The organism is Modicisalibacter radicis (assembly GCF_900961225.1).
Lineage (GTDB): Bacteria > Pseudomonadota > Gammaproteobacteria > Pseudomonadales > Halomonadaceae > Modicisalibacter.
This window is the reverse complement of the sequence record NZ_CAAHFN010000058.1, coordinates 1-55391: the sequence shown is the minus strand read 5'-3', so window position 1 is coordinate 55391 and position 55391 is coordinate 1. Positions and strand designations below refer to the sequence as shown.

Below are 55391 nucleotides of genomic sequence, written 5' to 3'. Positions count from 1 at the left end.
CGGCCATGTCGACGAGCCCCGCCCACAGCCGGTTGTTGAGCCCATAATGCGATCGGCCGGCGCCGCGAGAGCGGTGATTGACCGGTACAGAGACACAGCGACCACCCTGCATCTGGATCAACGCCGGCAGGAAGCGGTGCATGTGATCGAAATAGGGCAGGGCAAGGAAAGCGTGACGCTGGATGATCTTGATGCCGCAGCCGGTATCGGGCGTCGCGTCATTTAGCAGCGTCGCGCGTATGTCGTTGGCGATGCGCGATGACAGGCGCCTGAGCCAGTCGTCGCGCCGCTTGGTGCGCTGCCCGGTGACCAGCGTGACATCGCCGCGCCGGGCGCGCTCGAAGAGCCTCGGCAGGTCGGCGGGGTCGTTCTGACCGTCGCCGTCGAGTGTCGCCAGCCAATCTCCCCGCGCCGCGTGGGCGGCTTGCCAGATCGCAGTGCTTTGCCCGGCGCTTTCGGCATGGCGAAAGGGGCGCAGTCGAGCGTCGCTCTCGGCGCGTCGGCACAGCAGCTCCCAGCTACCATCACTCGAGGCGTCATCGACTACCAGAATCTCGTAGTCGGTATCCGGCAGCGCGGCGCTGATTTCATCAAGCAAGGTGGCCAGATTACCGGCCTCGTCCTTGGCGGGTATCAGAATGGAAAGCAGCGGTGCTGTCACGATGGAATCCTGTGTCCCTATTTCAAGCTGCCAGTCTGGCGGACATTCCTTACGCTATCCTTACCTGAGACAACGCTAGCGACAGTGACTGAAAATATCGAACTCGGGCCGATAAACCTGCGTCATAAGCCCCAGTACGCTATGAAAGAGGTTGGCAGACACACGGGGCTGCCCGTCGGGTGTGAGCGACTCGCCCGGCAGAAAACCGGGCTTTGATCAGCTAGCCGCTTCACGCGATATCGTCGACGGCCGGCCCTCGCTTCTTGCCCGTCCACATGGCACGAATCAGATTTTCGCGATGCATCCAACTGGAAACCAGGACTCCGGCGACATGCAGGCCGATCAGGAATAGCAGCGAATTGGCAAGCAGTTCATGAGTTTCTTCGACCCATTCTATGCCCCAGAATGCATCGGTCGTGTACATCCAGCCGGTCAGAGCAGTCCCCGACAACGCCCCCAGCAGGATGACGATCATGGCCCCGCCGGCTGGATTGTGGCCGAGGTAGCGTGGCTCATCTCGCTTCATCATCTGCGAGAGGTATCGAGCGATCATCCTCGGAGAACGCACGAACTGGCCAAACCGTGCATAGCGCGGCCCCATGAGCCCCCACACCAACCTCATGGCGACTAGCGCCGCAACAACATAGCCCGCCCATTCATGTCGTTGCTGGCCATCGTCGCCGGTCAGCCAGGCAATCGTGAAGGCGATTACCAGGCTCCAGTGAAAAAGTCTTACCAGCGGGTCCCAGATCCGGACTGGCGCAGTGTGGTCTGTTTGCATGATCTACTCGTCCTTGCCGACCGGCTCCAGCGACTGGGGATTGAAATAGACTTCCTGGCGTTTTCCCTCGGCATCGGTGGCATAGACTTCGTAACAGCCATCGTCCAGCTTGATGCGCTTGATGGCCCAGCCCTGCTCGACGAGCTTCGCTTCCAGCTTGGATTGAGGCTGCCACTGATCTTGCGGGACCTGACAGCGATCCTCGGCCAGTGCCCGGCTCTGAACGATCATCCCGGCGATGGGCAGGATGGCGATTGCAAGCAGCTTGGTTCTCATGGTCGATCTCCTGATGGGTGTGCCACGGTCGGTGACACATCCAAACTAGCTCTGCAATCTGAAGGGGGTCTTAAGGGGCTGCCAGGTCAAGGCGATGTCTTTTTTCCTGCCGTCGATCCCACCGCAACGATCAAGAATGCATCTCCTGCTTCCCGGCAATACCGGACGCTGGAGGACCCGTAAGCGTTCGTTAAGTTTGGCGGGCCACAGTGTCGGTGAACCTCGTGGAGACGTTCCGATGCAGGATTTCATATACCCACTTTCTAAGACTCGATGGCACGAGGCCTGTCAAGGCGAAGAGCGAGACCAACTGGAGCAATTGATACGAAGGCGCTTCGCAGAGGAGCACGGTGCCACTATCAATTCCTTCTTGCCGCGTCTTTTCGGCCTCTGGCAAGGCAAGCGCCCGTTCGCCGCGCTGGGAATTCGCGTCGGGCATACGGGACCTCTCTTTCAGGAACATTATTTGAATGAAAGCGTGGAATGTTTCCTCGGTTCGCGGAGCGGAAAGGCACCCGCTCGCCAGGAAATCGCCGAGATAGGCAATCTGGTCACGCTTCGTCCTGGACTACAGAGATACATGTTTCTGCAGCTGGTGGAGCAAATGACCCATGAGGGCGTTGCCTGGCTGATCTTCACCGCCACCCCCGAAGTCGCCAATGGCATACATCGCCTGGGGCTGACACTCGAGCGAGTGATGCCCGCCGATCCCGTCCGGCTGGGCCCCGAAAAGACCGACCACTGGGGCAACTACTACGACCGTCATCCCTGGGTAATGGTCGGCGATCTTAAACGCGCCTATCGAGAATTGTCGGAACGCGGTCTGCTTCCCAGCAAGTCAATCAACATCAGGGGGACCCACTGTGCCCAGCACGTCTAGGGATTTTTACGACCGTTTGTCACGCCATGCTCGGGAAATCCCGCATAGCATCGCCTTGCATGACGGCTCTCGGCGTCTTCGTTATGGCGAGCTGATTGCCGAGTTGGACGCGCGCCGCAGCCGCCTCGCCAGGCTCGATGCCCGACGAGTCGCGCTGGCACTGGACAATGGCGTGGACTGGGCTCTCTGGGATCTGGCCCTGTTGCTGGACGAGAGAGTCGCCGTCCCTGTACCGGGATTCTTCAGCGCTTCACAATGCCGGCACCTGATCAAACAGGCCGGTCTGGACGCATGGATAGGTTCCGGCGGCGAAACGCTCGGCTTCGCCACCAGTGACGATCCGGCCATCGCCACTCGCCCGGTGGACGCACCGCCGTATCTACATGCCGGTACCACTCTTATCACCTTTACTTCTGGCACCAGCGCGGCCCCGAAGGGCGTCTGTCTTGATACTGCCGCCCCCCTGACGGTGGCGGCGAGCCTGGCCGAGGTGGTAGGCCCCCTGGGAATCCAGCGCCATCTGGCGATGCTCCCGCTGGCCACATTGCTGGAAAACATTGGAGGCCTCTATGTACCACTGTGGCTGGGAGCCACCAGCTGTGTGCCCGGCATGGCGACTGTCGGCATGCAGGGTGCCAGCGGCTTCGCTCCCGGCGCGGCGCTGGCTGCCATCGACGCCTTTCGCCCACACAGCCTGATTCTTGTTCCTCAACTGCTCCAGGCACTGGTGGAAGCCCGCCCCCGGGCGCCGGAGAACTTGCGTTTCATCGCCGTGGGAGGAGCCTGCGTGACCGATACCCTGCTGGCCCGGGCCCATGATGGTGGCTGGCCGGTCTATCAGGGCTACGGACTTTCGGAGTGCGCCTCGGTGGTTTGTCTCAACCGCCCCGGCGAGATGGCCCGTGGCGTGGGACGCCCGCTAGCCCATGCCCAGGTGCAGGTTGGCAGCTCTGGGGAGGTTACGGTCCACGGCGCCACCATGCTCGGCTATCTGGGCGAACCGGCTGCCGGCAATGGGCACGCGAGCGGCGATCTGGGGCATTGGCAGGGTGACGCTCTGGTGCTGGACGGCCGTCGGCGCGAGGTGTTCATCACTGCCTATGGCCGTAACGTCGATCCCCAGTGGGTCGAGGGCGAACTCTGTACCCGGCCGGCCATCGCCCAGGCGCTGGTTTACGGTGAGGCATTGCCACGCAATCGCGCGCTGATCGTGCCCGCCGGGGCTGACATCGACGACGCCCGGCTGGCCGAGGCCATCGACGCCGTCAATGTCACCTTGCCCGACTACGCACGCGTCCATGACTGGTGCCGCTGTGCCCCCTTCACGCTGAATAATCACCAGCGGACGGCCAACGGCCGCCTGCGCCGTGACGCCATATTCGCCGTATACGGCGACTGGCTCAATGCTCACAGCGATACGGTTTCCCAAGGAGAAATATGCCCATGACTGGCTACCAACGTCTGCAGGAGGCCACGCGCGAGGAGCGTGACTGGCTCCTGGCCACACCGCTGCTGACCCGTGCTCTGGCCGGCGAGGTGAGTCAGGCCGAGTACCTGGCTTTCCTCGGCCAGGCTTATCATCACGTTCGTTTCACAGTGCCGCTGATGATGGCCTGTGGGGCTCGTTTGCCGGACCGGTTGGATTGGCTACGCGCTGCCCTGGTGGAATACATCGAGGAAGAGCACGGCCATGAACACTGGATACTCGATGACATACGCACCGCCGGTGGCGATGCCGAGGTCGCTGCCAGCGCCACACCGGACCCCGCCACTCAGCTCATGGTTTCCTATGTGCGGGACAGTATTCATCACGGTAATCCGGTGGCCTTTTTCGGCATGGTCCAGGTTCTGGAAGGAACCAGCACCGCACTGGCCACCCAGGCCGCGGAGCGATTGCAAACGAGCCTGGCCTTACCCGACCGTGCCGTGCGCTACCTGACATCCCATGGCAGTCTGGACATCGGTCACCTCGCCTTCTTCGAGGGGTTGGTCAACCGTCTGGAAGGCGAGGACCTTCAGGTGGTGATCGATTGCGCACGGATGGTCTACCGTCTTTACGGTGCCATGTTTCGCGGGGTCGAGGCCGGAGTCAAAGGCGGCAGTGCTATTCGGGGGCTGTCCGATGCGCTGGTCTAGGGAGTGTCTGCCCGAGGGGGGCTGGGGCGCTCAGCGGATCCTGATCACCGGCGCCAGCGGCGGCATCGGTCAAGCGCTGGTGCAAGAGTTCGCTGTCGCCGGGGCCCGCATCCTGATATCAGGCCGTCGAACCGAACCACTCGAAGCCCTTGTCGAGTGCTATCCGGGCCAGGTAACGGCGCTGGCTGCCGACCTGACACGGGCTGACGAGCGAGCTCGGCTAGCAGCGGCGAGCCGGGAGGCTGGCAGCAACATGCTGATCAATGCGGCCGGGGTAAATCGAATGGGGCTATTCGAGACCTGCAGCGCCGAGGACATACAGCATTTGCTCACTCTCAACCTCACCGCCACTCTGCAGCTCACCCGCGATCTGCTGCCACAGTTACTGGCGGCCCGGCATGGTTGGGTGATCAATCTGGGCTCGACCTTCGGCACCCTGGGTTATCCCGGCCAGGCCTGCTATTGCGCGTCCAAGTTCGCCTTGCGCGGCTTCACCCAGGCGTTGCGTCGGGAACTGGCCAACACCCGGGTGCGCGTGCTTCTCGTCTCCCCACGGGCTACCCGTACCCGCATGAACGCCCCTGATGTGGAAGCCCTGAATCGCGAATTGGGTAACACCATGGACACCCCTGCCCAAGTTGCCAGCGCGGTGCGTCGTGCCATCGAGCGGGGTCGTGAAGAGACCCAGCTAGGCGCCCCCGAGCGGTTGTATACGCGCTTGAACGCCATGATGCCGAGCCTGGTAGATCGTGCCCTGGCCCGTCAGTGGCCAGTTATTCGACGCTTTATCGACAAGCCGGAGAATGCATCATGAAACGCTGCATGACCGCCGCGGTACTGTTCGCCGGCCTGGCCTGGCTATACGCTCTGCCATTGATGGCCATGGATGAGACCACTGCCGCCTCCCTCGCTCATATACAAACCCGCTGGGCCGAAATCCACTACGAGTTACCCGAAGGGCAACAAGCGGATGCCTTCGCATCGCTGGCCACCGAGGTTGATGAACTGCTCGTCGACCATCCGGACGCCGCTGAACTACAGGCGTGGGCCGGTATCGTGCGGTCTACCCAAGCCGGGGCCAGCGGTGGTCTAAGGGCGCTCGATCTGGTCAAGCAAGCCCGCCGTCATCTGGAGAGCGCCCTGGAGCTGGATCCCATGGCGTTGAACGGCTCTGCCTATACCAGCCTCGGTGCGCTCTATTACCAAGTACCGGGGTGGCCGCTGAGCTTCGGTGATGACGACAAGGCCGAGCGTTACCTGAAACAAGCGCTCGCCATCAACTCCGACGGGCTCGACACGCTTTACTTCTGGGCAGACTATCTCCATGAGCAGGGGCGCGATAGCGAATCGCTCCAGGCCTTGGAAAAGGCCCTGCGGGCCCCGTCACGTCCGGGGCGTGAACTGGCCGATGCGGGGCGCCGCGAGGAAGTTCGGCGGCTGATGGCTCGACTGAAGAGGTGAGCAGGCTTCTCATGCGGATGCTGGTGTCAGGTGCCCAGAATCTGGCGTCCGGCATAGGTATCGGGGACCTGGAAAGCAGATTGGCTGAGCGATGGCGCTCTGGTGCCGGCCGCACTCAAGGAGGAGACTCCTTCGACGCAGTGATCACCCATCTCGGCTGAGCCGGTGATCGAGCCGCACTGAACGTTGAGTCGCTCGGAGTCGAATCGTGCAGCAGTTTCTTAAGGGCTTCTTAAGAAAGCCAGTGGATAGTGGTGGCTGATGGCGGGTACAACAATGGGGTCGGCATGCGTGTATTACTGATAGAAGATGACCCGCTGCTGGGTGATGGCATCAAGACCGCCCTGCAACGCGAGGGGTACGCGGTCGACTGGCTGGAAAGCGGCCGCGATGCGCTAGCCGCGATACGCTACGACACCTTCTCGGTGGTGGTGCTGGATCTGGGACTGCCCGACATCGATGGCATGCAGGTATTGAAGGAACTTCGCCGCCACAGTGCTCTGCCGGTTCTGATTCTGACCGCGCGCGACGATATCGAGGCGCGCATCGCCGGGCTCGATGGCGGTGCCGACGACTACGTGCTCAAGCCGTTCGATCTGCAGGAATTGTTGGCGCGCCTGCGCGTGGTGATGCGGCGTGCCGAGGGGCGAGCCTCGCAGATGATCGAGGTCGGCCCACTGCAGATCGACGAAGCAAACCACACCGTGACCTGGCGCTCTCAGGTTGTGCCCTTGGCGCGACGCGAATATGCGCTGCTGCTCGAACTCGCTCGTCACCCGGGAAAGGTCATGACCCGTCCGCATCTCGAGAGCCTGCTCTACGGTTGGAACGAGGAGGTGGCCTCCAATGCCGTCGAGGTGCACATTCATCACCTGCGCAAGAAGCTCGACAAGCAACTGATCGCCACGGTGCGCGGCATCGGCTATCGCCTTGCACCGGACCATCAATGATCTCTATCAGGCGCTATCTCACCCGCACGCTGGCGCTGGTGCTGGCCGGCGCCACGGCCTTGATCGTGACTGCCGCCTATCTGATCACCGAGCACGAGATGGAGGAGATCCTCGATGCTCAGTTGAGTCTGCAAAGCCGCTTGATCGCCGCCCGGATCAGCGTCGATGCTCCCCCTGCGGCCTACCGAGCGATCGCCGCATGGCTCAATCAGCCCGGGCACCTGGCGCGACGTTATATCGATGGACGTCCCGAGCCGCCCGACGATCCTGGGGCTGCGGAGCGCTATCATCATGAAGAGCGCATGCTGGCAGTGGGCTTCTGGAACGCCGATGGATCGCCGCGTCTGTTGGGGGCAGGATGGAACGATCACGGTTCCTTCCCCCCACCCGAGGCCGAGGGGTATCGCTGGGTCGACTATGGCGGCGACCGCTGGCGAGTGTTCTCGCTGTTCGATGCGCGCAGCGAGACCTGGATCCGCACCGGCATACAGGAGGAGTTCATCGATGAGCTTGGCCGCAAGGTCACGCTGGGCAATCTGATTCCGATGTTGATCGCGCTGCCGCTGCTGCTGCTGGCCACGGCTTGGACCATCAAACGCGGACTCGAGCCCATCGGCAGCCTGTCGCGCCAGGTTGCCGGGCGTAATGAATGGCAGTTGCGCTTCATCGATGCCGATGTGCCACGCGAGCTGGCTGGCCTTCAGGCTTCGATCAACGATTTCATCGCCCGCCTGCGCGAGACCCTGGAACGCGAGCGGCGCTTCACAGCCGATGCGGCCCACGAACTGCGCACTCCCCTGGCTGGGCTCAAGATCCATATCGACAACGCCCGTGCCGGCGAAAGCACGTCTTTGGACAAGGCTTATACCGGTGTGGCGCGCCTGCAGCGGGTGGTCGAGCAGCTACTGGTGCTGGCCCGCCTGGACCAGGGAGCTGCACGGCAGGAAAAGGACATCGACATCTACCCGCTGGTACTGGAACTGGTCGCCGAGCTCTGGCCCTGGGCGCAGGCGCGTGGCCAGACACTTGAAGTTACAGGGTTGACGACGCTGCGGGTCCGTGCCGATCCGGTCGAGATGGGTATCCTGGTGCGCAACCTGCTCGACAACGCGCTGCGCTACACGCCCGACGGTGGACGAGTGACGCTCGAGCTGGCGAGCGTCGCGAACGAGGCGCTGCTGGTGGTACGCGATACCGGCCCCGGGGTCCCGGAAGCCATGCTCACGCGAGTCACCGAGCGCTTTCGACGCGCCGCGGACCAGCGCACTACCGGCAGCGGCCTGGGCCTGGCGATCGTGCTCGAGCTGGCAAAGCGCCAGCAAGCGCGGCTGACGCTGGCCAATCGCGATCCGCGCGGGCTCGAAGTGACCCTGGCATGGCCGGCCGCGGCCGGTTCCCGACCCGCTTGACAGGGCGGCGGGTGCTTCCTAGCTTGAAGTAACGCCCCGCAGGTCTCTAATCGTTAATTCAACTTTTTGAATTAAAAGGAGTTATCTTCCGCTGCGTGTCGGGTCGCAAGCACCCGGCAACAGAAGACGCGGGCCTGCAGACACGGAGTCCCAAGTGACAAGGAGTCACCATGAAAGCATTGACCTGGCACGGTACCCACGATGTCCGCGTCGACAATGTCGACGATCCCAGGATCCAGGAACCGCGCGACGCGATCATCAAGATAACCGCCACCGCGATCTGCGGTTCCGACCTGCACCTTTACAATGGGCTGATGGCCGGCATGCAGGAAGGCGATGTGCTCGGCCACGAGTTCATGGGCGAGGTCGTTGAGACCGGCTCGGCGGTGCACAACCTGAAGAAGGGCGATCGTGTGGTGGTGCCGTTCACCATCGCCTGCGGCAGCTGCTTCTTCTGCAACAAGCATCTCTACTCGCTATGCGACGAGTCCAACCCCAACGCCGACATGGCCGCCGGCGCCATGGGCCACTCGCCTTCCGCGCTGTTCGGCTATTCGCACATGCTCGGCGGCATCCCCGGCGGCCAGGCTGAATACGTGCGCGTGCCCTACGCGGACGTCGGTCCGATCAAGGTCGAGTCCGACCTGCGTGACGACCAGTTGCTGTTCCTGTCGGACATCTATCCGACGGGCTATCAGGCGGTCGATAACTGCGACATGGAAGCCGGTGATACCGTGGCCATCTGGGGCTGCGGTCCGGTCGGCCAGTTCGCCATTCGCAGCGCCTGGATGCGTGGCGCGGGCCGGGTGATCGCCATCGACCGGGTGCCGGAGCGACTCAAGCTCGCCAACGAACAGGGCGGTGCCGAGGTCATCGATTTCGAGCAGGACGACGTCTACAGCAAGCTGCTCGAGATGACCGGCGGGCGCGGCCCGGACTGCGGCATCGACTGCGTCGGCGCCGAGGCCCACGGGCAGGGCGATCCCGAAGCCGAGCGCCGCAGTGCGGATTCAAGCGAAGCGAATCATCCCGACGCCTTCAATGAGATGACCCTGTCGGTGCGCAAGGGCGGCCGGCTTTCGCTGCCCGGGGTATATACCGACAAGGTCGACGGTGTGGCGTTGAACGCGCTGATGAACAAGTCGCTGTCGGTCAAGAGTGGCCAGACCCACATGCAGCAGTATCTGAAACCGCTGCTGAGAACGGTGGAGCAGGGGCTGATCGACCCGTCGTTCATCATCACTCATCGCTACCCGCTGGCCCAGGCGCCCGACGCCTACGCCAACTTCAACGCCAAGCAGGATGGCTGCATCAAGGTGGTGATGACGCCGTAACGCACGTCATATGGCGACGCTCGACTGACTGCTTCGCAAGGGCGCTGTAAACCCATCCCCGGGCGCTACCTTTGCCCTCCATGGCAAAGGACCCTTGCTTCGCTGCCGCCGGCGTCCGAGATTGCCGGGTGCCGGGAAGTGCGTTCCAAACAGCCTCGCCGCATGTGGCGAGGCGTGTCGCGTTTTCTTGATGAGCCGCGACTCAGTGCGGCAGGCGATCCAGCGGCGCCTGGCGGAAGTAGCGCGCGAGCAGCGCGTAGAGCTCCGGGTAGGCGGCGTCGAGGTGGTCGGGGGCGCTGAAGAAAGTCTCGCAGCACACCGCGAAGCATTCACCGGGATGCGTCGCGGCATAGTCGTCGATCGGCGTGGGCTCGCCGCGTTCGAGGTGCGCCTGCAGATCGTCCCAGACCGCGCTGAAGACGCGGTGCCACTCCCGGGAGGCGATATCCCGCGGCAGCGGCGGAAAGCCGTCGACATCCTGGGAGTTGCCCATGTCGAGCTTGTGCGCGAACTCGTGGATCACCACGTTGAAACCGGTCCAGTCGCCACTCTCCGCCAGGTCGGCGAGCGACACCACGATCGGCCCCTGATACCAGGTCTCGCCGACCCGTTCGTCCTCGTACTCGTGGACCACGCCGGCGTCATCCATCTCTTCCACATGGCGGCGGAAGGCATCGGGGACCACCACGACCTGGTGGACGTTGGCGAACGCCTCGCGGGCCTCCCTGTCGTCCCAGCCCAGCGTCAGCAGGCAGGCCTGGGCGGCCAGCGCCAGGCGCGCGGGCAGGTCGAAGGCGTCGTCGTCGGGCAGCGTCAGGCGCTTGCGGTGCAGAAACGCCCAGGCGCGCTGGCCGAGCCGTTCGGTCTCGGCGGCGTCGAGCGTCGCGAGCAGCGGCAAGCGCCGGCGGGCCTCCTGCCATTCACTCTCGGGGAAGGGCCGGCGTGCGCCGCCCAGGCGCTTGAGCTCATTCCACAGGCTCATGGCGTGTCTCGCTAGGGTGTGTCGCGGGTCAGTTGCCATCGTCCTGTCTGCTGCCCGACTTCCATGACCAGTCGCGCAGACGCAGGTCGTAGAGATCCTGGCGGCGATCCTTGAGGTTGGTCACCGAGCCCTCGCTGCGCACCACCTTGAGCCGGGTCAGGTCGAGATCCGAGAACATCACCATCTCGGTGTTGGGGGTGGTCTCGGAGAGCACCGCGTCGTGGGGGAAGGCGAAGTCCGACGGCGAGAATACCGACGACTGGGCGTACTGGATGTCGAGGTTCTCGATCGACGGCACGTTGCCGACGCTGCCGCACAACACCACGTAGCATTCGTTCTCGATGGCGCGCGCCTGCGAGCAGTGGCGCACCCGCAGGTAGCTGTTCTTGGTATCGGTCCAGAACGGCACGAACAGGATGTCCATGTCCTGGTCGGCGAGCAGCCGAGGCAGTTCCGGGAACTCCACGTCGTAGCAGATCAGGATGCCCACGCGGCCGGCGTCGGTGTCGAACACGCGCAGTTCGTCGCCGCCTTCCACCACCCAGTCGCGGCGCTCCTGGGGGGTGATGTGCAGCTTGGCCTGGCGATCGATCTCGCCGTCGCGGTGGCACAGGTAAGAGACGTTGTAGAGCTTGTCGTCGTCGCCGATCTCGACCATCGAGCCGGCGACGATGTTGATGTTGAACGACACTGCCATGCGCGAGATCTCGTTCTTGAAGCGTTCGGTAAAACCGGCCAGGAAGCGGATCGCCTCGATCTGGTTGGACTGGTCGGTGAGCCCCATCAGCGGCGTGTTGAACAGCTCCGGCAGCACCGCGAAGTCGCTCTGGTAGTCGGCCACCGCGTCGACGAAGTACTCGACCTGCTGGAGCACCGATTCCACCGAGGCGAACTCGCGCATCTGCCACTGCACGGCGCCGACGCGCACCTGGGTCTTGCGCGTCTCGAGCACCCGTTCGGCGGGCTCGAAGAGAATGTTGTTCCACTCCAGCAGCGTCGCGTAGCCCTGGGATTTCTCGTCCTCGGGCAGGTACTTGCGCAGCAGCCGCTTGACCTGGAAGTCGTTGGCCAGCTGGAACGACAGGATCGGGTCGTGGATCTCCTTGCGGGCGACCTTCTCCAGGTACTCGGTGGGCGACATCTCGGCGGCGTACTGATGATAATTGGGGATCCGCCCGCCGGCGAGAATCGAGCGCAGGTTGATCGAGCGGCACAGCTCCTTGCGCGCCTCGTAGAGGCGCCGGCCCAGGCGGTGGCCGCGATAGGCCGGGTCGATCAGCACGTCGAGGCCATACAGCGCATCGCCGTTGGGGTCGTTGAGGATCACCTCGCGATGGCCGATCAGGTCGTCGTACTTGTGCGGGTTGGAGAACTCGTCGTAATCGACCAGTGCGGTCAGCGCCACGCCGACGATGCGGCCGTCGTCCTCGATGAGGATCTGGCCGTCGGGAAACTCGTCGATCAGCTTGTCGATGGTGTGTTTCGGCCAGGCCCCGCCGATGTCGTCGTAGACGGCATCCATCAGCGTCTTGAGCTGCGGATAGTCGTCGGGGGCCAGGTTGCGCAGGTTGAGGTGCAGATCGTCGAGCGACATGTAGGCGTCCTGCGTTGCGAATACGGAAGTGGCGCTAGTGTATCACGCAGGGTGCGTGGCTCATGAGGCAACGGTTTGGCAGTGGTACGTTCCTTCCTGCCAAAAAAGCCCTGCGCGTGGCAGGGCTTGTCAGGTAACGAGTGAACTATCGGTGCCCTGCTATGAGGGCTGGAAGTTCTGCCGCGTGTCTACGTTGCCTTGTGCTTCGGTCTTGGGCCGGGTTCTCCAGATGGCGATGTTGGCATAGCCATAGACGATCGAGATCGCAATCACCAGCATGTGATACCAGAGGAAGGGTAGGTAAGCCATGGTCGACACGCCGAGAGTCGTGGCCATGAACACACCGCCGTCGGTCCAGGGCACCATTGGGGTAGTGATGGTGCCGCCAGCTTCGACATTGCGTGAGAGTACTCGCCGGTCCACGCCTTGGTCGTCATAGTTCTTTTCGGCGATGGTGCTGGCGGTAATCAGCGAAACATAGGCCGCGCCGCCGAAGATGATGACCGGAATAGCCGGGTAGCGACGGGTCAGCAGCCCGATCACCGATGAGTTCGTGTTGTGGTGCAGGGCATCAGTCGCTACCACGATCGAAGGGACGCCTTGCGGACTGGCGGGAGTCTCGGCGATAGCTACCTGCGAACGACGCGGTAGATGATCAGGAGCACGATGGCACCGAGCACCGCGATTACGAAGCTGCCGATATTGAAGCCGGAGACATCGCCGAAGCCCAGTGCGGTCCCTATCCAGCCGCCAACGACGGCACCGAGGACACCGAGGATGATAGTAACAATGAAGCCACCCGGGTCTTTACCCGGCATGATCAGCTTGGCAATAGCACCGGCGATCAGGCCGAAGATGATCCACGCAATAATTCCCATCGCGTCTATCCTTGTTTGATGCATGGTCTGGGCATGCCTTCCTAACATGCCCTCTGGAAGCTAGTCGTATCTGGCGGGAACGACAAGCGCCAATTGGCGGCACCACCTCCGACTCCTGAACGCTTACTCGGTATGGCTAGCGCAACGGTCAGCGTGCGGCCGTGGGCTAGCGCCGACGCGTGCTAGTTGTGGCTTGCCCAGGCCCAGCAGGTAACACCGTGCTACTTCGACCTCCTTGTTACTGGCAAACGCCTGGCGGATTGCTCGAAGTGCTTGAGCGGTTGTCAGCGGGATGACAGCGCTATGGTCTGCCAAGCAGGTTGCCGAGCCACCGAGTTACGGCCTGTACCTTGGCGTCCGGCCGGCGTGACGAGGCGACGATGCGGTAGCTCCCTTCCCCCGGCGCGGAAGTACCGAAGGGGGCGACCAGCTGTCCGCTCAGAAGGGCGTCGTTGACCAGCGGCGTGCGGCCAATGGTTACCCCCATGCCTCTGAGAGCCGCATTCATGACCATCTCCGAAGTGTCCAGCCGCATCTCTCGTGTGGCGGGAGCGAGTCTATGATCAGCGGCAATCGCCCAGCGCTGCCAGTCGTCGGCGTGTGCGTCGTTCAGCAGTCGGCGCTGCTTTAGTACCTGCTCCGCGCCATCCCGCGCCAGTTCGGGCGTACAGATCGGGAAGGCGTATTCGGGAAAGGAGAGAGGATCATCCTCCGCGGCCGGGCAGCGCTCGTAGCGCAGCGCCAGGTCGACTCCCATGGCATCGAGATCCAGCAGGCGGGTAGTGGTGACCAACTGCAGTATGAGACCCGGGTTGTCGCTCTCCAGCCTTGCGACGAAAGGGATCAGACCCAGCGAGGCGACCACCGGGCCCACGGTCAGGGTAACGCTGGTGTCCTGCGATGTACCGAACAGGCGGTCGGTCAGGCCAGCAATCTCGGCAAGGGGTGCGGCGAGCTGATCGGCATAGCGCTGCCCTGCCAGCGTCAGTCGAATACCACGGCCGTGACGCTCTACTAGTGGCGCGCCTAGATGGTCCTCGAGTTTTCGCAACTGATGGCTGACGGCAGAGTCGGTCACGTTGAGCCGCCGAGCCGCAGCGCGGACGCCGCCGGTACGCGCGACGGCAAGAAAGGTTTCGAGGGCGGCGAAGGGAGGCAGGGCGGATCTCATGATGGACTCGAATGGTTGAGGAGAATCGAACGATATGACCCGGGATCGTCACACGACAGCGCGCCATGCATGGCTTTAGCGTTGTAATAATAGCAACACTTGAGAAAAAGGCCGGCAAAATGACAGCTCTTCGGGACGATCGACAGGCACCCTCAACGCGATGGCGTATCACCATGGTGCTGATGCCGTTTACCTTCGCTTATCTAGTCTCCGAGCTGGTGCGTAACGTCAACGGCGTTCTCGCCCCCTACCTGCGTCACGACTTTGCACTGACGGCTTTCGAACTTGGCCTCCTGACGGCTGCCTTTCTGGCGGCGTTGGCCGGATCGCAGCTGATCGTCGGCGTACTACTCGACCGCTACGGTCCGAAGCGAGTCGTGGTCGCGACGATGGGGGTTGCCGTGATCGCCAGTGGCTGGTTCGCCGTGGCCGATGGCCTGCTACAGCTCGTGCTGGCCCGTTTTTTGATGGGGATCGGTCTCTGTGCCTGCTGGACCGGCGCCTACAAGGCGAATGCACTCTGGTGGTCCGCCTGCCGCCTGCCGCTCATCAATGCCGTGACAATCAGCCTGGCCAGTCTCGGTTCGCTGATCGCCACCTGGCCGACCGAGGCGGCGCTATCAGTGGCCTCCTGGCGGTGGCTCTTTGCCGCTCTCGCCATCGTGATTGCGATGCTTGCGGTCTTCATGCTGCTGGCCGTCCCCCGGCATCCGCAGGAGGCGCGTGAGGGAGAAACCGCCTGGCGCGATCAGATCGACGGGCTGCTCGGCGTGGTGCGAGGTCGGGCTTTCAGGATAGTGGCGCCGCTCTCCTTTATCGCCCAGGGCGTCTGGATCGCCTATCAGGGGCTATGGGCCGGCGAATGGCTACGCCAGGTCGCGGGCCGGTCGGACACGAAAGCGGCAGCGGTGCTGACCGGGCTGGCGCTGTCGATCATCGTCGGCCAGCTGTGCTTCGGCATTGTCGCCGATCGGCTCGCGCAGCGTGACCGATCTCTTTTTCGGCTGACGACGGTACTCTGCGCTGCCTTTATTGCGACTCAGGTTTTCCTGCTGGTGTATCCACAGGGGTGCTACGGCATGGTCTGGGCAGCCTGGGGCGCGCTGACAGCGGGGCCGATTCTGGGCTATGCGCTGCTGACGCGTCTGGTATCGCCTGCCGTCTCGGGTAGCGCGATCGCACTGCTGAATTTCTGTGGAGTCGTCTGCGGGGCCCTGTTCCAGGGCGGGATCGGGTTGATCGTCGACCTGATGGGCGAGACGGCACCAGCTACCGCACACCGGCTTTCCCTGTTCGGCCTGGTGGTGCTGCAGCTAGCGGCGCTGAGTTGGATGGTGTGGGCCGGACGGACGCTGATCGGCAACGACGCGTCGGTGAAGACCGTCACCGCAACGACCGAAAGCTGACACGGTTGATGGTCGTTGTGCCACCGAATTCGGGCTCAATGAACCTTTGGCGACTCAGTGCCGACGATCCTCGATCACCCGTCGGCCACGGATGCAGTCCTGCTCGTGCGGTTCGTCGACCCACGGCTCGGCGATGCCCGCGGCAATCCATCGGGCGACGGCCGGGTGCTCCAGCAGGCGCTGGGCGTAGGCCATCGCCGGTACGCCCAGCTCGAGCCCGTAACCACGCACACGCACCGCAACGGGGGCGAAGAAGGCGTCCACGGCGCCGAACGCGGCTCCCGCCAGCCAGGGGCCGCCGAAGCGTTCGAGCCCCTCCTGCCAGAGGGCATCGAGTCGTGCGATGTCGCGCGACAGCGCCGCGCCGGGGGTGCCGAGCTCGATGCGCAGCGCGCAGTTCATCGAGCATTCGTCGCGCAGTGCGGCAAAGCCGGCGTGCATTTCCGCGCAGGCCGAACGCGCCCAGGCGCGCGCATCCGTGTCGACGGGCCATGCCTGGGGCGCCTGCTCGGCCAGGTACTCGACGATCGCCAGCGACTCCCAGATCACCCGTTCGTCATGATGCAGGCAGGGCACCTTGGCGGTGGGCGAGAAGCCCTCGAAGTCGCGTTGCCGTCCTGAGCCCTCGAACGGCGTCAGCACCTCCTCGAAGGGGATGGCGAGTGCCTCCATCAACACCCAGGGGCGCATCGACCAGGACGAGTAGTTCTTGTTGGCAATGAACAGACGATAGGGCATCGCGGGAATCTCCGGTGTGGGCGGGGGCGGCCCGCCCCAGTGGCGCCGAGGCGACGCCTTCAGGGGGTTTCGAGAAAGGTCAGGGCATGGCCGTGGGAGAGCGCGGCGGCGTGACGATGGTAGGCGCCGCGTGCCCAGCAGTTGAAGCCGTGATCGGCGCCGTCGTAGACGTGGATCTCGACATCGTCGCGCCGGGCGAAGGTGTCGCGCACCTGGTCGATGTGCTCGTCGGTGATGTGGCCGTCGTTGCCGGCGAAGTGGAACTGGGTCGGGACCTCGAGCGCGTCGGCCTTGTCGAGATGCTTGGCGATGCCGCCGGGGTAGAAGCACACGGCCTTGTCGACGCCGGATTCGATGCCGGCCAGATAGGCGAGAATGCCGCCCATGCAGTAGCCCAGCGAGGCCACCTCGCCTTCGCACTCGGGGCGCTGGCGCAGCGCCTGGGTGGTGCTGGCCAGGTCCTTGACGGCGACCGTGAAGTCGATCTCGCCCACCAGCTTGAAGGCCTTGTCCATGTCGTCGCCTTCATAGGTCAGCTCGATACCCGGCTCCTGACGCCAGAACACGTCCGGGGCGAGCACCACGTAGCCGTCCAGCGCGTACTGCTCGGCGACGCTGCGGATGTGTCGATTGACGCCGAAGATCTCCTGAATCAGCACGATGCCCGGGCCCTTGCCGGCCGGCGGCAGGGCCAGGTAGCCCTTGAAGGTCTGGCCGTCGTGGCTGGCGATGTCGATCCACTGGGTGGTGACGGGTGATTGCGACATGGTTCCTCCGTGATGGTCGGCGAGCCGCCGCCGCAAGCCTGAAAGGCAGGCCGGGCAGCGGCCCGCGATAATGTTCGTCCGCTAATCGTAGGCGCGGCGAAGGGCTGGCACAATCGCCTGGATCCGGAATTTCATCCGTTGCTGGCGACGTTGCGCCGCAGTGGCTGGGTCAGCGTCTGGGCCATGACCACTCCGCACAGCGTCAGGGCGCCGCCCAGCAGATGCCAGTACGCCAGGCGCTCGCCGAGCAGGGCCATGGCGATGAGCGCGCTGAACAGCGGCATCAGATTGAGAAAGATGCTCGCCTTGCTGGCGCCGATCTGGCGGATCGCGCGCATCCACAGGAAGGTGGTGACGATCGAGGCGGGAATGCCGGCATAGATGATCAGCCAGACGTTGCCGCCGTCCACCGGCGTCATCGGCCCCAGCAGGTAACTCGGCAACAGCAGCAGGGTGGCGAAGCAGGCCTGGACGTAGAGCATCACCCAGGGCGGCAGTGCCATCGGCCAGCGCTTGAGCATCACGCCGTAGAGGGCATAGCAGGTCGCGGCGGCCACCATCAGCGTATCCCCCGGCGACACCTCGAGTGCCAGCAGCGACAGCGGGTCGCCGTGGCCCAGCAGGACCGCCACGCCAAGCAGGGCTACGAGGCCACCGAGCACGCCGCCCAGGGTGGGCGCCTCGCCCAGGATCAGCGCGCTGAGCAGAACCGTCAGCAGCGGTACCGTGGCCGCGAGGATGCCCATGTTGGTGGCCGAGGTGGTCTCGGCGGCGACGTAGGCGAGCCCCTGCCACATGGCCATGCCCAGCAGGCCGAGGAAGGCCAGCTTGGGCCACTCGCGCTTCAGCGCCTGACGATGGCGCCACACCGCCGGCAGCACGAAGGGCGAAAGCACGCCCAGCGCCAGCACCCAGCGTAGAAAGGCGATGCTGCTCGGCGCGATGGCGCCCACCGTGAGCTGGTTGATGGTCATGTTGCCCGACCAGATCAGCACGGCGGCGAGTGGCGGCAGGATGAGCAGCAGGGGCATGGCGGCCTCGGGGCGAATACGAGCCGATACTATGCCGCAAGCGTCGAGCGGAAGAAACGTGGCGTTCGTTCAGGGTCGCTCAGCGCAGTTGGCTGTCCTTGCTGCCGCGGCGGTTATAGCCGCTGAATGCCGACTGGCGCTTGTCGCGTTCGCCCTGGCAGGCGATGCACAGGCGCACCCCAGGCACCGCCTCGCGGCGCGCCTGGGGGATCGGCGCGTCGCACTCCTCGCAGTGGGTCAGGCTCTCGCCGCGCGGCAACTGGCTGCGCGAGCGTTGCACGGCATCCTCGATCGTGCTGTCGATCTGGTCCTGCACGGCGCCATCCCTCGACCATCCGCCGGCCATCTCATCTCCTCGGCTCGGACGAGCCCCGATTGATCGGACATCCGATCAGTATAGGAGCCCGGCCGGGCCTGGCGCCAGCGCATCCCGCCGTGGCGATCAGCCGATAGCCGCGACACCGGCCTTGGCGACCTGCGCGTCCTGGTCGGGCTTGACGCCGGAAACGCCGACACTGGCGATCACCTGGCCGTCGACGATCACCGGCACGCCGCCGGTAAGCAGCGCCTGAAGCGGCGCGGTGACGAAGGCGGTACGGCCATTGTTGATCATCTCCTCGAAGACCTGGGTCTCCTTGCGGCCGATGGCGGCGTTGCGGGCCTTTTCACCGGCCACGCCGGCCGAGAAAGGGGCGGCGCCATCGAGCCGGCGCAGGCCGAGCAGATGGCCGCCGTCGTCGGCGACGGCGATGGTCACCGCCCAGTCGTTGGCCTCGGCCTCCTGCTGGGCGGCATCGAGGATGGCGTTGACGTCGCTCAAGTTGAGCACGGCCTTGGTCTGCATGACTTCTCCTTGGTTAGTAGTTAGCTACGAGCTACGAGCCGCTCGCTGCCCGTTGCTCGTAGCTGATTCCAGTGCCTCATCGACGATCTCGATCCAGTGCCTGACCGGGGTGCGGCCGGCCCCGGCGAGGTGAGTCTGGCAACCGATGTTGGCGGTGACGATCAATTCCGGCTCGCCGGCCTCGAGCGCGTCGAGCTTATCATCCCGCAAGTGGTTGGCGAGCTCGGGTTGGGTCACCGAGTAGGTACCCGCCGAGCCACAGCACAGATGGGCGTCGCGCACCGGGGTAAGCGCATAGCCGAGCCGGGTGAGCACACCCTCCACCAGGCCATTGAGCCGCTGGGCGTGCTGCAGGGTGCAGGGGCAGTGGAAGGCCAGCCGCCGGGCGTCGCCGACCGCGAGGGGGGTGAGGTCCTCGTCGCGCAGGATCTCGCCGAGATCCTTGGCCAGTTCGCTGACCCGCGCGGCCTTCTCGGCGTAGTCCGGGTCGTCGGCGAGCATCTCGGCGTACTCCTTGACGAAGGCGCCGCAGCCGCTGGCGGTCTGGACGATGGCTTCCACCCCGGTCCCGTCCGCCTGCTCGATATGCGGCCACCAGGCGTCGATATTGGCGCGCATGCGCTCGCGCCCGGCCTGCTGGGCATTGAGGTGGTAATCGATGGCGCCGCAGCAGCCTGCCTGGGGCGCCGGCGTCAGGCCGATGCCCAGCCGGTCCAGCATCCGCGCGGTGGCGGCATTGGTATTGGGCGACAGGCCGGGTTGGACGCAGCCCTCGAGAATCAGCATCTGGCGTTGATGAGCCTCGGGGGCGGGCCTCACTCCGGGGTCGGCTGGCCTGGCCGGCAGCTTGTCGCGCAGCGAGCCGGGGACCAGCGGGCGAAAGGTTTGCCCCAGCGCGAGCAGCGCCTTGAAGCGTCCTGGCTCGACCAGCGCCTTGCGCAGGCCAAGACGCAGCGCACGCTCCTGCGGTCTGCGACCGACGCGCCTATCGACTTCGGCGCGGCCGATGTCGAGCAGCTTGTGGTACTCGACCCCCGAGGGACAGGTGGTCTCGCAGTTACGACAGGTCAGGCAGCGGTCCAGATGCAACTGGGTCTCGCGGGTGACCCGATCGTCGTCGTCGCGGCTTTCCAGCAGCTCCTTCATCAGATAGATGCGTCCGCGCGGGCCGTCGCGCTCGTCGCCGAGCAACTGATAGGTGGGGCAGGTGGCGTTGCAGAAGCCGCAGTGCACGCACGAGCGCAGCACGCGATCGGCCTCGCGCAGATGCGGCTTCTCGAGGTCGGCGTCGGTGAAGTGGGTCTGCATGTCAGAGAGCCTCGTAGAGCCGGCCGGGATTGAAGATGCCGTACGGGTCGAGTTGCTGCTTGAGCCGCTGATGATACTTGGCGAGCACCGGTGACAGCGGCGCGAAGGGCTCGTCGGGGTGCGCGCCGTGCTGCCCCCGGAAGCAGCTGGCGTGGCCGCCGGCGCGGGCCGCGGCCGCGTGGATGGTCGCGGCGGGGGCGTCGCTGCGCAGCCAGCGCTGGGCTCCGGCCCAGTCGTACAGGACGTCGCCGTCGAGCGCCAATGGTGGAATGTTGTTGGGTAGCGACAGGCGCCACAGCGGGCGCGGGTCGTCGTCGGTGAACAGTGCCAGGCGCTGTTCGCGAAGCGCTGCCCAGTAGTCGGCTTCGAGCGTATCGCCGCCGAGCTGCCCGGCGGTCTGCGCGACCGAACCGGCGCCGCCCTCCAGACGCAGGTGGAGCGCACCGTCATGGTAGCTCGCGGCGCTGATCGGCCAGGGCTTGCGGCCCCACTCGGCGAGGCGCTCCAGCGCGCTCTCGAGTGGCATCGCCAGGCGCAGGCCGCGCGTGGCGGCGGGCTTGGGCAATACCTTGAACGACACCTCGCTGAGCACGCCCAGGCAGCCCTGGGCGCCTATCATCAGTCGCGACAGATCGTAGCCGGCGACGTTCTTCATCACTTCGCCGCCGAAGCGCAGTTGCGTGCCATCGTGGCCGATCAGGCGGATACCGAGCACGAAGTCGCGCACCGCACCGGCCCAGGGGCGGCGCGGCCCGGAAAGCCCGGCGGCGGCCATGCCGCCGACCGTGGCGGTCTCGCCGAAGTGTGGCGGCTCGCAGGCCAGTCGCTGGCCCTCGGCGTCGAGCGCCGCTTCGAGTGTGCTCAGCCGGGTCCCGGCGCGCACCGAGACGACCAGCTCGACCGGGTCGTAGTGGACGATGCCGCGATGCGCAGAGGTGGATAGCGTCTCGCCGACGCCGGAAATGTCGACTCGGCGACCATAGAACGCCTTGGTGTCGCCGCCGACGATGCGTAGCGGCGTTCTGTCCGCATGCGCGCGGCGGACGCGTTCGGCGAGCGCCTCGCTGGCATCCTGGTCCGCCGGCCGGTTCGCCTCGGCGTGGGTCGGGTGGCGGTCCTGCTCGTGGCGGTTCGCGTCGTGTGAATCCTGGCTCATCATCGCTCCTCAGAAGCGCGGCAGCTCGGGGTGCGGCAATTCCCCGTTGTGCACGTGCATGGCGCCGAATTCGGCGCAACGGGCCAGCGTCGGCACGTTCTTGCCCGGGTTGAGCAGGCGCGACTCGTCGAAGGCGGCCTTGACGGCGTGAAAGACGCTCAGCTCGTCGGGGCGGAACTGGCTGCACATCTGATTGATCTTCTCGCGACCCACGCCGTGCTCGCCGGTGATGCTGCCGCCGGCCTCGACGCACAGCTCGAGGATCCTGCCGCCGACGGTCTCGGCGAGTTCCAGCTCGCCGGGCTGGTTGGCGTCGAACAGGATCAGCGGGTGCATGTTGCCGTCGCCGGCGTGAAAGACGTTGGCCACCGCCAGGCCATATTGTTCCGATAGGTCGGCTATCCCCTTGAGCACTCTCGGCAGTTCGCGGCGCGGGATGGTGCCGTCCATGCAGTAGTAGTCCGGCGACATGCGCCCGACCGCGGGGAAGGCGGCCTTGCGGCCGGCCCAGAAGCGCGCGCGCTCGGCGTCGTCGCGGGCCTGGTCGATGGCCGTCGCGCCGGCGGCCTCGAGCACCCTGCGTACCGCCTGGCAGTCGTCGTCGACATCGCTCTCCACGCCGTCGAGTTCGCAGAGCAGAATCGCCTCGGCCCCGACCGGATAGCCGGCCCTGACGAAGTCCTCGGCGGCGCGGATGGCTAGCTTGTCCATCATCTCCAGGCCGCCGGGGACGATCCCCGCGGCGATGATGTCGCCGACCGCCTTGCCGGCCTTGCCCACGTCGTCGAAGCTGGCCATCAGCACCTTGGCGCACTGCGGCTGGGGCAACAGCTTGACGGTGATCTCGGTGATCACCCCGAGCATGCCCTCGGAGCCGTTGAACAGCGCCAGCAGATCGAAGCCGGGGGCGTCGAAGGCGTCCGCGCCCAGGGTCATGCGCTCGCCCTCGATGGTGATCACATCGAGGCGCAGCACGTTGTGCACGGTCAGGCCGTACTTGAGGCAGTGCACGCCGCCGGCGTTCTCGGCGACGTTGCCGCCGATCGAACAGGCGATCTGCGATGACGGGTCGGGCGCGTAGTACAGCCCATGCGGCGCGGCGGCCTCGGAGATCGCCAGGTTGCGCACCCCCGGCTGGACGCGTGCGGTGCGCGCCTGGGGGTCGACATCGAGAATCCGGGCGAAGCGCGACATCACCAGCAACACGCCCTTCTCGAGCGGCAGCGCGCCGCCCGACAGGCCGGTGCCGGCGCCCCGCGTGACCACCGGTACGCCGAGGGCGTGACAGCGGCGCATCAGGATCTCGACCTGCTCCAGGGTGTGCGGCATGGCGACCAGCATGGGCAGCACGCGATACACCGAGAGGCCATCGCACTCGAACGGACGCAGGTCCTCCGCGCGATGCAGCAGGGTCATGTCGGGGAGCGCCTGCTGCAGGTCGGCGAGCACGCTGCCCTTGTCGGGCGTCGCCAGCGCCCCGTCGAGCCGCTCGTCGTAGAGAATGTTCATGGCGCGCTCCCGCTGTCCGGGCGCGGTCCGTAGGCCGACCGGCGCCGCATGATGGGTTCAGTTGGGTCTCTCAATCTGGCTCTTCGTCACGGCCCTGTCCAGCCATTGGTCCACTGGTCCGACCAGCCATTAGTCGTATTTATGAAATGCATTTCCAGGTTTTCAATAAGCCCATGCGCCGGGCGCTTTGCCCGACATTCAACCGCCTAAGGGGCGCCGCGCGGGCGTCCGGGGGAGAGCCAGCATGGTTGCGCATTCCACGATGCCAAGCGGTACTCGAATGCCCGATGCGGTGGCCGCCAAACTCGAGCAACTGGTGCTCGACGGAATCATCCGTCCCGGTCAACTGCTGCCTTCGGAGCGTCGCTTGTGCGACAAGCTGGGCGTGTCGCGCGCCTCGTTGCGCGAGGGACTGCGGGTATTGCGCGGCAAGGGCATCATCGAAACCCGGCAGGGGCGTGGCTCGGTGGTCGCCCGATTGATTCCACGCCGCGACGACAGTCCGTTGATGCATCTGTTCCGCGACCATCCGCGCACGCTCTACGACCTGCTCGAGGTACGGGCCCTGCTCGAGGGCGAATCGGCGAGGCTGGCGGCGCTGCGCGGCACTGCGGCCGACCGGGTGGTCATCGGCCACCGCTACGAGGCGATGGCGAACTATGTCGATCAGCCCGGCGAGATCGATGTCGAGCGCCTGGCACGCTACGACCACGGCTTCCATTTGTCGATCTGCGAGGCCTCGCACAACCCGGTGCTGGTCCACACCCTGCAGAGCCTGACCGACCTGCTGCTGAGCTCGGTCTTCGCCTCGGTCAAGAATCTCTACCACCGGCCGGCGTCGCGCGAGCGGATCAACCGCCAGCACGAGCGGTTGTATCGGGCGGTGATCGAGCAGGACGCCGAGGTCGCCCGGCAGGCGGCACTGGAACATCTCGAGAGCATCGGCGCCAGTCTGCGCGAGATCGAGGCCGAGAATGAACGACTGGTGCGTTCGGCGATGCGCCTGGAGGCGTGGCAGTGACGGCCTGGACTCAGTAAGAAGCCGCCCGGGAGGAAAGCTCGTTTTCCTCCTCTTCAATCATGCCCTCGATGGAAGCGACTTCGAGCTTGTTGCATAAATGTTCGCGAAGAATTCTTCCCAGCATGAGGCCGTCACGTTTCTGCAGCGCATCGATCATGGCTTCATGGTCCTCAACGGCGCGTCGCCAAAAATCATCCGTCATCTTCTTTGAATAGCGGACACGCTTTACGCGTTGGCTGAGGTTGCTGTACATCTCTTCGAGTACCTCGTTACCGGCCGCTGCGATAATGCGTTCGTGGATCTGTTGATTGACCCGAAAATAGGGTTGCAATTCCCGCTGCTGGTAGTGCTCGAGCATCGTCTCATGAAGCCGTTTGATAACCGAAAATTCTTCTTCAGTAATGTTCTGGCAGGCCAGTTCACCTGACAGACCCTCCAGCGCGGCCATTACATCGTAGGTGTTGCGTACCTTTTTCACGGTCAGGCGGGTAACGCGTGCGCCACGGTTGGGCAGTAGCTCCACCAAGCCCTCCGAGGCCATCACCTTGAGTGCCTCGCGTAGCGGTGTACGCGATACACCGAACTGTTCGCAGAGCTTCTTTTCCGAGATGCGCTCGCCTGGCATCAAAGTACCCTGTTCGATAAGTTCCCGAACACGATCGGCAACTTCACGATAGAGGTTCCTATGCTGGATCTTTTCCATTGTCGGTTCTTGATCGGAGAAGGGAGTGGCGAAACGCACAGAGTCCAGCTGCGTCGCCTTGACTGGGTTCCTTGAACGGTATTATGAATGCAAAACCAAGACAATAACAATCACCCGTCCCAGGAGCTGCTCATGGCCGGCAAGGTATATCTCTCTCACGTCCAGGTTTCTCGTCTCCAAGCCCGTCAGGTCATCGAAACGGCGTTCCGTGAGGCCCGCAGTGCCGGCATGGAACCACTGACGGTAGTCGTGCTCGACATGGGGGGCAATATCATCGCCGTCGAGCGTGAGGATGGCTGTGCACCGCTACGCTTTCCTGTTGCCAAGGGCAAAGCCTATGCTGCGCTCGGCAACGGTGTGGCCAGCCGCGTCGTGGGAGAGCGTAATTCGGAGCGCCCCGCCTTTCTGGCCTCGGTAGCGGCTGCCTCGGATGGGCAGTTCGTGCCCGTGCCCGGTGGCGTCGTGATTCTCGATGACGAAAACCGGGTGATCGGTGCAGTCGGCATCAGCGGCGCTTCTTCCGACGAAGACGAACGGGCGGCCATGGCGGGGATTCGTGAGGCGGGTTTCCGGCCCGGTCTGGCGCCGGATTGATTGTCGTCGAGAGGGGCATTCCCAGGCGCAAGCCAAGCCGCTGAGCTATCCCGTATATCCCGCAGCGAGCAGCCCACTGGCTCGTATTCCTGCGCTTGACTAGAGTGATCGGTCACCGATCACGCCGCCTTCCGTTTTATAACTTAATGTTTAATAAGAATTTTGTTTTTTCCGAAGTATCCTTCCGGCGGACTAAAGTATAATTTCGAATTTTGAATTATGTATCCATATTCAATGCCAGGTCGGGTTTGTCGCCACTCACGCCAGCACAACGAGGCACAACCACGCCGGCCGAAAAGGGGCCCGCGCAGACGGGCTTCGGTAGGCCACTGCCATGGCTGACCTACAAAAACAACGACACTTCGGAGAACGATATGAAAGCCATAAAGACAGCGTTACTCGCCACCGCGCTTGCTTTCGGCGTACAGGCAGCCAACGCTCAGGAGCGTGAGATCAAGTTCGGCCACGTGGGTGGGCCTGGTTCTCTATTCGAGATTTCAGCCAATGAATTCGCCAAGATCGCCAATGACAAGCTCGAGGGAAAAGCTGAGGTGGTCGTCTACGGCTCCAGCCAGTTAGGGAATGACTCACAGATGCTCAATAAACTGAAGTTGGGCACGATAGATCTCGCTCTACCCTCCTCGATCATGAGCAGCGTGGCTCCCGAATTTTCTCTCTTCGAGATGCCCTATCTCATCGAAGATCGGGATCATATGCGTCGGGTTCGTGATGACTTCCTGCGTGACGAGCTCTATTCCGCGGCTGATTCCAAGGGCTACAAGATTATCGGTATCTGGGAGAACGGCTTCCGACAGATCACGAACAATACCCGGCCTATCAACGTGCCTTCCGATCTCGAGGGCATCAAGCTAAGAACACCCAACGGCGTGTGGCGCGTGGAGATGTTCAAGAGCTACGGCGCGAACCCGGCCCCGATGGCCTTGTCGGAGGCTTTCGTTGCCCTCCAGACCGGCGCCATGGATGGCCAGGAAAACCCGCTGGTACAGATTTACTCACAGCGCTTCCAGGAGGTGCAGGACTATCTGTCGCTTTCCAATCACGTCTACACCCCGGCCTATGTGCTGGCCGGCGCCAGTTGGAGTCGCCTGCCCGAGGATGTCCGTCAGGTATTGGTCGAGACGGCCGAGGAAGTCGAGGAGTATGCCTTGGAGCAGGGTGCCAAGCTCGACGACAGTCTGCTTGCCAAGTTCGAGGAGGCGGGGCTGCAGATCAACAAGGTGGATACCCAAGCCTTCGTTGATGGCTCTGCGTCGATCTACGAGAAGTTCGGCAATGAAGTGGATGGCGGGCGAGAGATGATCGAGAAGGTCGACGCACTTCGCTGATCTTGCCTGAGTCAATGGTACCGGGCATGCCACGCGCAGCGACAAGGTCGCGGCGGGGTGTGTCCTCTCCCTTCTTTCCCCGGAGATGGCCAACGTGACCTTGAAACAGTGCAAGGCAGCCTACCAGAAGCTGCTGGAATTCATCGTTTTCCTGAATGTCGTGGCGTTGTCGGGAGTGGTGATAGTCGGCTTCATGTCACGCCTGCTTGGATCCCCCTTTAGTTGGTATGACGAGGTCGCCTCGGTGGGACTGGCTTGGTTGACCTATTACGGGGCGGCCCTGGCCGCGGCCAAGGGTGCCCATATTACCTGCCCCAGCATCATCAATATGGCATCGCCGCGTATTCGCCTACCGGTGGCACTGCTGGCGGAGGCCATTACCATCGCCTTCTTCGTGCTGCTCGGCTACACCGGCTATCAGGTGGTAGTGATCCTGGAGGGATCGACGCTGGTGAGCTTGACCAGTGTCTCGCTGCAGCTCACCCAATCCGTCATTCCCATCGGTTCGGCGCTGTTCATCATCGCTCAGTTGCTTCGCTTGCCAGAGGTGATCGAGAGCGCTCGCGGAGCGGGCTTCATCGACCATGAGTTGGACGAGGCGGGTATCAATCCCGACGAGGCTCGTGCGGACGCGGATGATAGCCCCACCGAGCAGGCCGGCAGCCGCGCCCCCGGACGGACCTGACAGGAATCAGCGAACCAGCGGAGATTAAACAATGATCATATTATCTATGTTCGCGGGGCTGATATCCCTGATTCTCATCAATGTACCGGTTGCCGTGGCACTGGGTATCGTGGGGGCCCTGGCCACCGTGGCGAGCTTCGGTGTCTTCGCATTACCCAACATCGGTATGGTGATGTTCGACGGTGCGACCAAGTTCCCTCTGATTGCGATTCCGCTTTTCATACTGGCCGGTGCGATCATGAATGCCTCCAGTATCTCGCGCCGTCTCATCGACTTGGCCATGGCCATGGTCGGATTCATCAAGGGTGGCCTGTCCATGGTGACCATCGGCGCGTCGATCTTCTTCGCCGAAATTTCCGGCTCGGCAGTGGCCGGCGTGTCGGCCATTGGCAGCATCCTGATTCCGGCGATGCGCAAGAAGGGCTATTCCAAGGAATTTTCGGCAGCCATTTCCTCCTCGGCCGCCAGTCTGGCCATTATCCTGCCGCCCTCGATCCCCATGATTCTCTATGCCGTCATGTCCGGCGAGTCTGTGGTCAAGATGTTCATCGCGGGAATTTTCCCCGGCCTGCTGGGTGCCATGGGGCTGGCTGCCATGTGCTACTACCTGGCCCGCAAAAATAACTTCCCCTCCGAGGGAAAGTTCCAGGCCAAGCGACTCTGGGAGGCCTTCAAGGGGGCTATCTGGGCACTGCTGATCCCGGTCATCATTCTCGGCGGGATTTTTGGTGGCATCGTCACTGCTACCGAAGGGGCGGCGCTCGCCGTGGTGGTTGCCATCTTCATCAGCTCCGTGGTCTATCGCGAGTTCAGCCTGAAGATATTCTACAAGTCCTGTGTCGATGCCGGCATCCAGACCGCCGTCGTCATGCTGCTGGTGGCCAGCTCCGCCGTGGTGGGGCTCTATCTGACCGAGACCCAGATCCCACAGCAGATGGCCAACTCCATCAGCGAGCTGACGGACAACAAGTACATCATCCTGGCGCTACTCAACGTCATCTTCCTGATCCTGGGGATCTTTCTGCACTCGGCGGCGGCGATCATCCTGGTCGTTCCGATCGTGTTGCCTCTGGTGACGGCGGTGGGTATCGATCCGCTGCACTTCGGCCTGGTCGTTACGCTGAATCTGGCCATCGGCCAGCAGACACCGCCGGTGGCAAGTGTGCTGATTGCTTCCTGCTCGATTGCGAGATCTGATATCTGGGCCACTACTCGCACCAATCTGTGGTTCATCGGGGTGCTGTTCCTGATACTGATGATCAACACCTATATCCCGGCCTTTGCCCTGTCCTTGGTCAATTTCGTCTATGGCTGAGGGCGCTCATGACACGCCAGAGATCCGGCGCGGCTGCGTCGGCTAGGGCAAGATCAACGGAGTATCGCGATGCGTAGTGACAACCTTCTTTTCGAAGTATGCGAAGGAGTGGCCTGGATCGGTTTCAACCGGCCCGAGAGCCGCAATGCCATGACCTGGGAAATGTACGATGGGCTGGAGACAGTCTGCGAGCAGCTCGCGGACGACGATAACGTGCATGCGGTCGTGCTGCATGGCGTCGGTGGCGAAGCTTTCGTGGCAGGAACCGATATTACCCAGTTCGCCACCTTTGACGCGCCGGAGGATGCGACTGGATACGAGCGGCGTATCGACCGTGTCGTGGGTAAGCTGGAGGCTTTGCCCAAGCCCACCATAGCCATGATCGAAGGCTACTGTGTCGGCGGTGGGGCGGCATTGGCCATGGTCTGTGATTTTCGTTACGCCACCCCATCACTGAAGTTCGGCGTACCGATCGCCAGAACGCTGGGCAACTCCCTATCGATCACCAACGTTTCGCGGCTGATCGACATGGTCGGCATCGCCCGTACCAAGGAGGTGCTGATGATGGCCAGGCTGTTCAACGCCGACGAGGCGCAGCAGGCAGGCCTGGTCAACGGCCTCTTCGAGGCAGAGGTGATCGCTGATGAAGTGACGTCGATTGCTGCCGAGTTTGCCAACCGTGCGCCGCTCACGCTGCAGGCCAGCAAGGCGCTAGTGGGGCGGGTACTGGCCCAGCGACGAGCGGCTGCCGATGCAAGCGACGATTGGGTTATCACTTGCTACATGAGCGATGACTTCAAGGCTGCGGTCAACAAATTCATCAATAAGACGCCTTTCGCCTGGACTGGAAAATGACCGGTTCTGGCTGCCGCCAGGGAGAGATTCGATGCTTGCTTTGAATGGCTTGAAAGTGCTCGATGTGTCGCAAATCATGGCCGGCCCGTATTGCACCATGGTACTGGGCGATATGGGCGCCGAGGTTATCAAGGTGGAAAAGGCCAACGGCGGCGACGATAGCCGCCAGATGGGCCCTTACGTCAACGACGAATCGACTTGTTTTTCGCAGATCAACCGCAACAAGAAGAGCATTTCCTTGAATCTCAAGGACAAGCGTGCCCGGGCGATCTTCTATCGCCTGGCCGAGGAGGTCGATGTCATCGTCGAGAACTATCGACCCGGGGTGACCCAGTCACTGGAAATCGATTACGACACGATAAAGGCCATCAATCCCGGCATTATCTATTGCTCGATTTCCGGCTATGGCCAAACCGGCCCCAGCCGACACAAGGGCGGCTTCGACCTGGTGGCGCAGGGCATGACCGGGCTGATGTCGATGACCGGCGAGCCGGGGCGCCGTCCACTGAAGACAGGTATCGCCGTCTACGATATCGGTGCCGGCATTACGGCCGTCTATTCGATTCTGGCTGCTTATATTCACAAGATGCAAAGCGGGGAAGGCCAGCACATCGATATTGCCATCACCGAATGCGGTCTACCCTGGTATACCTGGGAGGCGGCGGCCTACTTCGCCGAAGGCAAGGTGCCCGAGCCCACTGGCTGGAGACATCGGGTCTCGGCCCCTTACCAGGCGGTCAAGGCCCGCGACGGCTACCTGATGCTTGGCTGTGCCAATCAGCGTACCTGGGAGCGGTTCGCTCAGGACGTGCTGGGGCGGGAGGAGCTGCTGGCCGATGAGCGCTTCCTGACCAACCACGCGCGTGGCCAGCATGTCGAGGAACTCGAAGCGCTGCTCGAGGGGATCATGGCCGATCGCGATGTCGACGACTGGCTCGAACGCTGTGATGCAGCCGGGGTGCCGGCCGGCCCGATCAACGACTTTGCCCAGGCCATGCAGGACGAGCATTACCTGGCCAGGGAGATGGTGCAGGAAATCGAGCATCCGAAGATCGGCAAGATGAAGACGATCGGTTTTCCCAGCAAATTCTCACTGACACCGTCGCAGATTCGCCAACCGGCACCTCTCTTCGCACAACACACTGATGAAGTGCTGTCCACCCTGGGTATCCAGGACGAGGAACTCGAGCGCTTGAGGGCTGAAGGCTGCATCAAGTAGCTTCTTGACGCTCATATTGAATTCATTATCCAAAAATAACGCCGAAGCGGAGAACTGCCATCATGCTGAATCTCGACTTTCATCCCTCGGGCCGCCATTTCCTGCAGATACCCGGTCCTTCACCGGTGCCGGATCGCATCCTAAGAGCCATGAGCCTGCCGACGATCGATCATCGTGGCCCCGAGTTCGGTGCGCTGGGACTGGAACTGCTGGCCAAGACCCGGCAAATCTTCAAGACGGTGAACCCGGTCATCATCTATCCGGCATCCGGCACCGGGGCCTGGGAAGCGGCGCTTGTCAACACGCTGTCACCGGGCGATCGGGTGCTGATGTTCGAGACGGGACACTTTGCCGCGCTATGGCAGAAGATGGCCCGGCGGTTGAGCATTGAGACCGAGTTTCTGGGTCTATCTGGTGATCAAGGGTGGCGGCAGGGCGTGCAGGCCGACATGATCGAGGCACGCCTCATGGAGGACCCCAGCCATGAGATCAAGGCGGTGTGCGTGGTCCACAACGAGACTTCGACCGGTGTGACCAGCGATATAGCTGCCGTACGCCGCGCCATCGATGCTGCCGGTCATCCGGCGCTGTTGATGGTGGATACGATTTCCGGCCTGGCCAGTGCCGATTACCGCCACGATGAGTGGGGTGTCGATGTGACGATTTCGGGCTCGCAGAAGGGCCTGATGCTGCCTCCGGGGATCAGTTTCAACGCCCTGTCCGACAAGGCCATCAATACAAGCAAGTCGGCGCAGTTGCCCAAGAGCTTCTGGGCCTGGGACGAGATCATCGAGGCCAACAAGAATGGCTACTGGCCCTATACGCCGAATACCAACCTGTTGTATGGCCTGAATGAAGCCCTCGACATGCTCCTGGACGAAGGGCTCGAGCATGTGCTGAAACGGCACCAGCGCTGGGCCGCTGGTGTACGCGCTGCGGTCAACGCCTGGGGGCTGGAAATCCAATGTCAGGACCCCGCTGTTTACTCCCCGGTCTTGACCGGCGTTGTCATGCCGGATGGCGTCGATGCCGATGCGATTCGCAAGCTGATCTACGAGCGCTTCGATCTGTCACTGGGGATGGGGCTCGGCAAGACCAAGGGGCGCATGTTCCGTATCGGCCATCTGGGGGACTGTAACGATCTGACGCTGATCGCGACCCTCGGCGGCTGCGAAGCCGGCATGCAGCTCGCCGACATCCCGCTCAAGGACAGTGGCGTACTGGCGGCACTGGACTATTTCGCCCGCCATCCGCTCGATGCCGACCGTTAACGGCGCTATCGTCGCAAGCCGCCCGGGGGAGACACGATGACGTCGTTATCCGCAAGGAACTCACAGCCTCGCAACGCCCGTATCCCGCCTGTCTCTGAGACGGCAGCTCGCCTGCAGCGTGAAATCGCCGGCGAGGTGCTGTTCGATCAGGCCTCGCGAGGGCGCTACTCCACCGATGCGTCGATCTATCAGATCATGCCTCTCGGTGTGGTCGTGCCGCGCCATCAGCAGGACCTGCAAGTGGCACTGGATATTGCCCGCGATGCGGCCATGCCGGTGTTGCCCAGGGGCGCCGGGACCAGCCAGTGCGGCCAGACCGTCGGTGAAGCGCTGGTGCTCGATACCAGCCGCTGGCTGAACAACGTCATCGAGTTCGACGAGCAGGCGCGTACCGTGGTGGTCGAGCCCGGCATCGTGCTCGACCATCTCAATGCCTGGTTGAAACCCCATGGGCTGTGGTTTCCCGTCGACGTTTCGACCAGTGCCCAGTGCACCCTGGGCGGCATGGCCGGTAACAACTCGTGCGGCTCGCGTTCGATCAAGTACGGCAACATGGTCCATAACGTGCTGGGCATCGAGGCCATGCTGGCCGATGGTACCCAGGCGGCGTTCGGGCCCATCGATGGGATGACCGGTACCGGGAGGCTGGGTGACATTGTCCAGCGTATACGCCAGATCGCCGAGCGCGAGGATGGCCGGATTCGCGAGCACTTCCCCAAGGTGCTGCGCCGGGTTGCCGGCTATAACCTGGATCTGTTCAACTGCCAGAACCCGCTCCCCTACGATGCGCTGGGCCGGGCCAACCTGGCTCATCTACTGGTAGGCTCAGAGGGGACGCTGGGCCTGACCCAGCGGCTCACTCTCAAGCTCGAGCCGCTGCCCGAGCACAAGGTCCTCGGGGTAGTCAACTTCCCTACCTTCTACCAAGCGATGGACCTGACGCAGCACATCGTTGAATTGCAGCCGTCCGCGGTCGAGCTGGTCGATCGCACCATGATCGAGCTGTCGCTGGAGAACCCCTCGTTCCGGCCGGTGATCGAAAAGGCCCTTATCGGTAGACCCGAAGCGGTACTGCTGGTGGAGTTTTCGGGCCAGGGGTGCGAGCCGCTGCTCGATAGCCTGCGCCAGTTGAATGAGTTGATGGCCGACCTGGGCCTGCCTGAGTGCGTCGTCGACATGCCCGAGGCTGCCGAGCAGAAGGCGCTATGGAATGTGCGCAAGGCCGGTCTCAACATCATGATGAGCATGAAGGGTGACGGCAAGCCGGTCTCCTTCATCGAGGACTGCGCAGTGCCGCTGGAGCACCTCGCCGAGTACACCGACAAGCTGACCCAGGTGTTTCACAGGCACGGCACCGAGGGCACCTGGTACGCGCATGCCAGCGTCGGCACGCTGCACGTGCGTCCGATCCTCGACATGCGTCGCGACGGCGCACAGAAGATGCGCGACATCGCCGAGGAGGCCTCGGCGCTGGTACGTGAATACAAGGGGGCCTACTCCGGCGAACACGGCGACGGCATCTGCCGGGGCGAGTGGGTGGCCTGGCAATTCGGCCCGGAGCTCAATGCCGCTTTCAAGGAGATAAAGCAGCTCTTCGATCCCACTAACCTGTTCAACCCCAACAAGATCGTCGACACCCCGCGGATGGACGACGAGCGCTACTTTCGGTTTCCCAAGCATTACCAGACGATTCCGCTCACCCCCGTTTTCGACTGGACGCCCTGGAACGTCAAGCGCGACCCGCTGACCGGTGAGCAGAGTGAGCCGGGTAGCGCCGGCGACCCCACGCATGGCCTGGCCATGGCAGTGGAGATGTGCAACAACAATGGCCATTGCCGCAAGTTCGACGCCGGCACCATGTGCCCTAGCTATCGCATCACTCGCAACGAGCAGCACCTCACCCGTGGGCGTGCCAATACCCTGCGCCTGGCACTGTCCGGCCAGGTGGGACGCGATGGGCTGGCCAGCGACGAGGTCAAGGAGGCGCTCGACCTGTGTGTGTCGTGCAAGGGCTGCAAGCGTGATTGTCCGACCGGGGTCGACATGGCCAAGCTCAAGATCGAGGCGCGTGCGGCGCGTGCCGAGACCCACCCACTAGCGTGGCGCGACCGCATGGTCGCCGGCATGCCGCGCTATGCGCCCTATGCCAGTCAGGTGGCGCCCTTGCTGGGCAGGCTCGAGCGTTTGCCGATCCTGTCGCGTTGGGTCAAGCAGTCACTGGGGTTGGCCGAGGCGCGTTCGCTACCGGCGTTCAACGGCAACTACCTGCGTGGGGCCGAGCGTCCCCGAAGCGATACGCCGGCGGTGGGGGAGGTGGTGCTGTTCGTCGACACCTTCAACAACTACATGGAAGCCGACAACGCGGCGGCCGCTCATCGTGTGCTCACGGCCGCCGGGTATCGCGTTCATCTCAACAATCCGCCGAATCAGCGGCCGCTGTGCTGCGGGCGGACCTACCTGGCTTCGGGCCAGGTCGACAAGGCCAAGGCCGAGGCGCGACGTACATTGGATCACCTGATGCCTTACGTGAAGCGTGGGGTGGCTATCGTTGGCCTCGAGCCGTCATGCCTGTTGACGCTTCGCGATGAGTTTCTGCAGTACGGCTACGGCGAGGAAGCCAGGCAGCTGGCGGAGGCGGCGATGCTGTTCGAGGAGTTCCTGGTGCGCGAGAAGGCCGCCGGCCGTCTGGCACTCGACTTCAAGTCGCTCGAAGCATCACGCGCCTGGCTGCATGGCCATTGCCACCAGAAGGCGTTCGATGCGCTGCGTCCCGTGGAGGTCGTGCTGGGATGGATTCCGGGCCTGGAGATCCAGACGATCGAATCGTCATGCTGTGGCATGGCCGGTAGCTTCGGCTACGAGCGCGAACACTTCGAGGCCTCGATGCAGATGGCCGAATTGTCGCTACTGCCCGCAGTACGCCAGGCTGAAGAACGGGATCTGATAATCGCCGATGGCACCAGTTGTCGACATCAGATTCGCGACGGTGCCCGGCGCGATGCGCTGCACGTTGCGTGCGTGCTCGACATGGCGCTGGCCTGAATCGCCATCACACGTGGCGACGCACGGGATGCCTTCGGCGTGGCAGGACTTTGAATGGACGATCGGACTCAAGAGGAAACCGCATGGCGATCTACAGGTACGCAGACCAGCTACCAACCATCGACACGGGGGTCTATGTGGCCGAGACGGCTGACGTGATCGGCCAGGTCACCCTCAAGCGCAATGCCAGTGTCTGGTACCAGGCAGTGCTGCGTGGCGACACCGAACATCTCGAAGTCGGCGAGAACAGCAATATCCAGGACGGGGCGGTGCTGCATGCCGATCCAGGGTTTCCGCTGGTCGTGGGGGATGAGGTTACGGTCGGTCATCAGGCGATGCTGCATGGCTGCAAGGTTGGCGACGGCAGTTTGGTGGGGATTCAGGCGATCATTCTCAACGGCGCGGAGATAGGGAAAAACTGCCTGGTAGCGGCGGGAGCACTGATCAAGGAAGGCGCAACCTTTCCCGACAACTCGCTGATCGTCGGTGCGCCGGCACGAGTTGTCCGTGAGCTGTCGGCAGAGGCTATAGCGAACCTCAAGAAGAATGCCGAAGCCTATGTGCAGCGCGGCAGGCTTCACGCACAGTACCTGGAGAGGGTGGACTGACCCGCCGAGTCACTCCGGCGATGTCGCCGGAATGGCGCTGGTCTCGCTGACCAGCGTGTCGCGTCCGGCACGCTTGGCGCGATAGAGCAGTTGATCGGCGCGCCGCAACAGTGAATCGGTTGAATTGTCGTCGGGCCGCAGCGCGGCCACCCCCAAACTGACGGTATAGTGGATGGCGCTGTTGCCATCGGCCACCCGGTGGGCCCGATGGGCTTCGTTCAGCCGGCGGGCGATATCGCCGGCTTCGGCGAGCGACGTATCGGGCATCAGCACGGCGAACTCCTCGCCGCCGTAGCGACCGAAGTGGTCGGTCGCGCGAAGCAGCGTGCGGGTGACGGCGGCGATGTCGATCAATACCCGATCGCCGGCCAGGTGGCCGAAGTGATCGTTGATCAGCTTGAAGTGATCGATATCGAAGATGATCAGACTCAACGCGCGGCCTTCGGCATGCGCGCGATCGATCTCGTACTGATAGTTCTCGTCGAACAAGCGCCGATTCAGGGTGCCGGTGAGCCCGTCGCGTTCGGCGTGATAGCGTAATGCCTTCTCGGCATGCCGGCGCCGCCCGATCTCGCTGATCAGCCGGCGGTTGGTGGCGTACAGGTAGCCGGCGATGCCGGCGGTCCCCAGCAGGACGGCCAATCCGGGAAGCGACCAGGCCCAGAGATTGGCGAGCTGGGGCTGCGGCGGCAATGCTGCCCGCAGGAAGTCGTCGAGCGAGTGATGATCGATCAGGTCCAGTTCGCGATAGGTATCGGCGATCTGTTGCCAGCGTTGGCGGTTGGTATAGCCGATCTCGATCAACCCGGGCTGCATGAGTTCGCGGATACGCTCGGCTTCGGCGAGCAGGAAGGCCTGGTCGTAGCCGGGGCCGCGAGTGCCGTATTCGCGCAGGATCAGATCGGCGATCTGCCGGGGATGATCGAGCGCATAGCGCCAGCCCTCGAGCGAGGCACGGCGAAAAGCGGCGACGATTTCGGGCGTATCGTCGAGCATGCGCTGACTGGTGAACAGCAGTTGACCGTAGAAGTCGATGCCGTAGTCGGTGGGCTTGATCTCCACCGGCGTGGCGCCGGCCTTGCGTACGAAGTAGGGCGTGTCGGTGGAATACGCAGGGGTCAACTGGGTCTTGCCGTCGAGCAGGTCCTGAAATTTCCAGCTGGGTGGCGAGTTGTCGAGCGTGCGGTAATCGATTCCGGCGCGCTCGAGCACTGCCAGCGTTTCGGCGCTGACCCGGGTCTGGCTGCCGATGCTGGGCAGGGTCAACGACACCGGTCGGTCGCCGATCGCTTCGAGGCGCGTGAGGCCGTAGCGTTCAAGGGTCAGGAAAACCAGCGGCGAGCGTTGCATGATGCTGGCCATCAGCACGACAGGCAGGCCTCGACTATGGTGGATCAGCAGATCGGCGCGTGATGTACCGAAGTCGGCGCGACCGAATACCACCTCCTCCACCGGGGCCGACGCTCGGCCCTGGTTGTCGTAACCCCCGCTGCGGATCTCGACGTCGAGACCGGCGTCGCGGTAGTAACCCTGGGCGACGGCGGCGTAGTAGCCGGCGAACTGGAATTGATGGTGCCACAGCAATTGCAGTGAAACGGCCTTGAGCGGTTCGGGCTCCCGCGGCGGACCTGGATCGGCACGAGCGCCTGCCGGCCCGCTCAGCAAGCCAGCAAGTAGCGCTACGAGTCCCGCTAGAAGGCGCCAGGGCATCCGCTGCGTCCATCGGTCGTCGCCTCGCCGGGCGAGGGTGGGCGCGGCAAGGCGCCCGTTCGTTATCGGCGGCCGCGAGGATCGTGCCCGCCACGCGTCCGCTCGGTTTGTTTCCAGTATCCGGCGGCTGGTCGTCGAGTGTAACGCCGCTAATTCAACGCAGCGGACCTCGAGGCAGGCCGACGTTGGCGATGGCCTGGCGCTGTCGGTTTGGCGGCATCTTCGGCATGATGGTAGCGTCTGCCAACCACGTTCTGACGGCCGAGGATGCTATGCCACGAGTTCTGTATGACCTTTGCGGTGTCGACGAGAATCTGCGCTTCTCTCCCTACTGCTGGCGCGTCAAGTTCGCGCTGGCTCACAAGGGGCTGGACTACGAGGCTCGGCCATGGCATTTCACCGACAAGTCGGCGATCGCCTTTTCCGAGCAGGGCAAGGTCCCCGTGCTGGTCGACGGCGACCGGACCGTGACCGACAGCTACGAGATCTTTCGCTATCTCGACCGCGCCTATCCCGACAAGCCGCTGCTGGGAAACGGCGAGGCGGAGTCACGGGCGCGCTTCTTCAAGTTCTATGCCGAGCGCAGCCTGGCCCCGGGGATGATGAAGACCATCATCATGGATCTCTATAACGCCATCGATCCGCGCGATCGCGAGTATTTTCGCGAGACTCGGGAGAAGGCGTTCGGCCGCGCTCTCGAGGAAGTGCATGCCCCGAGCCGTGGCCTGAGCCAGCTCGACCAGGCGCTGGAGCCATTGCGCGGCCGGCTCGGCGAAGCGGATTTCGTCGACGGCGAGGCGCCGGCCGCCGCCGATTACCTGCTGTTCGGCAGCTTCATGTGGGCTCGCTGCGTCTCGACCGCCGACCTGGTGTCGAACGCTGACCCGGTCCATGCCTGGGTGGAGCGCATGCTGGACCTGCATGGCGGACTGGGACGCAACGCCATGCGGATTGTCGATATCGAGGGCGCCTACGACAATTGAAGGCACCTCGGACAACGGCGAGGTGCAGTCGCCATGCCGCGGCCATGTGCCGTGAGACACGCCGAGGTCACGCATCGCGGATCCGGGCCGCCCGGACTCATCATAGGAAACAGGAGGTTCCATGATCGATCTGTACTATTGGACGACGCCCAACGGCCACAAGATCAGTATCTTCCTCGAGGAAGCGGGGCTCGAGTACACGCTGCACCCGATCAATATCGGCAAGGGCGAACAATTCAGTGCCGAGTTTCTGGATATCGCGCCCAACAACCGGATTCCGGCGATCGTCGATCGCCATCCGGACGATGGCGGCCAGCCGTTGTCGCTGTTCGAGTCGGGGGCGATTCTCGAATATCTGGCCGACAAGAGCGGCAAGTTTCTCGCTGCAAGCGGTCGCGAGCGCTACGTGACGCTGCAGTGGCTGTACTGGCAGATGGGCGGGCTGGGGCCGATGGCCGGTCAGAACCACCATTTCCGCAACTACGCGCCGGAGAGGATCGATTACGCCATCGAGCGCTATCTCAAGGAGACCGCACGGCTCTACGGTGTGCTCGACAAGCGGCTGGATGATCACGATTACGTGGCCGGCGACGCTTATACCATCGCCGACATGGCGATCTGGCCGTGGATCAAGCCGTACGCCAAGCAGGGCCAGGAGATCGAGGATTTCCCCAACCTCCAGCGCTGGTTCGAAAGGATCGCCCAGCGCGACGGCATCAAGCGTGCCTACGCGCGTGCCGAGGAGATCAACCCGGAGGATGGCGTGACCATGGACGAACAGGCGCGCAAGCACCTGTTCGGCCAGAAATGATGCCTCTGCCCGTGACGTTCGCAGTGAAAAGCCCGGCTTCGGCCGGGCTTTTGCGTGACGGCACGCCTGTCGAGACTCAGTCGTCGGCAATCAGACGCTTGCCGAGGGTGACGAATTCACCCTGCGTATAGCCGAGCCGGTCGTACAGTTCGAGCAGTTCGGGGCGTTCATGGCGCACCATCAGCATCAGCTTCGGGCAGCCGCGGGCGATCAGCGCCCGCTCGACCGCGGCGATCATCCGCTTGCCGTAGCCGCGCCCCTGATGCGCCGGGGCCACCGCCAGGTAGTGCAGCCAGCCGCGATGGCCCTCGTAACCGGCCAGGGCGCTGGCGATCGGCTCGCCGTCGAGGGTCCCGACCAGGAACAGGCTGGGGTCCTCGGCGAGCTTGCGGGCGATGTCGCGGCGCGGGTCGTTCCACGGCCGCGACAGCTCGCAGGCTTCCCACAGCGCGACCACGGCGTCCTCGTCGGCGTGGTGAAACGGACGGATCTGCATCTCTTTCTCCTTCAGCGGTCGTCGCCATTCTGCCACGCCGTATAGTCACGCGGGTAACGGCGCGACAACAGTGTCCGCATCGCATGCTTGAATAGAAAGCGCCGCCCGGAGGCGGCGCTTTCATAGTCCATTGCGCCGATGGCGATTCTCAGCCGTTGTTCTCCGGCAGCGCATAGGCGATCACGTAGTCGCCGGAGGGCGTCTGCATGAAATGATGCCCGGTAGCGACAATCACCAGATACTCGCGGCCGTCGGCTTCGTAAACCATCGGGTTGGCTTGGCCGCCGGCGGGCAACGGTGCCTGCCAGACTGTCTCGCCGCTTTCGATGTCGATGCCGCGGATCAGGTCATCGGTGGCGGCGGCGATGAATATCATGCCACCGGCGGTGGTCACCGAGCCGCCGTTGTTGGGCGTGCCGATATCGATCGGCAGACCGGAGCGGATACCCCAGGGACCGTTGGCCCGGGCGGTACCGAGCGGGCGATCCCAGAGGGTATCGCCACTGGCCAGATCGATGGCGCGGATATGACCGTAGGGCGGCTGTTTGCACAGCAGCCCGGTGTACGGCACGCGCCAGCCGGCATTGACGTCGATGGCATAGGGTGTGTTGGCCTGCGGGTCCCCGGCACCTTCGGCGCCGCCGCTGTCTTCCTGCATCTCCTCCCGGGGCTTCCAGCCGAGCTTATCGGCCGTTTCGCGCGGCACCAGCTCGTTGTAGTTGGGCATGTCGTTGTAGTTGGCGACGATCACCCCGCGGCGGGGATCGATGGACACGCTGCCCCAGTCCGAACCGCCGTTGTATCCGGTGTACTCGATCCAGGGCTGGTCCGCCGTAGGCGGCGTATACATGCCTTTCCAACTGGCCTGCCGGTACTGGATACGGCAGAAGAGCTGATCGAAGGGCGTCATGCCCCACATGTCCTTCTCGGTGATGTCGGGCTGGCGCAGCGTGGCATAGTTCGAGAATGGCTGGGTCGTGCTGCGCTCGTTCGGCTCGGCGCCACCCTGCGGGACCGGGCGCTCTTCCGCGCCGCCGCCGAGCAGCTCTCCTGTCTGGCGGTTGAAGACGTAGATCTCGCCCTGCTTGGTGGGCATCACCAGCGCGGGTACCTCGCCATTATCGGTGGGAAAATCGATCAGGGTCGGCTGTGAGCCGGGATCGTAGTCCCATACGTCCTTGTGGGCCGTCTGGAAACGCCACTCGGGGAGGCCTGTCTCGACGTTGAGCGCGACCATCGCGCTCGACCATTTGTTCTCGGCCGGCGTGCGCGAGCTGCTCCAGTAATCGGCTGCGGCGTTGGCCATCGGCAGGTAGACCATGCCGAGCTTGCTGTCGCCGGCGGCGGTGGTCCACATGTTGGGCGAGCCGCGCACGTAGGTCTCGTCGCCGGTCAGCGGCTCGCTCTGCTGGGGACGTCCCGCGTCCCAGGCCCACTCAAGCTCGCCGGTGACGACGTCGTAGCCCTTGATCACGCCCGAGGGCGGATAGCGGCGCTGGCCGTCGAGCACCTGGTGGCCGGTGACCACCACGTCGCGGACCACGACCGGCGCGGAGTTGATCGACACGTAGCCATCGGGGGTCACGCCCATGTTGCGCTTGATGTCGACCTGACCATTATCGCCGAAGTCGCGGCATGGTTCGCCGGTGGCGGCATCCACTTCGATGAGACGACCGTCGAGGGTGCCGGAAATGAGCCGCGTACGGCAGCTCTGGCCGCTGGCGACAGCGGTCCGTTGAGTGCCCGCCTGGTCATTCGAGACCGGTGTCGAATCGCCGCTCTGGTCGCCGTTGCCGGCCTGTGAACGGTCGGTCCGCTCGGGGGACGCTGATGCCAGGCGCTCAGGCGGCACCTCGTAGTAGGCCACGCCGCGGCAGGCGGCGGTGTAGGGGATGGCATCCTCGGAGACTTGCGGGTCGTAGCGCCAGTTCTCTTCGCCGGTGGCGGCGTCGAGGGAGATCAGAATATTGCGCGAGGTGCACAGGAACACGTCGTCGCCGACCTTGAGCGGCGTGGTTTCGGCGCCCCAGCGATGGTCGAGCAGGTCGCCGGTGCGGTACTGCCAGGCCACCTCGAGCCGGTCGGCGTTGGCGGGCGTGACCTGGTCGAGTGGGGAGTAGCGCGTTGCCGCCGAATCGCGGCCATAGGCCGTCCAGTCGCTATCGGCCGGCGTGTCGGCGGGCTGGGCGCTGCCCACGTCGGTGGCCAGCGAGCCATCGGCGATTGCCGGCACTTCGTTGGGATGGGTATAGCCTCGCGGCACAAAGGCCAGCGCCCCAGCGACTCCCAGGCCCAGGAGGAGCACGCCGGCGAGGGAAAAGGCGCGTTTGGGCGAAGGGCCCCCCTTGAGTAGCGGCAGTGAAAGAGCGACGCCGATCGCCAGGATCAAGACCACGTCGAAGCGCGGTATCCAGCGCCAGTAGTTAAGCCCCGACTCCCAGGCGGTCCACGCCAGGGTGCCGAAGAACAATGCGGCATAGATCCCGGCGCCGGAGAGTCTGCGGCGCATCAACTGGACGCCGGAGGCCAGCATCAAAAGGCCGGCGATCAGGTAATACCAGGAGCCGCCGAGTACGGCCAGCCAGCCGCCGCCCGCGATAAGTGCCAGACCCAGCAGGGCGAGGATGGCGGCAAAGATTCTCAGGCACCAGCCCGAGGCGCCGGGTGAGCGTGATGAAGTCACATTTCCCTCCGTTGAGTGACGTAACGATGTCGTGCTCGATGGACCGTCGCGACGAATCCTGCAGGTACTTGCCTGAATGCCTGCAATCAGCCGGCGCGCAACCGGGCGAGCCCTAACAGGATGGCGTATATGTCGTTAGTTGGCTAATTCAAGAGGGTGCCGAAACACGCCGACGCGAGTCGGCGCTCAGTGCCGGCTGCTGATCCCGGTCGCTTGTCCCGCCGCCGCCTGACGCTCGGCCTGTTGCCTGAGGGTCAGCTCGAGGCGCTCGAGCAGGCCCTGCAGCAGCGGCCGCCGCGCTTCCGACAACGCATCGGCATCGGCCACGGCGTCCTGCAGGGCGCTTGCGGCATCGGTCAGGGCGTCGCCGATGGGGCGCCCTGCGGCACTCTCGGCGTAGGCATCGGCCAGCGCCGCATGGACGCGACGCTGGGCGCGCTTCACCGCTGGCGAGCGCGTGTCGTTCAGCCACTGGCGCAGGCGCAGGCTGCTGTTGCCGATATCCAGCCCGGTCAGACCCAGCGCGAACAGGTGGCGCTGGTCTTCCGGCAGCGTATCGTCGTGGCGGGCCAGCGCCAGTATGCGATCGGCCATGCGCCCGGCGAAGCGCGTCTCGGTTGCCTGCCAGGGATCGCGGTCGATGCGCTGCAGGTCGCGGGTGATCGCCGCGACGAGGCGGCGTCGGCGCACCGTGGCGCCCAGCCCGGGGAGCAGGCGGAAGCTCATGACCACGACGCTGAGCCCGATGATCACGGCGATGGCGCGGTTGGCGAAGCTGTCGAACGAGAAGTCCATGCCATTGGCGGGCATGGTCAGCAGGATATTGAAAATGGTGAACGCCAGGCAGTGGCCCATGAGCCTGGGGTTGCCGGCGCCGAGCAGGCCGAGGAACAACGGCGTGCCGAACACCAGCGCCAGCAGCACGAAGTCCGATACCTGCGAGAGCAGGACGTGGCCGAACAGGAAGGCGCTGGGGATGGCGAACAGCATGCCCTTGAAGAACGTCAGGGTCATGGCGACCGGGTTGTCGCGGCTGGCGAAGAACGCCGAGAACAGCGTGCCCAGCAGCATCGCCACCTGGCCGTTGGACCAATGGGTCAGGATCCAGAACGTCGCCAGGCCGGCGAACACGAGTCCGGCGCGCAGGGCATTGACGCCGGCGGCGAGGTGGTCGCGGTGCCAGGACAGCCGGCCGCTGCGCAGCTGGCGGCCACGGGGATGGGTTATCGCCTCGCGCGCGTCGAGCATCACGATGGCGTGGCCGAGCGCCTCGCGCAGCCCCAGGACGATGCGTCGCTGCAGCGGGGCGAGGCTGGCGGTGTCCTGCCGGTGGGCGCGATGCCGCAGGGCCTGGAGCTGCTCGCGTGCCGCGCTCACGCCGCTGGCCTGTTCGGCCTGACGAAAGCCGTCGGCGATCTCGGCAGTCAGTTGGCGAATGCCGTCATCGACCCGTGTGTCATGATCGCGGAGCAGGCGCTGCATGGCCTGCAGCGTGGCCAGCAAGCGCAGCGTACGCCGGGTCAGCACATGGGTAGCGCGTACCCGACCCTTGCCCTCGGGGCCCTCGTAGCGTGCTGCCTGGCTGTCGGTCTCGAGCATCGTCAGCGGCGACAGGCTGCCGGTCAGCGAGGCCTGTAGCGCCGCCTCGTCGTCGCTGGCCTCGAGGCGCAGCGCGGCCTGCGTGAAGGCCTGATTGACCACGCTGTCGGCCTGCGTGGCCAGGTGGTCGCTGACCTGCGAAGGCCACAGCAGCGAGCTGACCAGGGTCGCGCAGAGGGCGCCCAGGGCGAGTTCGGAAAGTCGCGCGACGGCGACGTCGAAGACGCTGGCCGGGTTGCTGCCGGCGATCACCACGATCAGCATCGCGGTCACCGCGGCCATGATGCAGCCATAGGAGAAATTGTTGCGCAGCAGCGAGCTGGCGTAGGTGCAGAGCATGATCCAGGCGGTCAGTGCGACCAGTGCCGGGACCCGCGCCTGAACGAACAGCGCCATGATCACGATGCCGGCCACGGCGCCGATGAAGGTGCCGCCGATCTGGCACAGCCCCTTCTCGACGACCATGCCGCTCATCGGCCGGATCTGCAGGAAGGCCGCCGAGATCAAGGCCCAGTAGGGGCGGTCGAGGTTGAACCACAGCGCCAGGTAGAGCGCCAGGAACATCGCCAGGGTCGCCTTGATGGCGAACTTGACGGCGCTCGCCGAGGGCGTCAGGTAGGCGTCGAGGAAAGCCGACATCAGGTCGCGCTCACTCGCCGGCGTCGTCGACGATGCGCACCGTCGCGGTCATCCCGGCGCTCAGCAGGAGCTCCTCGGGGATCTCGTCGAGTTCGATGCGCACCGGGATGCGCTGGGCCAGGCGCACCCAGTTGAAGGTCGGCTGGACCTGCGGCAGCAATTCGCTGTTGGTCGAGGTGTTGGTGTTGGCGATGCCCCGGCCGATGCCCGCGACATGCCCGTGCAGGCGGGTGTCGCCGCTCATCAGCGTGACCACGGCAGCGTCGCCGGGGTCGATGAACGGCATCTTGGTCTCTTCGAAGTAACCGGTGACGTAGAAGGAGTCCGCCTGAACCAGCGCCATCGTGCCCTGCCCGCTGGTGACGTAATTGCCCGCGTTGAGGTGCATGTTGAGGATGTGCCCGGACACCGGCGCCTCGACGGTGGTGCGCTCGAGGTCGATGCGCGCGCTCTCCAGATCGGCCTGGGCCTGGGCCAGGTTGGCCTCGGCGACGCGGGTGTCGATGCGGGCGATCTCCCGGTCCTCGTCGCTGATCGCCTGGTTGCTGAGCCGCTGGCGCCGTGACTGTTCGTGGCGCTTGAGATCGAGGGTCGCCTGGCGCTGGTCGACCACCGCCTGGGCCTGCTCGAGCGCCGCCCGGTAACGCGCGCTGTTGATCGTGAACAGCACCTCGCCGCGGTCGACGCTGGCGTTGTCCTGCACCGCCAGGGTGTCGACCCAGCCCGAGACGTCCGGGGCGATGGTGATCACGTTGGCGCGGATGCGACCGTCGCGGGTCCAGGGGGTATACAGATAGTAGTGCCACAGCCATAGCCCGGCGGCGATGGCGGCGGCGACGATCAGCAGGGTGACGAGAATGCGTAAGGACTTGCGCATCGACTAGCTGGCCTCACCGGAAACGGAGAAAAGGAAGGCGGCGAGCGCCGTGAGAAGGATGAACAGCGCGGCATCGAACCATGCCTCGTACCACAGGATCTGCTGGCGCAGGAAGCGATGCAGGCAACTGCGTATGACGACGGCACTGATGAAGCCGATGAGCGCATAGCCCAGCAGGGGGCTCAGATAGATGCCGCCGAGGGCGATTTCCTTAAGTCCCATGCGGGTCCTCGAGTGAAGATGCGGCGAGATGACGCAATGCGCCAAACGTTAACACGCTAACTAACTGTCTGGCCATACTCGCCTGCCTGGCCACTACGCCGAGCGAGCGTTGACTGTTGCGCTGCGCGGCACTTTGTCTATTGTCAGCGACCCGCTTATGCTGGGTGACGGGTTGATGTCAATGAAGGGTCACGCCCACCGATCAACCAACAATCAAGGTCAGCAAAGGAGTCTCTGCAATGACCGTCAAGAAACCGCTTATCGGTGCCATTTCCGCGGTGGCCTTGGCCACCAGTATTTCCGCCCTGGCCGCGCCGCTCAAGATCGGCGTGCTGGTGCCGCTGACCGGCGACCTGCAAAGCTATGGTGAGCCCGCGCTCAAGGCGGCGCAACTCGCCGCCAAGGAGATCAACGCCGCCGGCGGCGTACTCGGCGAGGACGTCGCGATCAGCAGCGGCGATACCCAGACCTCGCCGCAGCCGGGCGTCGCCGCGGCCCAGAAGCTGGTCAACGTCGAAGGCGTCAACGCGATCTTCGGCGCGCTCTCCAGCGGGGTGACCATCCCCGTGGCGCAGAGCGTCTCCAAGCCCGAGCAGGTGCCGCAGATCAGCAGTGCCTCGACCTCGCCGGTGGTCACCACGCTGGACGACGATGACTTCCTGTTCCGCACCGTGCCGTCGGACGCCTTCCAGGGCGTGGCGCTCTCCGAGGTGACCCAGGAAAAGGGCTACGACAACGTCAGCATCATCTATATCAACAACGACTACGGCAAGGGACTCGCCGATGCCTTCACCGAAGCCTTCGAGAAGGCCGGTGGCACGGTTTCCGCGACGGTGGCCTACGAACAGGGCCAGGCGGCCTATCGCGGCGAACTGCAGCAGGCCGCCAACGACGCCGCCGAGGCGCTGGTGCTGATCGGTTACCCCGAGAACGGCCAGACCATCCTGCGCCAGTCCTTGGAGGGCGGTTTCTTCAAGGACTTCGTCTTCACCGACGGCATGAAGGCCCCCGAACTGGTCGACAACCTGGGCGCGCAGTATCTCGAGGGCTCGGTGGGCACCGTGCCGCAGGCCCGCGCCGACTCGCCGGGGGCCCAGCACTTCAGCAGCGCCTACGAGAGCGAATACGGCTCGCTGCCGCCCAAGCCCTATCTGGACACCGCCTACGACGCCTTCTACCTGCTCTCGCTGGCGGCCCAGGCGGCCGGCACCACCGACAGCGTGGCGATTCGCGACCAGCTGCGTGCCGTCGCCAACCCGCCGGGCGAGCAGGTCGGTCCGGGCGAGTTCGAGAAGGCCGTCAAGCTGCTCGAGGAGGGCAAGGAGATCGATTACGAAGGGGCATCCGGCTCGGTCAACTTCGACGACAACGGCGACGTGCCGGGGACCTTCGGCGAGTGGACCTTCAAGGACGGCGAAGTCGTCACCAATCGGATCTTCGAACCCACGATGTAAGCGCGAACAGGCGATCGACCGATCGCCTGTCAACGCGCCCAGAAAAAAGCGCCCCCGGCCTTGGCCGGGGGCGCTTTTTTAGCAACGAGCAACTGCCTTTGGCGATGCTCCCGCGCGGCGGGCGGTCTTGCCCTCAGCGCTTCCTGGCGATCAGCTTGGGCGGCTTCTCGGGCAGGATCCCCTCGGGGCGCAGCACCAGGATCACCTGCAGCAGCACGCCGATCAGCAGCACGCGCAGGGCCGCGCCCTGGGTGGCGTGCTCGGTGGGCAGCAGACCGGTGAGCAGTTCGGTGCCCGACCACACGCCCCACACCACGATGGCGCCGAGGATCGCCCCGCGGTTGTTGCCGCTGCCGCCGGCGATCAGCATCACCCAGACCAGGAAGGTGCCGTAGAGCGGCATGAACGCCTCGGGACTCAAAAAGCCGAAGAAATGGGCGTAGAGCCCGCCGCCCAGGCCCATGATCGCCGAGCCCAGCACGAACGCCTGCAACCGGAAGCCGGCGATCGACTTGCCGGCCGCCGCGGTGGCCGGCTCGTTCTCGCGGATGGCGCGCAGCACGCGGCCCCAGGGCGAGGCATGGGCGCGCTCGACCAGGAAATACACGCCGGCCACGAACAGCGCGACAATAACCAGATAGGCGAAGGGGCTATCCAGCGCTGTGTCGGCCAACGGTCGCTCGATGCCGGCGATGCCGCGCACGCCGTTGGTCAGCCAGTCCTCGTTCTTGACGAACAGCCGGACCATCTCGGCGATGCCGATCGAGGCGATGGCCAGGTAGTCGGTGCGCAGCCGGGCGGTGACCAGGCCGACGATCAGCCCGAGCAGTGTCGAGGCGATGACCGCGCCGGCCAGGCCGACCAGGAACGGCATGCCGAAGCCGCCCAGGTAGGCGGGACTCGACGGCGTGGTGAGGATCGCGCTGGTATAGGCGCCGACCGCGAAGAAGCCGGCAATACCGATATTGAACTGGCCGGTGAACCCCCACTGCATGTTGAGGCCCAGCGCGAGCACGGCGTAGACGCCGGCGAAGGTCAGAAACGAGACCAGGTACGAGGCGATGCCGGTGAGTTCCATCACACAGTCCCCTTGAAGATGCCCTGCGGACGCAGGATGAGCATGCCGACCATGATCGCGAAGGCCACGGCGGGCTTGTAGGCGGCGGGGATCAGCAGCGTCGACATCTCCATCGACACGCCGATGATCATGCCACCGGCGATGGCGCCGTAGGGTCGGCCGATGCCGCCGAGAATCGCCGCGGCGAACACCGGCAGCAGGGTGGTCCAGCCCATCACCGGGTGCAGGCGCGTGTCGATGCCCAGGAACACGCCCGCGGCGGCCGCCAGGGCGCCGCCGATCACCCAGGTGACCATGATCACGCGTTCGGCGGGGATCCCTGAGACCAGCGCCAGGTCCATGTTGTCGGACATCGCGCGCATCGCCTTGCCCAGCCGGGTGCGGGTCAGGAACAGGTGCACGCTGGCGACCAGGCCCAGCGAGATCAGCATGATCCACAGGTGATCGGGCTTGAGGCGCAGGCCGCCCAGCCAGTCGAGCCGCCAGGGAAACTGGATGCCCGAGGCGTAGGTCTGGTTGTCGGAGCCCCAGATCAGCTGCACCAGGCTGCGCAGGATCAGCGCCATGCCGAACGAGGCGATCAGCAGGATCACCGGTTGGGTGCGGCGAATGCGCCGGTAGAGCACCTGGTCGATGAATACCGCGATCACCGCCATGCCGACCATCGCCGCGGGCAGCGCCCACCACGAACTCAGCCCGAGGGCCGAGATGAAGGCCAGTCCCAGATAGGCGCCCAGGGTCATGAAGTCGCCATGCGCGAAGTGCGCGAAGCGCAGGATGCCGAAGATCATCGACACGCCGATCGCGCCCATGGTCAATACGCTGCCCAGGACCAGGCCGTAGACGAGCAGTTGCAGGATATCGCTCATGGTTCAGCCTCCCAGGAACATTTCGGCGACTTCCGGGTTGGCCAACAGGTTGGGACCGGTGTCTTCGTGACGGTTACTGCCGGTGGCCAGCACGTAGCCCCGGCTGGCGATGGCCAGTGCCTGCTTGGCGTTCTGCTCGACCATCAGCACGCCGATGCCCTGGGCATTGATCTCCTTGATGCGCTCGAAGGTCTCGTCGATCAGCAGCGGCGAGAGTCCGGCGGTGGGTTCGTCGAGCATCAGCAACTGCGGGTCGATCATCAGCGCGCGGCCCATGGCGACCATCTGGCGTTCGCCGCCGGACATCAGGCCGGCCTGCTGGCGACGCCGCTCGGCGAGCTTGGGGAACAGCGTGTAGACCTTGTCGAGGCGCCTGGACAGGTCGCCTTTCATCAGATAGGCGCCCATCTCGAGATTCTCGCGTACCGTCAGCGACGGAAAGACGTTCTTCTCCTGGGGCACATAGGCGATGCCGCGGCGAACCATCTGTTCGGGCTTGGCGTTGGTGATCGCCTCGCCGCGGTAGAGGACCTCGCCGTCGCGGATGCGCAGCAGGCCGAACACCGCCTTCATGGCGGTGGACTTGCCGGCGCCGTTGGGGCCGACGATGACCACGATCTCGTCGGTCTCCACGCGCAGGTTGGTGCCCTGGAGGATGTCGGCACCGCCATAGCCGCCGTAGAGGCCCTTGGCTTCGAGCAGGCTGCTCATGAGGGCTCTCCTTGATCCGTTGCAGGCTTGCTGGCCGTTTCGCCCATCCGGCCGCTGGCACCGCCGCCCAGGTAGGCCTCGCGAACCTCCTCGTTCTGGCGCAGCGCCTCCATCGAGCCGGAGGCGATGAGCTCGCCATTGGCCATCACGTGGACCGGTTCGCACAGTGCCGAGATCAGGTCCATGTCGTGTTCGATGACGCAGAAGGTGTAACCGCGTTCGCGGTTGAGTCGCAGGATCGCTTCGCGGATCTTGCCGAGCAGGGTGCGGTTGACGCCGGCGCCGGGCTCGTCGAGCAGTACCACCTTGGCGTCAGTCATCATCGTGCGGCCCAGGTCGAGCAGCTTCTTCTGGCCGCCCGAGAGGTTGCCGGCCAGCTCGTCGGCGACGTGGGTGATCTCGAGGAACTTGAGCACGTCGTCGACCCGCTCCAGCACCTCGCCGTCCTGCTGCTTGACTCTGCCCCAGCGCAGCCAGGTCTTGAACAGGTTCTCGCCGCTCTGGTCGGGCGGAACCACCATCAGGTTCTCGCGCACCGTCATGCGCGAAAACTCATGCGGGATCTGGAAGGTGCGCACCAGGCCGCGGTGAAACAGCTTGTGCGGCGGCAGCCCGGTGATGTCCTGGCCGTCGAGCAGCACGCGGCCGCTGGAAGGGGGAAAGAGTCCGGCGACGATGTTGAACAGCGTGCTCTTGCCGGCCCCGTTGGGGCCGATCAGCCCGGTGATGCTGCCCTGCGTAACCTCGAAGGAAACGCCTCTTACCGCCTGCAGGCCGCCGAACGCCTTGGAGACGTTGTCGATTCGAATCAAGGAAGAATGCCTCGTAAGCGTCTTGTTGTGGTTGTGGGCGTGCGGACAGGGCGGGTATGGCTGGGCTTCGCCCGCCTCGGCCGGCAACGCTTTTCACGGTGTGATCGGTGTGACGAGAATCGTCGCCAGACCTTACAGCGTGGCGTGCACGGGCGACAAGTGCTTGCCACAGCGTTGATTAAACGCTGTATCGGCAGCCGGTGACATTGGCTTTAGGTTCAACACCAGTGCCGGAGCTCGTCACCGCCCAGGTTGCCGCCAGTGATCACCACGACGATATCGCCCGCCTGGGGCAGCACCACCCGGTCCTCCAGCAGGGCGGCGACGCCGACCGCCGCACCGGGCTCGGCGAGCAGCTTGGCCTCGAACAGCAGGTGGCGCATGGCCGCGTCGATCGCCGACTCGCTGACGGCGACCAGTTCGTCGAGGTAACGACGCGCCAGCGGGTAGGTATGTTCGCCGACGATCGCCGCGCCGAGGCTCTTGGCCTGTGTGGCGACCCTGTCCAGGCGGCAGGGGGCGCCGTGATCGAAGGCGGCCCGCATGCTGGCCGCGCCGGACGGCTCGACGCCGATCAGCCGGATGTCCGGGCGCAGCGCCTTGGCGGCGATGCCGATACCGGCGATCAGCCCGCCGCCGCCCACCGGGCACAGCAGCGTGGCGGCGCGGGGGACCTGCTCGAGAATTTCCAGGCCGACGCTGCCCTGGCCGGCGATGATGCGCGGATCGTCGTAGGGATGGACCAGGGTCAGGCCGCGACGCTCGACCAGCTGGTGCATGAGCGCCCAGGCGTCGTTGATGTCGCCGTGGAGAATCACCTCGGCGCCCAGCGCACGGCTGCCCTCGACCTTGAACGGGCTGGCGTCCTCGGGCATCACGATGGTCACCGCCACGCCGCGCTCGGCAGCGGCCCAGGCCAGCCCCAGGGCATGGTTGCCGGCGGAGACCGCGCCCAGCCCCCTCGCCAGCTCCGCGTCGCCGGCGGTGGCCAGCCAGTTGAGGCTGCCGCGTGGCTTGAAGGAGCCGGTGGGCTGGAACAGCTCGGCCTTGAGTCGAACCGGGCGTCCCAGGCGGCGGGAGAGCGCCGCGTCGTCGACGATCGGCGACGGGGAGAGCCGGTGCAGGATGCGCTCGCGGGCCTGCTGGAGCGCGGCGAGTGTGAGCTGTCGATGGGGCATGCCGATTCCGTGCGTCGCGAAGTGTGCCTGTGTATCCAGATTGCTCTGTAAGCAAGGATAGCCGAGGCATTCGATTTCATGTCTCATGTTGCAATGCAGCAAGGGCTTTGCTATGTTGCATTGCAACGGAGGTCGAAGCCCTTTGAGAAGAGCCCTCCGAGCTTAGCCAACCATCACTCACGGAGGTGAATCATGGCGACCAGCAACAATTTCGACCAGGCGACCCAGCAGTTCGAATCCATGTTCTTCGGCCCGGCGCGTGCCTACGCGGCCATGGCCGTGGACTACACCGAGAAGGTGCTCAACACCCAGCTCGACTTCGCCAAGGCCTGCACCGACACCTACATGGGTCAGGCCCGCTCGATGCTCGACGTGCGCGACGCCGAAGGCCTGCGCAACTACGTCCAGCAGCAGCAGAAGACGGCGAAGGATCTGGGCGAGCGTTTCAAGGACGACGCCGAGAAGGTCGTTGCCCTGAACCAGGACTTCGCTCAGAAGAGCCAGAAGCTGGTCGAGGACAACATGCAGACGGCCAGCAAGACCGCCGCCAGCAAGACCAAGTAAGCGCGTTCGCGGAACCCGACTCGTGGCGCTCGCGCCACGAGTCGAATAGCGGCCGCCGGTAATCACCGGCGGCCGTTTTCGTATGTCTGCTCGTCGCGGACGCGGCGGCTCATGCCAGGCGTTCGGCGAAGGCGACGCTGCGCACCAGCGCAATGACCGACATGCCCTCCTCGAGTTCCAGTTCGTCGAGGGACTTGCGCGTCAGGCGCGCGCGCAGTGGCTGCTCGCCGAGGCGCAGGCTCACTTCGACGACGCTGTCATGTCCCGCCCCGTGCTTGCCGGCCGAGGCGTCGATGCGCTCGACGGTGGCCGCAAGCTGGTTGCGAAAGCTGGTGCGCTCGGCGGGCGCCAGGGCCAGGGCGACATCGCGGATCGGCACGCGCAGGCGCAACCGGGCACCCGGTGGCGCATCGACCCGGGGCACGGCCAGCGCCTGGCCGTCGGCGAGGTGCAGCGTGCTCAGCGCATACGCTTCATCGTGGCCGGCCACACGTACCTCGAGCAGCGAGGCGGCATCGAAGCCACCCAGGTGTTCGGTCAGATCGAAACGCAGCAGTAGCTCCTCGAGGGGGCCCTGCGCGCGCACCCTGCCGCGCTCGAGCAGCACCAGGTGATCGGCGATCGCGGTGAGCTCCTCCGGGGCATGACTGACGAACAGGATGGGAATGTCGATGCGCTTCGCCAACGCCCCGATGTAGCGCAACAGCTCGTGCTTGCGCGGTGCGTCGAGCCCGCTCAGCGGTTCGTCCAGCAGCAGCATGCGTGGCTCGCTCAGCAGCGCCCGGCCGATCGCCACGCGGCGCGCCTCGCCGCCCGAAAGGGTCCCGGGCAGGCGGTCCAGCAGCGCCCCGATGCCCAGCAGCGCGACGACGTCATCGAAGCTGGATACCGCCGCGCCGCCGCGCTTGCGGCTCGCATGGGGCATGCCGTAGGTCAGGTTGCCGCGCACCCGGTAATGCGGAAACAGCCGGGCCTCCTGGAAGACCACGCCCAGGCGGCGGCGATGGGGGGCGATGAACACGCCGCGGCGCGTATCGACCAGCGTTTCATCGCCCAGGCGGATGCCGCCGCTGTCGGGCCTGTCGAGCCCGGCGATCAGCCGCAGCAGGCTAGTCTTGCCGCTGCCCGAGGCACCGAACAGTGCGGTCACGCCGCTGGCCGGCAGCGCCAGGTCGGCCGCCAGTTCGAAGTCGCCGAGGCGTTGGGTCACGTCGAGCGCGAGCCCGCCCGCAGCGGCGTCATGCGGGCGGCTCATCGGTCACGCTCGCTGATGCGTCGCCGGGCACGCCGGGCCAGCCATTCCGAGGCCAGCAGCGCGAGCATGGCAATGGCGATCGACAGCACGCAAAGCCGCGCGGCGGCGGCTTCCTGGCCGGGGGTCTGGATCAGGCTGTACAGCGCCAGCGGCAACGTGCGCGTCTCACCGGGAATGTTGGCGGCGAAGGTCATGGTGGCGCCGAACTCCGACAGCGCCCGGGCGAAGGCCAGCAGGGTGCCGGTAATCACTCCGGGCAGCGCCAGCGGCAGGGTAATGGTCGCCAATACCCGCCAGCGGTTGGCGCCCAGGGTGCTGGCGGCGGCTTCGAGCTTGGGGTCGACGGCCTCCAGCGAGAGCCGCACCGCGCGCACCAGCAACGGAAACGCCATGATCCCCCCGGCCACCGCCGCGCCCTGCCAGGTGAAGGGCAGGCTGATACCGAACAGGCGGTCCAGCCACTGCCCCAGCCAGCCTTGACGGCCCAGCGAGATCAGTAACAGGTAGCCGACCACCACCGGCGGCAACACCAGCGGCAGATGCAGGAAACCGTCGAGCAGCGCCTTGCCGCGGAAGTCGCGACGCGCCAGCAGCCAGGCCAGGGCGATGCCCGGCAGCAGCGTCCAGCCGACCGCGCTGCCGGCGACCTTGAGGCTGATGGCGATGGCCTCGCGCTCGACCTCCGAGAGCATGGGCATGGCGAGGCTCAATGCGCGTCCGACGTGGCCGCGGCGAAGCCGAAGTCCTGGAAGATCGCCAGTGCCTGCTCGCCGGCCAGCCACTCGCGGAAGGCGCTGGCCGCATCGCTGGGCGAGGTGCCGACCAGCGCCAGCGGGTAGTTTATCGGGTCATGGCTGGCGGCGGGGAAGGTGGCGAGTTCGCTTACCCGGTTGCTGGCACGGGCGTCGGTCTTGTAGACGATGCCCAGCGGCGCCTCGCCGCGTTCGACCAGCGCCAGCGCGGCGCGCACGTTGTCGGCCCGCGCCAGGCGTGTCTCCAGCGTCTGCCATTCGTCCAGCGACTGCAGGGCCTGCCTGGCGTAGATCCCCGCCGGCACGTGGGCCGGATCGCCCACCGCCAGGCGCCGTCCAGCGCCCAGTCGCGCCACCAGCTCGCCGGGCTTGTCGAGCGCGACGGATGAGGCATCGTCCTTTCTCGGGGCGATCAGCACCAGTTGGTTGTGCAGCAGGTCGCTGCGTTCGCTCAAGGTGATGCCCTGTTCGCCGAGCCAGGTCATCCAGCGCTCGTTGGCGGAAAAGTACAGCTCGGCGGGGGCGCCATTGGCGATCTGGCGGGCGGCGGTCGATGAAGCGGCATAGACCGGCACGATGTTCACCGCATGGCTGGCTTCGTAGCGCGCGATGGCCGCATCCAGCGCATCGCCGAGCGACGCCGCGGCGTAGATGTGCACGTTCGGTTCGGCCCGCGCAGTCGGCGCCTGGCCGAGCGTCGCCAGCAGCAACGCGATGAGCAGCAGCGCCGGGCCGGCCACGCGAAGCAGTGAAGGGCGGGAGTGGGG

The 55391-nt window shown here is 64.7% G+C and carries 54 protein-coding genes (1 of these 54 running past the window's edge); 23 read left to right on the top strand and 31 right to left on the bottom strand.

What is annotated here, in order from left to right:
* The 3 genes from HR9077_RS09015 to HR9077_RS09005 form a co-directional block, all read right to left on the bottom strand.
* Positions 1 to 661, bottom strand: the 5' portion of a protein-coding gene (locus HR9077_RS09015; RefSeq protein ID WP_136066673.1) for a glycosyltransferase. 134 nt of this gene lie to the left of the window's left edge; 661 of the gene's 795 nt are visible here — the first part of the coding sequence; it begins with the start codon at positions 659 to 661; its stop codon lies off the left edge, out of view.
* Between the two features lie 229 nt (positions 662 to 890).
* Positions 891 to 1442, bottom strand: coding sequence for a cytochrome b/b6 domain-containing protein (locus HR9077_RS09010; RefSeq protein ID WP_136066672.1), 552 nt, complete (start codon positions 1440 to 1442; stop codon positions 891 to 893).
* Positions 1443 to 1445: 3 nt separating this feature from the next.
* Complete coding sequence (locus HR9077_RS09005) at positions 1446 to 1718, bottom strand: PepSY domain-containing protein (RefSeq protein ID WP_136066671.1); 273 nt, start codon at positions 1716 to 1718, stop codon at positions 1446 to 1448.
* Between the two features lie 238 nt (positions 1719 to 1956).
* Here HR9077_RS09005 and HR9077_RS09000 point away from each other — a divergent pair, with 238 nt between their 5' ends.
* From HR9077_RS09000 to HR9077_RS08965, 8 genes are all read left to right on the top strand, one after another.
* Complete coding sequence (locus tag HR9077_RS09000) at positions 1957 to 2598, top strand: thermostable hemolysin (protein WP_168380921.1); 642 nt, start codon at positions 1957 to 1959, stop codon at positions 2596 to 2598.
* On the top strand, positions 2582 to 4045 hold the full coding sequence (locus HR9077_RS08995) for an AMP-binding protein (protein ID WP_136066669.1): 1464 nt from the start codon (positions 2582 to 2584) through the stop codon (positions 4043 to 4045). Before HR9077_RS09000 ends, HR9077_RS08995 begins: the two co-directional genes overlap by 17 nt.
* Positions 4042 to 4734 carry a TenA family transcriptional regulator gene (locus HR9077_RS08990; protein WP_136066668.1) on the top strand — a complete coding sequence of 231 codons (693 nt, stop codon included), beginning with the start codon at positions 4042 to 4044 and terminating at the stop codon, positions 4732 to 4734. Before HR9077_RS08995 ends, HR9077_RS08990 begins: the two co-directional genes overlap by 4 nt.
* Positions 4721 to 5548, top strand: a complete 828-nt coding sequence (locus HR9077_RS08985) for an SDR family oxidoreductase (protein WP_136066667.1) — start codon at positions 4721 to 4723, stop codon at positions 5546 to 5548. Before HR9077_RS08990 ends, HR9077_RS08985 begins: the two co-directional genes overlap by 14 nt.
* Positions 5545 to 6195: a tetratricopeptide repeat protein gene (locus HR9077_RS08980; RefSeq protein ID WP_210725897.1), complete on the top strand. Its 651-nt coding sequence runs from the start codon at positions 5545 to 5547 to the stop codon at positions 6193 to 6195. Before HR9077_RS08985 ends, HR9077_RS08980 begins: the two co-directional genes overlap by 4 nt.
* Before the next feature lie 287 nt (positions 6196 to 6482).
* Positions 6483 to 7145: a response regulator gene (locus tag HR9077_RS08975; protein ID WP_136066666.1), complete on the top strand. Its 663-nt coding sequence runs from the start codon at positions 6483 to 6485 to the stop codon at positions 7143 to 7145.
* Complete coding sequence (locus tag HR9077_RS08970; protein WP_136066665.1) at positions 7142 to 8554, top strand: ATP-binding protein; 1413 nt, start codon at positions 7142 to 7144, stop codon at positions 8552 to 8554. Before HR9077_RS08975 ends, HR9077_RS08970 begins: the two co-directional genes overlap by 4 nt.
* A 170-nt stretch (positions 8555 to 8724) precedes the next feature.
* A complete protein-coding gene (locus tag HR9077_RS08965) occupies positions 8725 to 9888 on the top strand; it encodes a zinc-dependent alcohol dehydrogenase (RefSeq protein WP_136066664.1) in 1164 nt (387 codons plus the stop codon).
* A gap of 202 nt (positions 9889 to 10090) precedes the next feature.
* On the opposite strand, the gene HR9077_RS08960 is transcribed toward HR9077_RS08965, so the two are convergent.
* From HR9077_RS08960 to HR9077_RS08940, 5 genes are all read right to left on the bottom strand, one after another.
* A complete protein-coding gene (locus HR9077_RS08960; protein WP_136066663.1) occupies positions 10091 to 10870 on the bottom strand; it encodes a M90 family metallopeptidase in 780 nt (259 codons plus the stop codon).
* A gap of 28 nt (positions 10871 to 10898) precedes the next feature.
* Positions 10899 to 12464, bottom strand: a complete 1566-nt coding sequence (locus HR9077_RS08955; RefSeq protein ID WP_136066662.1) for a bifunctional GNAT family N-acetyltransferase/carbon-nitrogen hydrolase family protein — start codon at positions 12462 to 12464, stop codon at positions 10899 to 10901.
* A gap of 159 nt (positions 12465 to 12623) precedes the next feature.
* The gene (locus tag HR9077_RS08950; protein WP_244613122.1) at positions 12624 to 13007 is read right to left on the bottom strand and encodes a Na+/H+ antiporter NhaC family protein; all 384 of its coding nucleotides are present in this window, start codon (positions 13005 to 13007) and stop codon (positions 12624 to 12626) included.
* An 86-nt stretch (positions 13008 to 13093) separates the two neighbouring features.
* Positions 13094 to 13342: a GlsB/YeaQ/YmgE family stress response membrane protein gene (locus HR9077_RS08945; protein WP_136066661.1), complete on the bottom strand. Its 249-nt coding sequence runs from the start codon at positions 13340 to 13342 to the stop codon at positions 13094 to 13096.
* A gap of 301 nt (positions 13343 to 13643) precedes the next feature.
* A complete protein-coding gene (locus HR9077_RS08940) occupies positions 13644 to 14513 on the bottom strand; it encodes a LysR family transcriptional regulator (RefSeq protein WP_136066660.1) in 870 nt (289 codons plus the stop codon).
* Between the two features lie 65 nt (positions 14514 to 14578).
* Between HR9077_RS08940 and HR9077_RS08935 the strand changes: the two genes are divergently transcribed.
* On the top strand, positions 14579 to 15919 hold the full coding sequence (locus tag HR9077_RS08935; protein WP_136066659.1) for an MFS transporter: 1341 nt from the start codon (positions 14579 to 14581) through the stop codon (positions 15917 to 15919).
* A 54-nt stretch (positions 15920 to 15973) separates the two neighbouring features.
* Here the strand turns inward: HR9077_RS08935 and HR9077_RS08930 are convergent, their stop codons facing one another.
* From HR9077_RS08930 to glcD, 8 genes are all read right to left on the bottom strand, one after another.
* The gene (locus HR9077_RS08930) at positions 15974 to 16657 is read right to left on the bottom strand and encodes a glutathione S-transferase family protein (RefSeq protein WP_136066658.1); all 684 of its coding nucleotides are present in this window, start codon (positions 16655 to 16657) and stop codon (positions 15974 to 15976) included.
* A gap of 59 nt (positions 16658 to 16716) precedes the next feature.
* Positions 16717 to 17424, bottom strand: a complete 708-nt coding sequence (locus HR9077_RS08925; protein ID WP_136066657.1) for a dienelactone hydrolase family protein — start codon at positions 17422 to 17424, stop codon at positions 16717 to 16719.
* A 131-nt stretch (positions 17425 to 17555) separates the two neighbouring features.
* Positions 17556 to 18455, bottom strand: a complete 900-nt coding sequence (locus tag HR9077_RS08920) for a DMT family transporter (protein WP_136066656.1) — start codon at positions 18453 to 18455, stop codon at positions 17556 to 17558.
* 79 nt (positions 18456 to 18534) lie between these two features.
* Complete coding sequence (locus tag HR9077_RS08915) at positions 18535 to 18801, bottom strand: DksA/TraR family C4-type zinc finger protein (RefSeq protein WP_136066655.1); 267 nt, start codon at positions 18799 to 18801, stop codon at positions 18535 to 18537.
* 96 nt (positions 18802 to 18897) lie between these two features.
* Positions 18898 to 19299 (bottom strand): heme-binding protein, encoded by a 402-nt coding sequence (locus HR9077_RS08910; protein WP_136066654.1) that lies wholly within the window; start codon positions 19297 to 19299, stop codon positions 18898 to 18900.
* Between the two features lie 24 nt (positions 19300 to 19323).
* Positions 19324 to 20607, bottom strand: coding sequence for a glycolate oxidase subunit GlcF (glcF, locus tag HR9077_RS08905; RefSeq protein ID WP_136066653.1), 1284 nt, complete (start codon positions 20605 to 20607; stop codon positions 19324 to 19326).
* Between the two features lies 1 nt (position 20608).
* Positions 20609 to 21763 carry a glycolate oxidase subunit GlcE gene (gene glcE / locus HR9077_RS08900; RefSeq protein ID WP_136066652.1) on the bottom strand — a complete coding sequence of 385 codons (1155 nt, stop codon included), beginning with the start codon at positions 21761 to 21763 and terminating at the stop codon, positions 20609 to 20611.
* A gap of 9 nt (positions 21764 to 21772) precedes the next feature.
* Positions 21773 to 23272 (bottom strand): glycolate oxidase subunit GlcD, encoded by a 1500-nt coding sequence (gene glcD, locus HR9077_RS08895; protein WP_136066651.1) that lies wholly within the window; start codon positions 23270 to 23272, stop codon positions 21773 to 21775.
* A 244-nt stretch (positions 23273 to 23516) separates the two neighbouring features.
* On the opposite strand from glcD, the gene glcC reads away from it, so the two are divergent.
* Positions 23517 to 24293 (top strand): transcriptional regulator GlcC, encoded by a 777-nt coding sequence (gene glcC / locus HR9077_RS08890; RefSeq protein WP_210725896.1) that lies wholly within the window; start codon positions 23517 to 23519, stop codon positions 24291 to 24293.
* Between the two features lie 10 nt (positions 24294 to 24303).
* Here the strand turns inward: glcC and HR9077_RS08885 are convergent, their stop codons facing one another.
* On the bottom strand, positions 24304 to 24996 hold the full coding sequence (locus HR9077_RS08885; RefSeq protein ID WP_136066650.1) for a GntR family transcriptional regulator: 693 nt from the start codon (positions 24994 to 24996) through the stop codon (positions 24304 to 24306).
* A 132-nt stretch (positions 24997 to 25128) separates the two neighbouring features.
* On the opposite strand from HR9077_RS08885, the gene HR9077_RS08880 reads away from it, so the two are divergent.
* The 9 genes from HR9077_RS08880 to HR9077_RS08840 all read left to right on the top strand — a co-directional run bounded on the left by HR9077_RS08880 (position 25129) and on the right by HR9077_RS08840 (position 35931).
* A complete protein-coding gene (locus HR9077_RS08880; RefSeq protein ID WP_136066649.1) occupies positions 25129 to 25590 on the top strand; it encodes a GlcG/HbpS family heme-binding protein in 462 nt (153 codons plus the stop codon).
* A gap of 374 nt (positions 25591 to 25964) precedes the next feature.
* A complete protein-coding gene (locus HR9077_RS08875; protein ID WP_136066648.1) occupies positions 25965 to 26936 on the top strand; it encodes a TRAP transporter substrate-binding protein in 972 nt (323 codons plus the stop codon).
* Between the two features lie 85 nt (positions 26937 to 27021).
* Positions 27022 to 27621, top strand: coding sequence for a TRAP transporter small permease (locus HR9077_RS08870; protein WP_244613120.1), 600 nt, complete (start codon positions 27022 to 27024; stop codon positions 27619 to 27621).
* Positions 27622 to 27667: 46 nt separating this feature from the next.
* Positions 27668 to 28936 carry a TRAP transporter large permease gene (locus tag HR9077_RS08865; RefSeq protein ID WP_244613118.1) on the top strand — a complete coding sequence of 423 codons (1269 nt, stop codon included), beginning with the start codon at positions 27668 to 27670 and terminating at the stop codon, positions 28934 to 28936.
* Between the two features lie 69 nt (positions 28937 to 29005).
* A complete protein-coding gene (locus HR9077_RS08860) occupies positions 29006 to 29791 on the top strand; it encodes an enoyl-CoA hydratase/isomerase family protein (protein ID WP_136066647.1) in 786 nt (261 codons plus the stop codon).
* A complete protein-coding gene (locus HR9077_RS08855; protein WP_244613116.1) occupies positions 29727 to 31010 on the top strand; it encodes a CaiB/BaiF CoA transferase family protein in 1284 nt (427 codons plus the stop codon). Before HR9077_RS08860 ends, HR9077_RS08855 begins: the two co-directional genes overlap by 65 nt.
* A gap of 62 nt (positions 31011 to 31072) precedes the next feature.
* Positions 31073 to 32281 (top strand): pyridoxal-phosphate-dependent aminotransferase family protein, encoded by a 1209-nt coding sequence (locus HR9077_RS08850; RefSeq protein ID WP_136066646.1) that lies wholly within the window; start codon positions 31073 to 31075, stop codon positions 32279 to 32281.
* A 36-nt stretch (positions 32282 to 32317) separates the two neighbouring features.
* Positions 32318 to 35323 (top strand): FAD-binding and (Fe-S)-binding domain-containing protein, encoded by a 3006-nt coding sequence (locus HR9077_RS08845; RefSeq protein WP_136066645.1) that lies wholly within the window; start codon positions 32318 to 32320, stop codon positions 35321 to 35323.
* Positions 35324 to 35406: 83 nt separating this feature from the next.
* Positions 35407 to 35931 carry a gamma carbonic anhydrase family protein gene (locus tag HR9077_RS08840; protein ID WP_136066644.1) on the top strand — a complete coding sequence of 175 codons (525 nt, stop codon included), beginning with the start codon at positions 35407 to 35409 and terminating at the stop codon, positions 35929 to 35931.
* A gap of 9 nt (positions 35932 to 35940) precedes the next feature.
* On the opposite strand, the gene HR9077_RS08835 is transcribed toward HR9077_RS08840, so the two are convergent.
* Entirely contained in the window at positions 35941 to 37641 is a 1701-nt protein-coding gene (locus HR9077_RS08835) for a GGDEF domain-containing protein (protein ID WP_136066643.1), read from the bottom strand.
* Between the two features lie 272 nt (positions 37642 to 37913).
* On the opposite strand from HR9077_RS08835, the gene HR9077_RS08830 reads away from it, so the two are divergent.
* Entirely contained in the window at positions 37914 to 38624 is a 711-nt protein-coding gene (locus HR9077_RS08830; RefSeq protein ID WP_136066642.1) for a glutathione S-transferase N-terminal domain-containing protein, read from the top strand.
* Between the two features lie 121 nt (positions 38625 to 38745).
* Positions 38746 to 39435, top strand: a complete 690-nt coding sequence (locus HR9077_RS08825; protein WP_136066641.1) for a glutathione binding-like protein — start codon at positions 38746 to 38748, stop codon at positions 39433 to 39435.
* Between the two features lie 76 nt (positions 39436 to 39511).
* Here HR9077_RS08825 and HR9077_RS08820 read toward each other — a convergent pair whose 3' ends face one another.
* The 5 genes from HR9077_RS08820 to HR9077_RS08800 all read right to left on the bottom strand — a co-directional run bounded on the left by HR9077_RS08820 (position 39512) and on the right by HR9077_RS08800 (position 45951).
* Positions 39512 to 39931 carry a GNAT family acetyltransferase gene (locus HR9077_RS08820; protein ID WP_136066640.1) on the bottom strand — a complete coding sequence of 140 codons (420 nt, stop codon included), beginning with the start codon at positions 39929 to 39931 and terminating at the stop codon, positions 39512 to 39514.
* Between the two features lie 148 nt (positions 39932 to 40079).
* Positions 40080 to 42614 carry a membrane-bound PQQ-dependent dehydrogenase, glucose/quinate/shikimate family gene (locus tag HR9077_RS08815; RefSeq protein ID WP_136066639.1) on the bottom strand — a complete coding sequence of 845 codons (2535 nt, stop codon included), beginning with the start codon at positions 42612 to 42614 and terminating at the stop codon, positions 40080 to 40082.
* Between the two features lie 186 nt (positions 42615 to 42800).
* A complete protein-coding gene (locus HR9077_RS08810; protein ID WP_136066638.1) occupies positions 42801 to 44852 on the bottom strand; it encodes an FUSC family protein in 2052 nt (683 codons plus the stop codon).
* Between the two features lie 10 nt (positions 44853 to 44862).
* The gene (locus tag HR9077_RS08805; protein WP_136066637.1) at positions 44863 to 45729 is read right to left on the bottom strand and encodes an efflux RND transporter periplasmic adaptor subunit; all 867 of its coding nucleotides are present in this window, start codon (positions 45727 to 45729) and stop codon (positions 44863 to 44865) included.
* Positions 45730 to 45732: 3 nt separating this feature from the next.
* Complete coding sequence (locus HR9077_RS08800; RefSeq protein WP_136066636.1) at positions 45733 to 45951, bottom strand: DUF1656 domain-containing protein; 219 nt, start codon at positions 45949 to 45951, stop codon at positions 45733 to 45735.
* 239 nt (positions 45952 to 46190) lie between these two features.
* Here HR9077_RS08800 and HR9077_RS08795 point away from each other — a divergent pair, with 239 nt between their 5' ends.
* Positions 46191 to 47405, top strand: a complete 1215-nt coding sequence (locus HR9077_RS08795; protein ID WP_136066635.1) for an ABC transporter substrate-binding protein — start codon at positions 46191 to 46193, stop codon at positions 47403 to 47405.
* Between the two features lie 133 nt (positions 47406 to 47538).
* Here HR9077_RS08795 and HR9077_RS08790 read toward each other — a convergent pair whose 3' ends face one another.
* The 5 genes from HR9077_RS08790 to HR9077_RS08770 form a co-directional block, all read right to left on the bottom strand.
* Positions 47539 to 48483, bottom strand: coding sequence for a branched-chain amino acid ABC transporter permease (locus HR9077_RS08790; protein WP_210725894.1), 945 nt, complete (start codon positions 48481 to 48483; stop codon positions 47539 to 47541).
* Positions 48483 to 49352 (bottom strand): branched-chain amino acid ABC transporter permease, encoded by an 870-nt coding sequence (locus HR9077_RS08785; RefSeq protein ID WP_136066634.1) that lies wholly within the window; start codon positions 49350 to 49352, stop codon positions 48483 to 48485. The genes HR9077_RS08790 and HR9077_RS08785 overlap by 1 nt, the downstream gene beginning before the upstream one ends.
* Before the next feature lie 3 nt (positions 49353 to 49355).
* Entirely contained in the window at positions 49356 to 50063 is a 708-nt protein-coding gene (locus HR9077_RS08780) for an ABC transporter ATP-binding protein (RefSeq protein WP_136066633.1), read from the bottom strand.
* Positions 50060 to 50875, bottom strand: a complete 816-nt coding sequence (locus HR9077_RS08775; RefSeq protein ID WP_136066632.1) for an ABC transporter ATP-binding protein — start codon at positions 50873 to 50875, stop codon at positions 50060 to 50062. The genes HR9077_RS08780 and HR9077_RS08775 overlap by 4 nt, the downstream gene beginning before the upstream one ends.
* A 218-nt stretch (positions 50876 to 51093) precedes the next feature.
* The gene (locus HR9077_RS08770; RefSeq protein WP_136066631.1) at positions 51094 to 52053 is read right to left on the bottom strand and encodes a threonine ammonia-lyase; all 960 of its coding nucleotides are present in this window, start codon (positions 52051 to 52053) and stop codon (positions 51094 to 51096) included.
* Positions 52054 to 52245: 192 nt separating this feature from the next.
* Here HR9077_RS08770 and HR9077_RS08765 point away from each other — a divergent pair, with 192 nt between their 5' ends.
* Entirely contained in the window at positions 52246 to 52617 is a 372-nt protein-coding gene (locus tag HR9077_RS08765) for a phasin family protein (protein ID WP_136066630.1), read from the top strand.
* Positions 52618 to 52726: 109 nt separating this feature from the next.
* Here the strand turns inward: HR9077_RS08765 and modC are convergent, their stop codons facing one another.
* From modC to modA, 3 genes are read right to left on the bottom strand one after another with little or no spacing between them, the layout of a single operon-like run.
* Positions 52727 to 53872 carry a molybdenum ABC transporter ATP-binding protein gene (gene modC, locus HR9077_RS08760; RefSeq protein WP_136066629.1) on the bottom strand — a complete coding sequence of 382 codons (1146 nt, stop codon included), beginning with the start codon at positions 53870 to 53872 and terminating at the stop codon, positions 52727 to 52729.
* The gene (gene modB / locus HR9077_RS08755) at positions 53869 to 54564 is read right to left on the bottom strand and encodes a molybdate ABC transporter permease subunit (RefSeq protein WP_136066686.1); all 696 of its coding nucleotides are present in this window, start codon (positions 54562 to 54564) and stop codon (positions 53869 to 53871) included. The genes modC and modB overlap by 4 nt, the downstream gene beginning before the upstream one ends.
* Positions 54565 to 54578: 14 nt before the next feature.
* Positions 54579 to 55364 carry a molybdate ABC transporter substrate-binding protein gene (gene modA, locus HR9077_RS08750; RefSeq protein ID WP_348532926.1) on the bottom strand — a complete coding sequence of 262 codons (786 nt, stop codon included), beginning with the start codon at positions 55362 to 55364 and terminating at the stop codon, positions 54579 to 54581.
* Positions 55365 to 55391: the final 27 nt, after the last annotated feature.

What these genes read in the sequence shown, in the direction of transcription:
- glcF (WP_136066653.1), bottom strand. Translation starts at nt 20,607, where the DNA reads ATGCAGACCCACTTCACCGACGCCGACCTCGAGAAGCCGCATCTGCGC.
- HR9077_RS08940 (WP_136066660.1), bottom strand. Translation starts at nt 14,513, where the DNA reads ATGAGATCCGCCCTGCCTCCCTTCGCCGCCCTCGAAACCTTTCTTGCC.
- HR9077_RS08855 (WP_244613116.1), top strand. Translation starts at nt 29,727, where the DNA reads ATGACTTCAAGGCTGCGGTCAACAAATTCATCAATAAGACGCCTTTCG.
- HR9077_RS08970 (WP_136066665.1), top strand. Translation starts at nt 7,142, where the DNA reads ATGATCTCTATCAGGCGCTATCTCACCCGCACGCTGGCGCTGGTGCTG.
- HR9077_RS08820 (WP_136066640.1), bottom strand. Translation starts at nt 39,931, where the DNA reads ATGCAGATCCGTCCGTTTCACCACGCCGACGAGGACGCCGTGGTCGCG.
- HR9077_RS08935 (WP_136066659.1), top strand. Translation starts at nt 14,579, where the DNA reads ATGCATGGCTTTAGCGTTGTAATAATAGCAACACTTGAGAAAAAGGCC.
- HR9077_RS08850 (WP_136066646.1), top strand. Translation starts at nt 31,073, where the DNA reads ATGCTGAATCTCGACTTTCATCCCTCGGGCCGCCATTTCCTGCAGATA.
- HR9077_RS08830 (WP_136066642.1), top strand. Translation starts at nt 37,914, where the DNA reads ATGCCACGAGTTCTGTATGACCTTTGCGGTGTCGACGAGAATCTGCGC.
- HR9077_RS09010 (WP_136066672.1), bottom strand. Translation starts at nt 1,442, where the DNA reads ATGCAAACAGACCACACTGCGCCAGTCCGGATCTGGGACCCGCTGGTA.
- HR9077_RS08915 (WP_136066655.1), bottom strand. Translation starts at nt 18,801, where the DNA reads ATGGCCGGCGGATGGTCGAGGGATGGCGCCGTGCAGGACCAGATCGAC.
- glcC (WP_210725896.1), top strand. Translation starts at nt 23,517, where the DNA reads ATGGTTGCGCATTCCACGATGCCAAGCGGTACTCGAATGCCCGATGCG.
- HR9077_RS08975 (WP_136066666.1), top strand. Translation starts at nt 6,483, where the DNA reads ATGCGTGTATTACTGATAGAAGATGACCCGCTGCTGGGTGATGGCATC.
- HR9077_RS08845 (WP_136066645.1), top strand. Translation starts at nt 32,318, where the DNA reads ATGACGTCGTTATCCGCAAGGAACTCACAGCCTCGCAACGCCCGTATC.
- HR9077_RS08865 (WP_244613118.1), top strand. Translation starts at nt 27,668, where the DNA reads ATGTTCGCGGGGCTGATATCCCTGATTCTCATCAATGTACCGGTTGCC.
- HR9077_RS08860 (WP_136066647.1), top strand. Translation starts at nt 29,006, where the DNA reads ATGCGTAGTGACAACCTTCTTTTCGAAGTATGCGAAGGAGTGGCCTGG.
- HR9077_RS08960 (WP_136066663.1), bottom strand. Translation starts at nt 10,870, where the DNA reads ATGAGCCTGTGGAATGAGCTCAAGCGCCTGGGCGGCGCACGCCGGCCC.
- HR9077_RS08925 (WP_136066657.1), bottom strand. Translation starts at nt 17,424, where the DNA reads ATGTCGCAATCACCCGTCACCACCCAGTGGATCGACATCGCCAGCCAC.
- HR9077_RS08870 (WP_244613120.1), top strand. Translation starts at nt 27,022, where the DNA reads ATGGCCAACGTGACCTTGAAACAGTGCAAGGCAGCCTACCAGAAGCTG.
- modB (WP_136066686.1), bottom strand. Translation starts at nt 54,564, where the DNA reads ATGCTCTCGGAGGTCGAGCGCGAGGCCATCGCCATCAGCCTCAAGGTC.
- HR9077_RS08955 (WP_136066662.1), bottom strand. Translation starts at nt 12,464, where the DNA reads ATGTCGCTCGACGATCTGCACCTCAACCTGCGCAACCTGGCCCCCGAC.
- HR9077_RS08795 (WP_136066635.1), top strand. Translation starts at nt 46,191, where the DNA reads ATGACCGTCAAGAAACCGCTTATCGGTGCCATTTCCGCGGTGGCCTTG.
- HR9077_RS08875 (WP_136066648.1), top strand. Translation starts at nt 25,965, where the DNA reads ATGAAAGCCATAAAGACAGCGTTACTCGCCACCGCGCTTGCTTTCGGC.
- HR9077_RS08810 (WP_136066638.1), bottom strand. Translation starts at nt 44,852, where the DNA reads ATGTCGGCTTTCCTCGACGCCTACCTGACGCCCTCGGCGAGCGCCGTC.
- HR9077_RS09005 (WP_136066671.1), bottom strand. Translation starts at nt 1,718, where the DNA reads ATGAGAACCAAGCTGCTTGCAATCGCCATCCTGCCCATCGCCGGGATG.
- HR9077_RS08885 (WP_136066650.1), bottom strand. Translation starts at nt 24,996, where the DNA reads ATGGAAAAGATCCAGCATAGGAACCTCTATCGTGAAGTTGCCGATCGT.
- modC (WP_136066629.1), bottom strand. Translation starts at nt 53,872, where the DNA reads ATGAGCCGCCCGCATGACGCCGCTGCGGGCGGGCTCGCGCTCGACGTG.
- HR9077_RS08920 (WP_136066656.1), bottom strand. Translation starts at nt 18,455, where the DNA reads ATGCCCCTGCTGCTCATCCTGCCGCCACTCGCCGCCGTGCTGATCTGG.
- HR9077_RS08990 (WP_136066668.1), top strand. Translation starts at nt 4,042, where the DNA reads ATGACTGGCTACCAACGTCTGCAGGAGGCCACGCGCGAGGAGCGTGAC.
- HR9077_RS08985 (WP_136066667.1), top strand. Translation starts at nt 4,721, where the DNA reads ATGCGCTGGTCTAGGGAGTGTCTGCCCGAGGGGGGCTGGGGCGCTCAG.
- HR9077_RS08805 (WP_136066637.1), bottom strand. Translation starts at nt 45,729, where the DNA reads ATGCGCAAGTCCTTACGCATTCTCGTCACCCTGCTGATCGTCGCCGCC.
- HR9077_RS08800 (WP_136066636.1), bottom strand. Translation starts at nt 45,951, where the DNA reads ATGGGACTTAAGGAAATCGCCCTCGGCGGCATCTATCTGAGCCCCCTG.
- HR9077_RS08790 (WP_210725894.1), bottom strand. Translation starts at nt 48,483, where the DNA reads ATGGAACTCACCGGCATCGCCTCGTACCTGGTCTCGTTTCTGACCTTC.
- HR9077_RS09000 (WP_168380921.1), top strand. Translation starts at nt 1,957, where the DNA reads ATGCAGGATTTCATATACCCACTTTCTAAGACTCGATGGCACGAGGCC.
- glcE (WP_136066652.1), bottom strand. Translation starts at nt 21,763, where the DNA reads ATGAGCCAGGATTCACACGACGCGAACCGCCACGAGCAGGACCGCCAC.
- HR9077_RS08840 (WP_136066644.1), top strand. Translation starts at nt 35,407, where the DNA reads ATGGCGATCTACAGGTACGCAGACCAGCTACCAACCATCGACACGGGG.
- HR9077_RS08945 (WP_136066661.1), bottom strand. Translation starts at nt 13,342, where the DNA reads ATGGGAATTATTGCGTGGATCATCTTCGGCCTGATCGCCGGTGCTATT.
- HR9077_RS08780 (WP_136066633.1), bottom strand. Translation starts at nt 50,063, where the DNA reads ATGAGCAGCCTGCTCGAAGCCAAGGGCCTCTACGGCGGCTATGGCGGT.
- HR9077_RS08980 (WP_210725897.1), top strand. Translation starts at nt 5,545, where the DNA reads ATGAAACGCTGCATGACCGCCGCGGTACTGTTCGCCGGCCTGGCCTGG.
- HR9077_RS08835 (WP_136066643.1), bottom strand. Translation starts at nt 37,641, where the DNA reads ATGCCCTGGCGCCTTCTAGCGGGACTCGTAGCGCTACTTGCTGGCTTG.
- HR9077_RS08765 (WP_136066630.1), top strand. Translation starts at nt 52,246, where the DNA reads ATGGCGACCAGCAACAATTTCGACCAGGCGACCCAGCAGTTCGAATCC.
- HR9077_RS08880 (WP_136066649.1), top strand. Translation starts at nt 25,129, where the DNA reads ATGGCCGGCAAGGTATATCTCTCTCACGTCCAGGTTTCTCGTCTCCAA.
- HR9077_RS08825 (WP_136066641.1), top strand. Translation starts at nt 38,746, where the DNA reads ATGATCGATCTGTACTATTGGACGACGCCCAACGGCCACAAGATCAGT.
- HR9077_RS08965 (WP_136066664.1), top strand. Translation starts at nt 8,725, where the DNA reads ATGAAAGCATTGACCTGGCACGGTACCCACGATGTCCGCGTCGACAAT.
- HR9077_RS08770 (WP_136066631.1), bottom strand. Translation starts at nt 52,053, where the DNA reads ATGCCCCATCGACAGCTCACACTCGCCGCGCTCCAGCAGGCCCGCGAG.
- HR9077_RS08930 (WP_136066658.1), bottom strand. Translation starts at nt 16,657, where the DNA reads ATGCCCTATCGTCTGTTCATTGCCAACAAGAACTACTCGTCCTGGTCG.
- HR9077_RS08910 (WP_136066654.1), bottom strand. Translation starts at nt 19,299, where the DNA reads ATGCAGACCAAGGCCGTGCTCAACTTGAGCGACGTCAACGCCATCCTC.
- HR9077_RS08785 (WP_136066634.1), bottom strand. Translation starts at nt 49,352, where the DNA reads ATGAGCGATATCCTGCAACTGCTCGTCTACGGCCTGGTCCTGGGCAGC.
- glcD (WP_136066651.1), bottom strand. Translation starts at nt 23,272, where the DNA reads ATGAACATTCTCTACGACGAGCGGCTCGACGGGGCGCTGGCGACGCCC.